Origin of the sequence: Natrinema limicola JCM 13563, from assembly GCF_000337475.1 — an archaeon.
Classification (GTDB): domain Archaea; phylum Halobacteriota; class Halobacteria; order Halobacteriales; family Natrialbaceae; genus Natrinema; species Natrinema limicola.
Genome location: NZ_AOIT01000033.1, coordinates 1 through 57671, shown reverse-complemented (window position 1 = coordinate 57671; position 57671 = coordinate 1). Strand labels below are relative to the sequence as shown.

General features: G+C 59.4%; 51 protein-coding genes and 2 pseudogenes (1 of these 53 running past the window's edge). 33 read left to right on the top strand and 20 right to left on the bottom strand.

From position 1 onward, the window contains the following. Positions 1–821, top strand: partial view of a transposase gene (locus C476_RS08165; protein ID WP_083857043.1) — the end only. 934 nt of this gene lie to the left of the window's left edge; the window shows 821 of its 1755 coding nt (coding positions 935–1755); its start codon lies beyond the left edge, outside the window; its stop codon occupies positions 819–821. Positions 822–1142: 321 nt separating this feature from the next. On the opposite strand, the gene C476_RS08160 is transcribed toward C476_RS08165, so the two are convergent. Then, positions 1143–1886 carry an IS5/IS1182 family transposase gene (locus C476_RS08160; RefSeq protein ID WP_049911667.1) on the bottom strand — a complete coding sequence of 248 codons (744 nt, stop codon included), beginning with the start codon at positions 1884–1886 and terminating at the stop codon, positions 1143–1145. 575 nt (positions 1887–2461) lie between these two features. On the opposite strand from C476_RS08160, the gene C476_RS08155 reads away from it, so the two are divergent. Continuing rightward, entirely contained in the window at positions 2462–3277 is an 816-nt protein-coding gene (locus C476_RS08155) for an IS5 family transposase (protein WP_083857042.1), read from the top strand. A 245-nt stretch (positions 3278–3522) separates the two neighbouring features. Here C476_RS08155 and C476_RS08150 read toward each other — a convergent pair whose 3' ends face one another. Beyond that, the gene (locus tag C476_RS08150) at positions 3523–4290 is read right to left on the bottom strand and encodes a helix-turn-helix domain-containing protein (protein WP_008011755.1); all 768 of its coding nucleotides are present in this window, start codon (positions 4288–4290) and stop codon (positions 3523–3525) included. A 90-nt stretch (positions 4291–4380) separates the two neighbouring features. On the opposite strand from C476_RS08150, the gene C476_RS08145 reads away from it, so the two are divergent. Further along, positions 4381–5496: an oxidoreductase gene (locus tag C476_RS08145; RefSeq protein WP_049911666.1), complete on the top strand. Its 1116-nt coding sequence runs from the start codon at positions 4381–4383 to the stop codon at positions 5494–5496. Positions 5497–6136: 640 nt separating this feature from the next. Here the strand turns inward: C476_RS08145 and C476_RS08140 are convergent. From C476_RS08140 to C476_RS08125, 4 genes and pseudogenes are all read right to left on the bottom strand, one after another. After that, positions 6137–7130 (bottom strand): annotated as a pseudogene (locus C476_RS08140) (transposase). Positions 7131–7506: 376 nt separating this feature from the next. After that, positions 7507–8385, bottom strand: a complete 879-nt coding sequence (locus C476_RS08135; protein WP_008011751.1) for an amidohydrolase family protein — start codon at positions 8383–8385, stop codon at positions 7507–7509. Between the two features lie 376 nt (positions 8386–8761). Continuing rightward, entirely contained in the window at positions 8762–9520 is a 759-nt protein-coding gene (locus C476_RS08130) for an enoyl-CoA hydratase/isomerase family protein (protein ID WP_008011749.1), read from the bottom strand. Between the two features lie 29 nt (positions 9521–9549). Beyond that, entirely contained in the window at positions 9550–10218 is a 669-nt protein-coding gene (locus C476_RS08125) for a helix-turn-helix domain-containing protein (RefSeq protein WP_049911665.1), read from the bottom strand. Positions 10219–10307: 89 nt separating this feature from the next. Between C476_RS08125 and paaA the strand changes: the two genes are divergently transcribed. The 5 genes from paaA to paaE are packed head-to-tail and all read left to right on the top strand — an operon-like array spanning position 10308 to position 13056. Beyond that, positions 10308–11252: a 1,2-phenylacetyl-CoA epoxidase subunit PaaA gene (gene paaA / locus C476_RS08120; RefSeq protein WP_008011746.1), complete on the top strand. Its 945-nt coding sequence runs from the start codon at positions 10308–10310 to the stop codon at positions 11250–11252. A gap of 2 nt (positions 11253–11254) precedes the next feature. Further along, complete coding sequence (gene paaB / locus C476_RS08115) at positions 11255–11569, top strand: 1,2-phenylacetyl-CoA epoxidase subunit PaaB (protein WP_049911664.1); 315 nt, start codon at positions 11255–11257, stop codon at positions 11567–11569. After that, positions 11569–12441, top strand: coding sequence for a 1,2-phenylacetyl-CoA epoxidase subunit PaaC (gene paaC, locus C476_RS08110; RefSeq protein ID WP_008011742.1), 873 nt, complete (start codon positions 11569–11571; stop codon positions 12439–12441). Before paaB ends, paaC begins: the two co-directional genes overlap by 1 nt. After that, complete coding sequence (paaD, locus tag C476_RS08105) at positions 12434–12886, top strand: 1,2-phenylacetyl-CoA epoxidase subunit PaaD (protein WP_008011740.1); 453 nt, start codon at positions 12434–12436, stop codon at positions 12884–12886. The genes paaC and paaD overlap by 8 nt, the downstream gene beginning before the upstream one ends. A 2-nt stretch (positions 12887–12888) precedes the next feature. Continuing rightward, complete coding sequence (paaE, locus tag C476_RS18930; protein WP_008011738.1) at positions 12889–13056, top strand: 1,2-phenylacetyl-CoA epoxidase subunit PaaE; 168 nt, start codon at positions 12889–12891, stop codon at positions 13054–13056. A 487-nt stretch (positions 13057–13543) separates the two neighbouring features. On the opposite strand, the gene C476_RS08100 is transcribed toward paaE, so the two are convergent. Together C476_RS08100 and C476_RS08095 are read right to left on the bottom strand one after the other, a co-directional pair. Beyond that, on the bottom strand, positions 13544–14995 hold the full coding sequence (locus C476_RS08100; protein ID WP_008011736.1) for an aldehyde dehydrogenase family protein: 1452 nt from the start codon (positions 14993–14995) through the stop codon (positions 13544–13546). A 456-nt stretch (positions 14996–15451) separates the two neighbouring features. Continuing rightward, complete coding sequence (locus tag C476_RS08095; RefSeq protein ID WP_008011733.1) at positions 15452–15913, bottom strand: MaoC family dehydratase; 462 nt, start codon at positions 15911–15913, stop codon at positions 15452–15454. 124 nt (positions 15914–16037) lie between these two features. On the opposite strand from C476_RS08095, the gene paaI reads away from it, so the two are divergent. Further along, positions 16038–16433 (top strand): hydroxyphenylacetyl-CoA thioesterase PaaI, encoded by a 396-nt coding sequence (gene paaI / locus C476_RS08090; protein WP_008011732.1) that lies wholly within the window; start codon positions 16038–16040, stop codon positions 16431–16433. Positions 16434–16441: 8 nt separating this feature from the next. Here paaI and paaK (C476_RS08085) read toward each other — a convergent pair whose 3' ends face one another. Both paaK (C476_RS08085) and tnpC read right to left on the bottom strand, forming a co-directional pair. Next, entirely contained in the window at positions 16442–17731 is a 1290-nt protein-coding gene (gene paaK / locus C476_RS08085; RefSeq protein ID WP_008011730.1) for a phenylacetate--CoA ligase PaaK, read from the bottom strand. A 158-nt stretch (positions 17732–17889) separates the two neighbouring features. Continuing rightward, entirely contained in the window at positions 17890–19347 is a 1458-nt protein-coding gene (gene tnpC / locus C476_RS17775) for an IS66 family transposase (RefSeq protein WP_008011728.1), read from the bottom strand. Between the two features lie 147 nt (positions 19348–19494). On the opposite strand from tnpC, the gene C476_RS08075 reads away from it, so the two are divergent. Further along, a complete protein-coding gene (locus C476_RS08075; RefSeq protein WP_008011727.1) occupies positions 19495–20667 on the top strand; it encodes a thiolase domain-containing protein in 1173 nt (390 codons plus the stop codon). After that, a complete protein-coding gene (locus C476_RS08070; protein ID WP_008011725.1) occupies positions 20664–22100 on the top strand; it encodes a zinc ribbon domain-containing protein in 1437 nt (478 codons plus the stop codon). Before C476_RS08075 ends, C476_RS08070 begins: the two co-directional genes overlap by 4 nt. Positions 22101–22105: 5 nt before the next feature. Here the strand turns inward: C476_RS08070 and C476_RS08065 are convergent, their stop codons facing one another. After that, positions 22106–23242, bottom strand: coding sequence for a thiolase family protein (locus C476_RS08065; protein WP_008011723.1), 1137 nt, complete (start codon positions 23240–23242; stop codon positions 22106–22108). Between the two features lie 441 nt (positions 23243–23683). Between C476_RS08065 and C476_RS08060 the strand changes: the two genes are divergently transcribed. The 4 genes from C476_RS08060 to C476_RS08045 all read left to right on the top strand — a co-directional run bounded on the left by C476_RS08060 (position 23684) and on the right by C476_RS08045 (position 26536). Then, on the top strand, positions 23684–24382 hold the full coding sequence (locus C476_RS08060) for an AzlC family ABC transporter permease (protein WP_008011721.1): 699 nt from the start codon (positions 23684–23686) through the stop codon (positions 24380–24382). Next, positions 24379–24726, top strand: coding sequence for an AzlD domain-containing protein (locus tag C476_RS08055; protein ID WP_008011719.1), 348 nt, complete (start codon positions 24379–24381; stop codon positions 24724–24726). Before C476_RS08060 ends, C476_RS08055 begins: the two co-directional genes overlap by 4 nt. A gap of 116 nt (positions 24727–24842) precedes the next feature. Next, a complete protein-coding gene (locus C476_RS08050; RefSeq protein ID WP_008011717.1) occupies positions 24843–25727 on the top strand; it encodes a 3-hydroxyacyl-CoA dehydrogenase family protein in 885 nt (294 codons plus the stop codon). Then, on the top strand, positions 25727–26536 hold the full coding sequence (locus tag C476_RS08045) for an enoyl-CoA hydratase/isomerase family protein (protein WP_008011714.1): 810 nt from the start codon (positions 25727–25729) through the stop codon (positions 26534–26536). Before C476_RS08050 ends, C476_RS08045 begins: the two co-directional genes overlap by 1 nt. 858 nt (positions 26537–27394) lie before the next feature. Here the strand turns inward: C476_RS08045 and C476_RS08040 are convergent. Continuing rightward, complete coding sequence (locus C476_RS08040; RefSeq protein WP_008011712.1) at positions 27395–28165, bottom strand: IclR family transcriptional regulator; 771 nt, start codon at positions 28163–28165, stop codon at positions 27395–27397. 155 nt (positions 28166–28320) lie between these two features. Between C476_RS08040 and C476_RS08035 the strand changes: the two genes are divergently transcribed. Both C476_RS08035 and C476_RS08030 read left to right on the top strand, forming a co-directional pair. Continuing rightward, positions 28321–28647 carry an EthD family reductase gene (locus tag C476_RS08035; RefSeq protein WP_049911662.1) on the top strand — a complete coding sequence of 109 codons (327 nt, stop codon included), beginning with the start codon at positions 28321–28323 and terminating at the stop codon, positions 28645–28647. After that, entirely contained in the window at positions 28640–30343 is a 1704-nt protein-coding gene (locus C476_RS08030) for a thiamine pyrophosphate-binding protein (protein WP_008011707.1), read from the top strand. The genes C476_RS08035 and C476_RS08030 overlap by 8 nt, the downstream gene beginning before the upstream one ends. Before the next feature lie 7 nt (positions 30344–30350). Here C476_RS08030 and C476_RS08025 read toward each other — a convergent pair whose 3' ends face one another. Then, complete coding sequence (locus C476_RS08025; protein ID WP_008011706.1) at positions 30351–30746, bottom strand: RidA family protein; 396 nt, start codon at positions 30744–30746, stop codon at positions 30351–30353. Positions 30747–30853: 107 nt separating this feature from the next. On the opposite strand from C476_RS08025, the gene C476_RS08020 reads away from it, so the two are divergent. Continuing rightward, entirely contained in the window at positions 30854–31816 is a 963-nt protein-coding gene (locus C476_RS08020; protein WP_008011705.1) for an NAD-dependent epimerase/dehydratase family protein, read from the top strand. 99 nt (positions 31817–31915) lie between these two features. On the opposite strand, the gene C476_RS08015 is transcribed toward C476_RS08020, so the two are convergent. Beyond that, positions 31916–32380, bottom strand: a complete 465-nt coding sequence (locus tag C476_RS08015; RefSeq protein WP_008011704.1) for a VOC family protein — start codon at positions 32378–32380, stop codon at positions 31916–31918. 138 nt (positions 32381–32518) lie between these two features. Between C476_RS08015 and C476_RS08010 the strand changes: the two genes are divergently transcribed. Further along, entirely contained in the window at positions 32519–33787 is a 1269-nt protein-coding gene (locus C476_RS08010; protein WP_008011703.1) for a M24 family metallopeptidase, read from the top strand. A 45-nt stretch (positions 33788–33832) separates the two neighbouring features. On the opposite strand, the gene C476_RS08005 is transcribed toward C476_RS08010, so the two are convergent. Then, positions 33833–35824 carry an oxidoreductase gene (locus C476_RS08005; protein ID WP_049911673.1) on the bottom strand — a complete coding sequence of 664 codons (1992 nt, stop codon included), beginning with the start codon at positions 35822–35824 and terminating at the stop codon, positions 33833–33835. 273 nt (positions 35825–36097) lie between these two features. Between C476_RS08005 and C476_RS18700 the strand changes: the two genes are divergently transcribed. Together C476_RS18700 and C476_RS08000 are read left to right on the top strand one after the other, a co-directional pair. Continuing rightward, positions 36098–36265, top strand: coding sequence for a hypothetical protein (locus C476_RS18700; protein ID WP_160162896.1), 168 nt, complete (start codon positions 36098–36100; stop codon positions 36263–36265). Then, complete coding sequence (locus C476_RS08000) at positions 36265–37890, top strand: sodium:solute symporter family transporter (protein WP_008011701.1); 1626 nt, start codon at positions 36265–36267, stop codon at positions 37888–37890. The genes C476_RS18700 and C476_RS08000 overlap by 1 nt, the downstream gene beginning before the upstream one ends. Before the next feature lie 29 nt (positions 37891–37919). Here the strand turns inward: C476_RS08000 and C476_RS07995 are convergent, their stop codons facing one another. After that, the gene (locus C476_RS07995; protein WP_008011700.1) at positions 37920–38336 is read right to left on the bottom strand and encodes an acyl-CoA thioesterase; all 417 of its coding nucleotides are present in this window, start codon (positions 38334–38336) and stop codon (positions 37920–37922) included. Between the two features lie 112 nt (positions 38337–38448). Between C476_RS07995 and C476_RS07990 the strand changes: the two are divergent. The 4 genes and pseudogenes from C476_RS07990 (at position 38449) to C476_RS07975 (ending at position 43449) form a co-directional block, all read left to right on the top strand. After that, positions 38449–39457: pseudogene (locus C476_RS07990) on the top strand (LLM class flavin-dependent oxidoreductase). Between the two features lie 128 nt (positions 39458–39585). Beyond that, positions 39586–40872, top strand: a complete 1287-nt coding sequence (gene paaK, locus C476_RS07985) for a phenylacetate--CoA ligase PaaK (RefSeq protein ID WP_008011698.1) — start codon at positions 39586–39588, stop codon at positions 40870–40872. An 84-nt stretch (positions 40873–40956) separates the two neighbouring features. Beyond that, positions 40957–42957, top strand: a complete 2001-nt coding sequence (locus tag C476_RS07980) for an AMP-binding protein (protein ID WP_008011696.1) — start codon at positions 40957–40959, stop codon at positions 42955–42957. A gap of 108 nt (positions 42958–43065) precedes the next feature. Continuing rightward, a complete protein-coding gene (locus C476_RS07975; protein ID WP_008011694.1) occupies positions 43066–43449 on the top strand; it encodes a PaaI family thioesterase in 384 nt (127 codons plus the stop codon). Between the two features lie 80 nt (positions 43450–43529). Here the strand turns inward: C476_RS07975 and C476_RS07970 are convergent, their stop codons facing one another. Then, positions 43530–44120 carry an HD domain-containing protein gene (locus C476_RS07970; RefSeq protein ID WP_008011693.1) on the bottom strand — a complete coding sequence of 197 codons (591 nt, stop codon included), beginning with the start codon at positions 44118–44120 and terminating at the stop codon, positions 43530–43532. Positions 44121–44123: 3 nt separating this feature from the next. Beyond that, complete coding sequence (locus tag C476_RS07965) at positions 44124–44840, bottom strand: EthD domain-containing protein (RefSeq protein WP_008011691.1); 717 nt, start codon at positions 44838–44840, stop codon at positions 44124–44126. 101 nt (positions 44841–44941) lie between these two features. On the opposite strand from C476_RS07965, the gene C476_RS07960 reads away from it, so the two are divergent. The 6 genes from C476_RS07960 to C476_RS07935 all read left to right on the top strand — a co-directional run bounded on the left by C476_RS07960 (position 44942) and on the right by C476_RS07935 (position 51977). Further along, on the top strand, positions 44942–46303 hold the full coding sequence (locus C476_RS07960; RefSeq protein ID WP_008011689.1) for an NAD-dependent succinate-semialdehyde dehydrogenase: 1362 nt from the start codon (positions 44942–44944) through the stop codon (positions 46301–46303). Between the two features lie 379 nt (positions 46304–46682). Continuing rightward, positions 46683–47927: an ABC transporter substrate-binding protein gene (locus C476_RS07955; RefSeq protein ID WP_049911661.1), complete on the top strand. Its 1245-nt coding sequence runs from the start codon at positions 46683–46685 to the stop codon at positions 47925–47927. Positions 47928–47934: 7 nt separating this feature from the next. Next, positions 47935–49968, top strand: a complete 2034-nt coding sequence (locus tag C476_RS07950) for an ABC transporter permease (protein WP_008011686.1) — start codon at positions 47935–47937, stop codon at positions 49966–49968. Further along, complete coding sequence (locus C476_RS07945) at positions 49961–50728, top strand: ABC transporter ATP-binding protein (protein WP_008011685.1); 768 nt, start codon at positions 49961–49963, stop codon at positions 50726–50728. The genes C476_RS07950 and C476_RS07945 overlap by 8 nt, the downstream gene beginning before the upstream one ends. Next, positions 50721–51443 (top strand): ABC transporter ATP-binding protein, encoded by a 723-nt coding sequence (locus tag C476_RS07940; RefSeq protein WP_049911672.1) that lies wholly within the window; start codon positions 50721–50723, stop codon positions 51441–51443. The genes C476_RS07945 and C476_RS07940 overlap by 8 nt, the downstream gene beginning before the upstream one ends. 135 nt (positions 51444–51578) lie before the next feature. Further along, complete coding sequence (locus C476_RS07935; protein WP_008011681.1) at positions 51579–51977, top strand: universal stress protein; 399 nt, start codon at positions 51579–51581, stop codon at positions 51975–51977. A gap of 170 nt (positions 51978–52147) precedes the next feature. Here the strand turns inward: C476_RS07935 and C476_RS07930 are convergent, their stop codons facing one another. Next, on the bottom strand, positions 52148–52900 hold the full coding sequence (locus C476_RS07930; protein WP_206536886.1) for an IclR family transcriptional regulator: 753 nt from the start codon (positions 52898–52900) through the stop codon (positions 52148–52150). Between the two features lie 527 nt (positions 52901–53427). Next, positions 53428–54054: a rod-determining factor RdfA gene (gene rdfA / locus C476_RS07925; protein ID WP_049911660.1), complete on the bottom strand. Its 627-nt coding sequence runs from the start codon at positions 54052–54054 to the stop codon at positions 53428–53430. Between the two features lie 210 nt (positions 54055–54264). Between rdfA and C476_RS07920 the strand changes: the two genes are divergently transcribed. Next, the gene (locus C476_RS07920) at positions 54265–56208 is read left to right on the top strand and encodes an archaea-specific SMC-related protein (protein WP_008011676.1); all 1944 of its coding nucleotides are present in this window, start codon (positions 54265–54267) and stop codon (positions 56206–56208) included. 404 nt (positions 56209–56612) lie between these two features. Further along, on the top strand, positions 56613–57671 hold a 1059-nt coding region (locus C476_RS07915), incomplete at its 3' end, for an ISH3 family transposase (protein WP_241430479.1).

Below are 57671 nucleotides of genomic sequence, written 5' to 3'. Positions count from 1 at the left end.
TCTGGCCGTGGATCGACAAGGACGAGAAAATCCCGAAAGCAGAGTATCCGCCGATGGTTAGCGGGTACAAAGAAGACGGTGAAATCAAGCACGGGTATACGTTCGCGACGATCACGATCGTCGGGAACGATGTTCCAATCATCCTGGGTATCGAGCCAGTCAAGGAACGCTCTGCGTGGGAACCAGAAGATGCGCCAGCCGATTCGAAGGCGGATGTGGTTGACGTACTGCTGGACACAGCCCAGCAGTACGTCGATCTCGACGAAGTGCTCCTAGACCGGGGATTCTACAGTAACGAGGTGTACGCAACGATTCACGACCGCGGGCTTGTGTATATGACGCCAGTGCCGAAGTACGAAGACGATTACGAGGCAATCGGGAAAATCAAGAGTAAAGAAGGAGTTGACGCCGCTGTCAAGAACGATGTTCCGTTCGCCATTGATGGCGAACTCCACCACACCGCAGAGTTCCTGTACGTACCAGCGACTGATGAGGAAGCTGACAGAAGCTATGCCGTGTTCGTGACCAACCGTGATCACGTCGCTCCCGAGGAGATCATGCACGTCACCAACAGCTACAGCCGACGCTGGGATATCGAAAATCAGTACAAGTCGGTGAAAGCGTTTCTTCCCAAGACGTCCTCGAAGGACTACCGTGTTCGGTTGTTCAGCTTCACGTTCGCAGCATTGTTGTACAATCTCTGGAGGCTTACCGATTACTTGGTGAAGCTCGGAACAGACCGCGAGATCAGGTCTCCGCCGGTCGTGACCGCCAGGACATTCGTCCGGGCGGTCAGTCAATCTCTCCGACAAGGTGGCTAAGCGGAAAGCACTCGGTGTCGCTCGCCTGCGGCAAGCCGCAGGACTCGCGTTCTATCTCCTAAATCGTGTGTTGGACGCTGCTCGACACAGCTTGCTTAGCGAACCAAGGATTGCGACATAGGATTCAAGAAAGTTCTACTCGGATTTTATTTGATTCCTCCGAAGCTCGTTTGTAGACGCTCTACATCCCAGAAACGTGATGGTAGTCCACAATTTCGGGATCTCAAATTCCACAAACCACCATACAGCTGACACCCGTTACGATCGGTCTCAGAGAAGCTGTTTGAAATGCTCTATTGAAAATGCGGTACGGCGGTACGATCATAGCTTTGTAGCGGTCTTTTTGATGTTATGGAGAGCGAACATGAGGACGATCTCACGGAACTGGCGGTACCAGAACCGCGAACGCAAGGCAGAGGCTTGCGTTCGCTTCGTCGTTGAGTAGGACGTCGCTACCATCCATCGTTGCGTGTAGCTGTTCGTCTGATTGAGCGCATTGTGTGCTACAGCCATCGGCTTCGATCCACGATGATGAACACGATAATCGAGATCGTACGCGGACAGCTCGTATTCGGTGTGCCAGTCTTGGAATCCGTTGTCGGCGACGACGGCCCGCAGGTCGTCCGCGTTCCGGCGGACGACCCGCGGGCCAGCCTTCGTATTGTGTTCACGCTCGATACAACAATGCACGTCCAGCACCGCCAATGACTCTGTATCGGTCAGTGTCGTCGCTTTGACTGTCGTGACCGTCCGACTCTGCCGTTGGAGGTAGTACTGCGAGGCTTGGTCACGTTCGAAGAACGTGCTGTCNAGTTGCTGCGCAGAGACGCGCAGCAACGCCCGCCACACGTACATCGCGTATCGGTCTAGAGAGTGGTAGAACGTCGTTGGATCAGGCAATGCCTCGGGATGAATGCCGAGGCAATTGCACCCCTCCGGCATAAGTCCGAGCCGATCAACAAGTTCAGTGAACGTGTGGCCTTCTTCCTTCTGAATACAATGAGCGACGATGTGTACTTCGCGGGGAAGCCCGCCTGACTCGGGCTTCCCCGCATGATTCCCCAACGCTTGTTTTGCTACGCGTAGTACCTTCTCAACGAGGTCAAGGAAGGCGACTGCCCATCCGTCTTTAGCTAATACTCACAGTAATACTATCTAGCCGTGATCTTCGGTCGAATTTAGCTCGTACACCACGCCAAAACGCCGAAGAAACCAACTCTCAGTGTTTCTTATCGCCTGTTTTCACGATGAACAGCGTCTCACCGGCTGGGATTGCCTTTCCCAATACTTCTGGTTATATTCTCTGTCTTGAATATTACTATCTGGCTTAGCTAAAGACGAATGGGCGACTGCCATAATCGGCTTCTTGACCTCGTTCTCTCAAACCAGTACCGACCAAACTCGACGCTGTCGGCCATTTTCAATAGAGCAATCTGAACACTGCATGAACACTACTGTTTTCAGCCAAACATTTATTCCTAATGACTACTCTGAGTTCCCAATATTTATTTGACATATGACACGCTGACCGGCGAGACGGTCCTGACTTGCCTTGTTTTGCCGCCGAATGACGGCAGTCTCAGACGCTCTCACGGGTATCTTCCGTCAGATTAACCGGGAAATGGACGCCGTCTGGCGATATGGCATCGCTCAGACGGCTAGCGCGAATGTGTCGAGACCTTGCCAAACAGCACGTTGACGATCCGGACGTACCCGCCGCGCCGGACGGCGCGGACGGGTACGCCAAGTGGACACAGATCGCGTTAATTCTGTTCCGCGTCGAACTGGAGAAGAGCCTCCGTGAAACTGAAGACTACCTCAACGAGATGCCAGGTGTTCTTGCTGTATTCGGTCTCGACGAGGCACCGCACTACAGTTCGTTCTGCCGGTGGGAAGACGAGTATCGGATGCGTGAACTCCGCCGCCTGCTCCGCCGAAGCGCGGAGCAGGCGGGCTGGAGTGGTGAAGCTGCGATTGATGCAAGTGGCTTCCAGCGCGATCAAACCAGCTACCACTACCGCGATCGAGCGAACTACTCATTCCAGTCGATGAAGACAACGATCTTGATCGACGTGAACTCACTGGCGATCAAGGACGTTCATTTTACGACGCAGAAGGCCTGGGACGGCCACATCGGGATGCAGGTCTTCCGCCGGAACGCGGAAGACCTGCGTGTGTTGTCTGCTGACGCGAACTACTCGTGGAGCGACCTCCGTGAGGAGTGTCGCTCCGAGTCAACGCGACCGTTGATCAAGCACAGGGAGCAGACACCGTTGCAGAAGGCCCACAACGCACGAATGAACGATGACTACAACCAGCGCTGGATGAGTGAAACCGGCTTCTCGCAGTTGAAGCAAGACGACGGCGAGAAGCTCCGCTCCCGGAGCTGGCACGGCCAGTTCCGGGAGCTAACTCGCAAGTGCATCGTGCATAACCTAACGCAGGCGGCGAGTTAGGGCTCGCCGCCTGCTCCCCTTTTCCGGACGTATCCGGGAGAGGCATCGCCGTCGTCACCAGAACAACGGAGCAAGGTACCATAGTTTTGACTCATCAGCAATTGCTGTGACTGACAGCTACTGCATCTTCTGAGGTCGAAAAGCCGTCTCTAACGCCGTGAAATTGTAGATCAGCAACCCCACCCCGATGCCGTCTTGCGTTCAACAAGGCATCCTGACTCCGTAAGCAGTCGAAGCATTCGGTTTTACACTTTGAATTCGACTTGTTTAGTCCGCTTTTCCGTATCGGTGGTAAGTGTGTTAGAGATGAATTGCTTCACGAGCCACGCTTCAGCTCGATTTAGCCGATATTGCAGCGTTGAATTAGGTATGTCCATCGCCGACGCAATTTCTTTGAGTGAGTTGCGTCGAGGTGTTTCGTAATATCCGTACGCAACAGCAGCCTCTAGCGCAGCCTTCTGTTCCGCTGGCAGAGAATCCGTACGGAAGTTGCTTTTGATCCAGCACCGGGGTTCGCTGAGACGCTGAATACTGAGAGACAGCCCATCCCGTAGTCCGTTGGTCAGTTCTTCGTAAATATCTCTAACCGTGTCATCATCGTCAACAAGGAGACTCCATTGATACTTGTTCGCACGACGTTTCGACTGCATCAGCAGGCCGTCACCGATGTGTTTTGCGGCGACGAACGGTATCGAGTGAACCCCGTTTCCTTCCGTACGGACCGAGTAGACGATTCGACGATTAGGCGTCCGTGAGAGGACTTCGTGATCACTCTCGACAACGGGTGCGTCGCACATCCCGATGATATCACTGCAGACGGTGGTGTTTTCGATGTGGTCATCGAAAGCTTCAAGCGCTGTGGTCGGTCCCGTGACACGTTCCAGACGCCATATCGACCTTTGGGTCACGTGAATGGCCATCGTTTCCGCTTGGAGGTTAGGATTCTCGGTAAAGAGGTCCATCAGCTGGTCTGCGCCTCTCTCGTACTCAATGGTGAAGACAAACTCGCGCACAGATACATGAAAGATAGCCCAGAACTATAGTCTTGATTGGTATATTCCAACCGAGTGACTATGCATGTCCGACCCATAGACGGTGGTAGGATGTTGTTTGACTCGACCTCGCTAGGTGAACTAACACTGGACAATCGAGTTGGTCTAGCACCGATGACGCGAGTGAGCGCGACGGCCGATGGACGGGCAACTGAAGAGATGGCGCAGTACTACGCGAAGTTCGCCAATGGCGGTTTTTCATTTGTCATTACTGAAGGAGTCTACACTGATGACGAATACAGTAAGGGCTATCTCAATCAGCCGGGCCTAGTCACTGCACAGCACGCCGACGCGTGGACGCAGGTTGTCGATGCCGTTCACGATAGTGACACAGCTATTTTCGCGCAATTGATGCACAGCGGTGCTCAAAACCAAGGAATCCCACGCAGCAATAACCAAGAGACAATCGCCCCATCAGCCGTCCAACCGGACGGCGAGAAGGCCGAAGCCTACGGTGGAAGTGGAACGTATCCTGTTCCAAAGAAAGCCACGCAGGATGACCTTGCGACTGCGCGCGAGGGCTTTGTTACAGCAGCAAAAAACGCCCACAACGCTGGCTTCGACGGCGTGGAATTGCACGCTGCAAACGGCTACTTCCTCAATGAGTTCCTTTCGAAGTCGCTAAATCAACGCGAAGACGAGTATGGTGGTAAGCCAGCGAACCGCGTTCGGTATCCTGCCGAAGTCGTCTCCGCGGTCGCAGAGGCAGTTCCCGAGAACTTCGTTGTTGGTGTCCGTATCTCACAGACAATGGTAACCGACTACGACTATGAGTGGCCCGAAGGAGAAGATGCAGCAGCCGTTTTTTTCAAGGAACTCTCGGCTGCTGGTGCAGACTACATCCACACAACTGAACGCGACGCCACTGCATCGACATTTGGTGCCGATGGACCAACGCTTGCAGAAGCCGCTGTCGAATACAGCACAGATCACACAGCCGTTATCGCCAATGGTAGCCTGGGTACACCTGAAGCAGCACGCAAAGCTCTTAATCGTGGGGCAGATCTCTTGACACTTGGGACAAGTGCTCTCGCAAACCCAGACTGGCCGACACGAGTCGCCGAGGGAGACGAACTCGCTCAATTTGATCGGGCACAGTTTCTAAAGCCGGAAGCTAGTATATCTAATCACGAACTTCTGGATGGTACGTCAGCTACTGAGGATTGAATCCCGTACATGAGAACTGACCGCTGCAACAAATAGAAGCCGGTCGATAAATTTGTAGCCTTGGATTGTATCTGATATGAGCATTAGTTGCCATTCGACGTTGCTGAAATAGTTCGTAATGCAACAGTTCGGCGTTTGATCCCTCTGAATATTATATTATAACAGATATGGAGCGTGTCATCGAAAGGCTCTCAGGGAGTTAGTTTTAACTTATTATGGTTGAATTAACTAGCAAGTGGATGTGTAGACTGAGTAACTCATTCACCTGAAGACGAAGAGTGATATTTGCACAGCAATGCTCCGTACAGAGGTAATATCGAGGGCAGATATAATCAGTGTGATCGTCAGAAAGCCGGTGATGGACCGGCTTACAAGTCCCTAAGTTGGTGGTGAGATGTCGCCCTGGAATTGAGCAATGATGCCTTCCCAAACCTACTACGCCGGATTTCCAGGGCAATCCACCAGTTTATATTAAATAATTATGAAGGTCTGGTGAAGCGGCATTGGTTGCCCAATTATATTATTTTGAAAGCTATTCGACGGTCACTACAGCCAAATACAGAATACCGGATTCAATCAAACTTAATGTCGTGTGATCAGGTATTGATTGGCTTTCAGTGAGGGCGTCATAGAAGTCTTCTCACACCGAGATCACGGTACTTCCTGGATTGTCTCCACGTTCATAATTGGTGATCGCAACGACGAGACGGAGACATAGAGCAAGAAACACCTGCGCTCGTGCATGGACGCGGCCCCGGGCTCGAACGTGCCCGAGGCCGCAGTCCTTGACTGCACTGTTGGTTCGTTCGACTCCCGTACGGCGGTTGTACGTCTCGTCTAACGTCGACTGCTTCAGCTGAACATCCTTACTGTGCTCGGTGATGCGGTCTTCGACCCTGAACTCGATGTCTTTCGGGTCGTCAGTGTTTCCTGCGTTGTACGGAGCGACTAGTACGACCCCTGCGGTCAGCAGGTGGTCGTGCCAGTCAAGCGTGTCGTAGGCACTATCACCGACCATCCAGATCGGCTGTTCGACGGCGATGCGCGTCACGCGTGACGCGCATCGCCGTCTCTTCTGGTGCTTGTTTGCTCTCGGTGAATTCCGCGGCGATAGGGATCTTTTGTCCGGTCGAGACAATCGTACAGCCGTAGCCGTAGTAGTAGTCTTCGGCGGTTGGATCGTAGCATTTCGACGCATCTTGATCGGCTGGCATCGTTCTCACGTCAGTCGAATCGATGCAGTAGGTCAAGTCGAGCAGGCCGCCCGCCGCGGCCTGCTCGACGAGGTGGTCGAAGATTTCGTCAACGACGTGTTCGAGCTCGGTGAGAAAGCGATCGACCGCATCTCTCGACGGCGGTCGATCGAAGCCACAACTGAGCCAGACAACTGTATTCTGAAGCTCTCGTTCAACGGGGCGGATGCCGTAGATGTCTTTGTAGTAGCAATGGAGGAAACCACGCATCATCTCTGATAGCTCATGATCTCGTGTTCGCCTCGTCTCCGCCGGGGCGAACACGTCGAACTCTTCGAGAAACTCGAAAGAGAGGTGCTCAAACAACGCTAGCGTCTCTGTCTCTACGACATTGAAGAACGTCTCTACCGAAGAATGCTCTTGCAGGATCGCTGGGCTCATCCACCACAGCGTTCACCCTGCTCTTTGGTGTGCCACTCGTTCTATGACACCCTCTTTCAGTGGTTACTATAGTTGAGACGTACAACCGGATAGGAATTAAACGAGTCAACGAAGTGGTCAGAGACTATAGACTTGGGCGTGGACGTTATTTAAGCTGCGTCCATGTGCGAACGAAGATTTTCTTCAAGTTATGTCGTCGCATCATTATTTCTATCCGCAACTACGAACGAAAAATGCGATCACACGGTGAAAAAGGTTCTGTGACAATTCTTCTAGAGATTACAATCTATTAATCAAAAAGAAGGTTTTATCTTTTATAATTTTATTTTTTATAAATTAAGATATTTTAACTAATTGTAAATATGGCTAAGACGGACTATGAGAGGCCAAGGAACTCTTCAGCGTTCTCGTAGAGAATCTTTCGCTGGACCGACTCATCGAAGTCGGTATGTTTTTCGAAGGATTTGAGCCAGTCTTCAGGATGGATCATCGGATAGTCAGTTCCAAACATCACCTTGTCCTGTAGGACGGACCCTGCATAGTGGAGGACCTGATCATCGATGTATTTCGGGATCCATCCGGAGAGATCCATGTAGACGTTGCCCTTCTGCTGACAGACGGCAAGTTGTTCTTTCTCCCAAGGGAAGGCAGGATGTGCAAGCAGAATCTGGAGGTCGGGATGTTCGGCGGCCACCCTGTCAACGAGCATCGGATCACCGTACTCAATCCGCAAACCACGACCGCCGGGACTACCGGCCCCGAGCGTCGAGTTACCACCGTGGAAGATTACTGGCACACCAAGATCTTCAATAGTATTCCAAAGATGCGCGTGACGATCTGCGGAGGGATCGAATCCCTGTGCGATCTGTTGGAACTTGAATCCATCGAGGTCAAGATCCTCTACACACCGAATTGCCTCCTGAACACAGTCATCTTTCAGTGGATCAACGCTCCCGAACCCAACGAAGAAATCGGGATACTCATCGCGAATCTCAGCTACGTAGTCGTTCGGAACCGGTGGACTCCCGGTGTTGGTCTCGGCGTCCCATCCCAGTAGAATGGATCGACCGATGCCCATCTCTTCGTACTCCTCGAGCATCGCCTCGTAATCCCACGTCTCCAAGTCAGTTCCAAACTTGTTTGCGGCGTCTTCCATCATCTCACCGCCTGCATCGTGCAGGAACTCGCTCGTGGGCTGGTGGGCGTGCGTGTCAATGAGCCGCTGGCTGTCGATGCCAGGCAAGTCAATCTCCATAGTTGGGCTGTTTCGCTCAATAATCAAAACCTTATGGATTGTCTGCGTCTGGAACGATAGTCTATTCTTTGCCGTACTGATCTGTCCCATGGCCGAATTCAGCGAGAATGATGCTCTCATGGTCACCGCCATGGAACAGCACAGGCGAGTAGCCATCAGTTAGCCTCGGCGAGTCCATCAACATGCGTAGAAATAAGTTCGAGCGAGTGCGTGTCAACTCCCAAGAGTGTGGAACGCGCAACACCCATCGTACGCTTGAAGTCGTGAGCGGACGGGCCCGGGAGTGTCATTGAAATCGTCGCGCCTGGACACCAGACGGGGTGTTAGTCATGATCGAATTCTACAACCACGTTCACGACGTCGGCGTCAGCTTCCACTAGAACTCCGGAGTCCGATCATTGAGAAAAGCATCGACGCCCTCGGCATGGGCGTCCGTGTCGTAGGCGAGCGTCTGGAAGTGAGCCTCACGCTCGAGTCCTTCTTGCAGCGACGCGCCCAGATTACCGTGAATCGCACGTTTGGCTAGACCGATGGATTCCGTCGGTTGCTCAGCGAGCGTCTCGAGGAGGTTGTCGACCCGGTCGTCGAGCTGATCGTCCGGGACCGCTTCGTTGACGATGTCGAGATCGGCCGCCTCCGTGGCCGAGAGGAGCTTCCCAGTGAACGCGAGTTCCTTCGTCTTTCGGAGCCCGATGAGTCGCGGGAGAATCGCGGTGCCGCCGAGGTCGGGAACCAGACCGACGTTGATGAAGGAGGCCCCGAAACGAGCGGACTCGGCGGCATAAGCGAAATCCGCAACCGCAGTGAGTGCCATGCCAGCGCCGACGGCATCGCCGTTGACCTTCGCGACGACCGGGACGGGTGCTGTCAGTACTGCTTCGGCGACGCGTCCAAGCGTCGTGCGAACGCGTTCGTACGCCTCCGGTGCTGATTCGTCTCGCTCAGCCATCGCCTCGATGTCACCCCCGGCGCTGAAGGCGTCGCCATCGCCAGTGATGACGACGGCGTCGTGGTCGCTTGAGTCGAGATTAATCAGCGCGTCCGCGAGGTCGTGGGCGACCGCTGCGGTCATAGCGTTGTATACATCAGGCCGGTCGAAAGTGATCTGTCGGATGGATCCGTCGTCGATTCGCATATGCCAGTAATTCTCGGACCCGATAATAATTAAGTGTCGTTGCCGGCCTGCTGGTCAACGTCGGAGAACAGTTCCGAAAACAGAGCCTCCTGTGCCCGACGAAGCCGTTCGAGGAAAGCCGTCTTGCTGATCCCGAGTGCATCCGCGACTTCGCCCGCAGTCGTTTGTCGGGGGACCTGAAAGTATCCCATCTGCAGTGCATACCGGAGACTCTCTTCCTGCGCGGGGGTGATATCCCACTGCTTGTCGACTGCGTCGTCATTCTCGGGCCGCATCGAGTACACCCGCTGGAGTTGTATCCCAACGGTCTGTCCTGCCGTTTCCAACACGTCTTTTAGGATATCGTTCCCGACGACTGTCCCCGTCAGAATCGCATTCCCGTTCTGATAGGTCAGTGACTCGACCATGAAGCCGGTACTGATGAGTTCGTGGACAACACAGCGATGAAGTGACAGACAGCGGTAATTATACCGTCCGTCCGTCTTCGCCTGATAGAGATAGCGAACGCGGTCGTCGTTGTCGAGTTCCGCCGTTAGTTCCTCCCCACACGAGGAACTGAACCGGAGCAACACGTTTCCGTCATCGCGCAATAGTGGCGGGGCGGCATCGACGGTTTCCTCGAGGTGCCTCGTCGCATCCGCGAGCGGGCAGTCATCACCTTTGATCCGGAATTCCGTCATCAGACATTCTTCTATCATACGTATCATTTCAGGACCCTAAGCATATAAACCCCGTATATAGACTGCACAATTAGTAAGCGCGAACCGGCCGTAGTACATGATGAACAATGAACGTTGAAGAAACCAAGGCACGTGCGAGTCCACGGGAGTTCAGCCCCAAGGACGACCTGCCGGAGGAGTACCGGAAGGCGGCGACGCGAATGCTCGAATTCCATGCGAACAGTGAGATCATGGGTGCGTACTTGGAGCGCCCGTTCATCCGCAAGGCACCGAGCCTAGAGCGGAAGATGGCCTTCAGCGCCAAGGTGCAAGACGAGATCGGTCACGGGCAGTTGCTCTACCGGGCCGCCGAGTCGCTCGGTGTCAAGACCCGGGACGAGATGCTCGACGATCTGGCCGAGGGTAAGGGCAAGTTCCTCAACTGCTTCCACTACCCGCTCGAATCGTGGGTCGAGACGCCGATGATCGCGTTCTTCGTCGACGGCGCAGCGATGCGCCGGCAGGCGACGCTCAAGAAGTCCAGCTGGGAACCATACGCCCACGCGATGGATAAGATCTGTTTCGAGGAAGGCTTCCACGTCAAACACGGCGAGAGCATCCTTGGCGAATTGATGAACGGCTCGAAGAAAGAACAGGAGATGACTCAGGAGGCCTTCGATAAATGGTGGCCACGCATCCTGCAGTTCTTCGGTCCGACCGACGACCAGTCGTCTCACCACGACTTCGCCGCGGATGTCGGCCTGAAGGTCATGACCAACGACGAACTTCGGAACGCGTTCCTCAACACGTACCTCCCCAAGGCCAAGAAGTACGGCCTGGAGATTCCGGACGAGCCACGGATCCGCGAGAACGACGACGGCACGTACGACGTCGTCGAGGACGACCTCGACTGGGACGAGTTCTTCACCATCGCGAAAAACGACTACGAGCCCGGCGTCGGCCAGATCGAAGGCCGCAAGCACGCACAGGACGCAGTCGAATGGGTCCGCAACGCCCTCGACGAACAGGAAGTGCTCGCAGCGGGCGGTCAATCACCACAGGCGGCTGACTAACAATGATTTGGGAAGTGTTCCGGCAGAACCAGGCGGGTGACTATCACACCCACTGTGGCAACGTTCACGCACCAGACCGTGAGATGGCATTGCTGTTCGCGGAGGTCCAGCACGGCCGACGCAAGCCGACCAACAGCCTCTGGGTCGTTCCCCAAGAGGAGATCGGCGAGGTCGACACCGAGGACGCGAAGTTCGGCGGGACAACCAACAAGTCCTATCGCTTCGCCCGGACGTACAACGTTGAGCCGGCGGCCGAGGAGGTCGAAGCCTCCGAGAAAGAACTCACCGAGGCAGAGCGCAAGCGGGGTGAGGCATAATGGCGGCCGCTGACGACGCCACGTTTGCCTCCACCGACGACCTCGACGAGGCCGAACAGGAAGCCGTGCAGGACCTGCTCTTCCGACTCGCCGACGACGAGCTCGTCCTGGCCGAGCGCTACACCGAGTGGCAGGTCCGCGCCCCAACCCTCGAGTCGGACATCTCGATGGCCAACATCGCACAGGACGAACTGGGCCACGCCCGCCTCTGGTACGAGGTGCTCAAGGGCTTCGGCTACGACGAGACGGATCTGATCTGGGAGCGCGACGCCGACGACTTCCGTCACAGCACGCTCGTCGAACAGCCCTTCGCGGAGGGTGACTGGGCCGACGCGATCGTTCGCGCGTACCTGTACGACGTGGCCGAAGACATCCAGCTGCACGCGCTCAAGAACTCGACGTTCGAACCCATCCGTGACCGCGTCGGCAAGGTGCTCGGCGAGGAGGATTACCACCTCGAGTACGCCACGAACTGGCTCGAGCGGCTGGCGGCCGACGACGAGGGACGCGAGAACGTCCAGGACGCCGTCGACCGGCTGTATCCCTACGCGCTGACGCTCTTCGAGCCGACCGACGAGGAGGTCGAAGCCACGATCGTCGAGCGTGGCCTGCGCGGCGAGGACCTCGTGGAACTCCGCGACACGTGGCACGACCGCGTCAGCGACTTCCTCGAATCGATCGGCATCGAGGTGCCGGGACTGGACCTCCCCGACCAGTACGACGTGCACATTTCGCCGGACGAACTCCCCGAGCACCTCGGGCGGGACGGCGACCACACCGACCACTGGGAATCGCTCCTTGACGAGATGACGGAAGCCTACGACGAACTCGGTCGCGACTACGCCACCCACATCATGGACGACGATGAGTAGCGAGTACGAGCGCCCAGAGCGTGACGACGACGCGACGGCTTGCGCCTATACGAGCTACGACAACGACGAGGACGTCGAGTACGACGAGAAAGAATCCGTCGACGGCGAGGTGCCGGCCACCGGACGGGGAGCCGAAGGCGTCGAACGCCGCGTCTGGCAGGCCCTCTACGAGGTCGAGGACCCGGAGATGCCGATCTCCATCGTGGATCTGGGCCTCATCTACGGCGTCTCCGTCGAGGGCGGCGTCGCTGCGGTCGACATGACGCTGACCTACACCGGGTGTCCCGCTCGCGACATGCTGATCAACGAGGTCAAACAGTCCGTGAGTGCCGTCGAGGGCATCGACACGGCGGAGATTGCCGTGGTCTGGTCGCCCGGCTGGACCGTCGACATGGTCACCGAACAGGGCAAAGAATCGCTCCGCGAATTCGGACTCAGTGTCTAACCATGCGCAACCTTGACCCCAGCGTCGATACGTCCGGGAAGCACGAACAGGCCGAGTGTCCCTACTGTGGTTCGGCGAACACCGAACGCGACCACCCGAAAGGGCCGTCGCTGTGCCGGTCGATGCACTACTGCAACGACTGCGATCAGCCCTTCGAGAAGTTCGCGTAGCCCACGCACACTTGACTCCTCGACTGGCAGTGCCGTTTCGATCATAGCAGTCGTGTAGCGACCGTGCCGTTTCCGCGGTCGTTTCCGGTCCACTCGATCCGGACTTCCATTCATTCCGTTCTCAGAGAGTGTCACATTGTAAGTCTATTCGGTGAACTCCTCAATATGCTAGTGTATCCCAGACACGATCATTTCTGACAGCTCGTTACTGTGCTCGAGTCATCACAGGCAACTCCAATATTCATCGTGGCAACTCCGTCCGAAGACAGGTGTGATACGGTGTCTCGTCACTGTGTACCGGTGCACCCGCAGGCCGGTCGCGGATGTACCGGCACTGACTGACAGGAGACCGTCTGAGCCGCCCCGAAACGGGAGCGGTCAAGAAGGGGTCGAAAACAGGCGCGCTCGGCATGTCACAGGACCGCACTGTTCCGACGAGTAGACAGGTCGCTACGTCGTCACTCTCGATCGACCGATCGGTTCGTCGTCACTCGAGGTTGACGTGAACGTTCTTGACTTCGGTGTAGGCGTCGATCGCTTCCTCTCCTTGTGCACGTCCGTGACCGCTCTGCTTGGTGCCGCCAAAGGGCGTCTGTGGCCAGGTGTTGGGCGTGTCGTTGACCATGACCATGCCGTACTCGAGTTTGTCGGCCATGGTGTGTGCGCGGCTGAGATCGTTCGTCCAGACGCAAGACGTCAGCCCGTACGGCGAGTCGTTGGCGACCTGGAGGGCCTCGTCCTCGTCTTCGACTTCGATGATCGACAGGACGGGGCCGAAGATCTCCTCACGGGCGATGGTCATGTCGTTGGTCACGTCCGCGAAGACGGTCGGTTCGACGAAGTGACCGGCGTCCTTGTCCTCGGGAACGCCACCGCCGGCGACGACGGTTGCACCTTCCGCTTTGCCGGTCTCGATGTAGTCGAGGATCTCCTGTTGCTGGCCCTCGCTGACGACCGGCCCCATCTGGCCGTCGTCGTCGATTCCGCTGCCGAGCGTGATGTTCTCGGCGATGTCGGCCATCCGATCGATCATCTCGTCGGCGACGTCCTCGTGGACGACCAGCCGCGAGTTGGCCCAGCACATCTGACCGGCGTTCATGAAGATGCCATACTGGACACCCCGGGCGGCCGCACCGAGGTCGGCGTCGGGGAAGACGACAGCCGGACCCTTCCCGCCGAGCTCGAGCGTCACGTCCGTGACGCTGTCGGCGGCGTCCTTCTGGATCGTCTGGCCGACGCCGGTGCTACCAGTGAACGTGACGTGGTCGACATCGTCATGACTGGCCAGTGCGCTGCCCGCGCCGCTCCCGGAGCCGGGAACGACGTTTACGACGCCGTCGGGGAGACCCGCCTGTTCGGCAGCCTTGGCGTAGTAAAGTGCCGATAGCGGTGTCATGCTGGACGGCTTGAGCACGACACTGTTGCCGGTCGCCAGCGCCGGTGCGATGCTTCGGCCCGCGAGCTGGAAGGGGTAGTTCCACGGAGAGACATGGGCGGTAACCCCGACCGGTTCGCGCTTGGTGTAGTTGAGTCGAGAGTCGGATACCGGAATCTGCTCGCCCTGGATCTTGTCGGACCAGCCGGCGTAGTACCGGAAAGTATCGACGACCAGGTCAATCTCGAGGCCCGCCTCAAACGGCGTCTTCCCGTTGTCGTGGGACTCGACCATCGCGATCTCGTCTTTCAACTCCTCGATCGCGTCGGCCATCGCGTGCATATACTGGCCGCGCTCGTCGGGGTCCATCGTTCGCCACTCGGAGCCGTGGTCGACCGCCTCGGCGGCCGCCTGGACGGCTGCGTCGACGTCGTCCGCGTCCCCCTTCTGGACCGTCGCGTACGGCTCTTCGGTCGCTGGGTCTTCGGTTTCGATCGTCTCGCCGCTGCTCGCAGCTGTCCATTCGCCGTTGATATACAGGTCTGTCGGACCGGAGTATTCCATTGCGTTCGATACGAACGGTCCATTCACCTTAACAGTTTATGTCCGTGGTGTCAACAGCGTTTACGGCCCACAGAAACGTAGTGAACGTTCCCGTTCTTCGTTCGAGTCATACCCCTATTCGGACGGCCTGCTATACGAGTTTCCGTGATCAGAAGGGGACTCATGGTCGCGCCGGGACTGACGGATAGGCGTCCGTCCCAGATCAAAGCGAACGACACGCACTGTCCTGCCTCCCCGATCGTTTGCTGACCGTATGATCACGTATCAGTCGCTCCGCTCAAGTTCTGCTGTGACTGTCACGTGACAGGGAGACAGATCCCCTGATACGGGCTGCCGTCACGAGGCCCGGCGCACCCACACGACGGCTCACGGTCGGGCCGGGACTGGCTGATAGCGCCCGCATGACAGTTAGAGCTGTTCCCTTCTGCGAGGCACGTGAGAAACGAAAACCAGGTCTCAGTCCTGTTTCTTGATGAGGAACTTCATGTCGCCCTCGAGAACGGTGGTGCCGTCCTGCTTTTCCATCTCCGTGTCAAGGACGACGAGGCCAGCGTCGTCGCGGCCGACTTCTTTCTTCTCCGTGACCTCCATCTCGAGCTGGAGGGTGTCGCCGATGAAGACTGGGTTGGGCAGATCCATGTAGTTCATGCCCAAGAACGCGAGCGCGGTCCGCTCAACGATACCAGTGCGATAGACGAATCCAGTCGCTTGCACGAACGTCATGGGACCGTGGGCGATACGCTCGCCGAAATCGTCCTGTTCGGCTGCGTACTCCTTGTTGGTGTGCAGTTCAGTCCAGTCACCGCTGAGCGCTGAGTGCATCACGAAGTCCGACTCCGTGACGGTCCGACCGACGCTAATGAATTCTTGCCCTTCTTCGAAGTCTTCGAAGTGATGTGGCTCGTAGCTGTAGGCCATACACCGTATTTCGCAAACCACCATTAAATAATTTTACGTTCGTGGTGATTCACGGCCAAACATATAAATAAAATTATCAACAACCAGTACGTATTTACGTCAGCTTTCTGAATTAGTTTCCTGTATGTCGAACGTATCTGATGAGACACGGTCACGTATCGAATCCGATTCGTACTGCGAGACGCTCGGTATCGACATCGTTGAACTAGAGGCGGGATTCGCTCGCACAGAACTGACGATCACTGAGGATCTGCTCAACTTCCATGGAACTCCACACGGAGCTGCCATCTACTCGCTTGCGGACGCTGCCTTCGCCGCGGCGTCGAACTCCCACGGCGAACCCGCCGTCGGATTGGAGGCGAACATCTCGTATCTGGAAGCCGCCGACACCGGCGAAACGCTCACGGCCACGGCCGAGGAGACGCACGTCTCCGGTCGAACTGCAGAATACGAAATCACAGTAACGGGTGAGGGTGGAAACCGAATTGCGACGTTCCGCGGACGCGTTTATCGTCCCTGAAATCGTCGTTACTCGCGGTGGTCGTAGACGCGCTGGACCTTGCCGACCTCGGTTCGAGCGATGCCGCCGTGGTCGACGAGTTCGAGTTCGTCTGGTGTGAATTGAAGGACGTTCTCCAGGCGTGTCATGATTTGTTTCTGGAGTTCCTTGTCGTCGCCGTCGAACTCCTCGGCTTTTTCGATGGTGAGTTCCATGACATCGAGAGTGCCCTTTTTGTGGAGATCGATGCGATAGTGTGGGGCGACGCCGTCGATCTCGAGGACGACGTGTTCGATCTCGCTCGGGTAGAGGTTGACACCCCGAACGATGAGGAGATCGTCTGCACGACCGGTGACGTTGTCCATGCGGACCATGGTCCGGCCGCACTCACATTTGTCGTAGTTCAGCGTCGTGAGGTCACCCGTCCGGTAGCGTAGCACCGGCAACGCCTCTTTCGTGAGCGTGGTCAACACGAGTTCGCCCTCTTCGCCTTCTTCGACGGGTTCGCCCGTCTGCGGGTCAACGACTTCCGGATAGAAGTGGTCTTCCCAGATGTGCAGGCCGTCCTGAGCCTCGTGGCACTCGTTGGAGACACCTGGACCAATGATCTCCGATAGCCCGTAGATGTCGATGCCGTTCACGTCGAGTCGCTCCTCGATCTCCTCGCGCATCGGTTCGGTACACGGCTCAGCGCCGAAGATAATCGTCGAGATCGGGAGCTCTTGTGGATCGTAACCCATCTCCTCTGCCGTCTCGGCGAGGTACAGCGCGTAGGAGGGCGTACACGAGAATGCGTCGCTCTCGAGGTCGGTCATCAGTTCGACCTGACGCTGTGTTCCGCCACTCCCGATGGGGATGACCGTCGCGCCGAGTTCTTCGACACCGTAGTGGAGGCCAAGGCCACCCGTGAACAGACCGTAGCCGTAGGCGTTCTGGACGGTGTCGCCCGGGTTTACGCCGCCTGCCTTCAGCGACCGGGCAACGACTTCGCTCCAAACATCGAGATCGTCGTCGGAGTAGGAGACGATCTTTGGCTTGCCGGTCGTCCCGGACGACGCATGGAGCCGCGTGATTTCCTCGTCGTCGACGGCGAACAGGCCGTCGGGATACTCATCGCGGAAGTCCTCCTTGGTCGTCATCGGGAGCTTCGCGATGTCTTCGAGACTCTCGATGTCACTCGGTTCAACGCCAGCTTCCTCGAGTTGCTCGCGGTAGAACGGGACGTTTTCGTACGCGTGTTCGACTGTTTCGTGGAGGCGTTCTTCCTGAATTGCACGGAGTTCTTCGCGGTCTTCGCTCTCTACAGGTGCATACACCATACTTCATGCGCCGATTAGAATACTACCATGAAAAATCATTCGGGTATGATCCGTCAGGTTCGAGTGGTAGTTTTTGATCATTTGGATAGGAAATTCGACTTACGAACATAACTGGTAGTTGGATAGCGTGACCAGGATTCACCGGCCAGTGATGCCTCTCATCCTAATCTGAGTTCTTGCCCACCGAGGATGGACTGGAGCTGTTCAGGCGGATCAAGTCCTCGTCGTTTCCATGTGGCTAACATGGTCGTGATCGTCTCGTGAATCTGGACCCCTTCGGCTGAGCGGAGGGTCCGGAACATCTTCCGCAGCACAACTTGCTCGCGCAGAGCGCGCTCTGCGCGATTATTCGTCGAATCGACGTCTGGCTCTGTAACGAACGTCAGCCAGTGCCCTAACCCGTTCCTGATCTTCTCGATCAGCTTCTTGACCTCCTGTGCCTCGTAGTCTTCCCTGATCAGGCCTTCCAGATGTAACGACGCCTCCGCCCGCTTTTGCTCGCGGGCGGAGGCGGACGGTTCCTCCTCGTCGAACGCCGTTAAATCGTCGTGGAGAGCGTGTAACTCCTCAGACAACCTCTCTGCTTCCTCGTACCGTTCAGCAACGTACTCCGCCTCCCGCAACAGATGTGCCCAGCACCGCTGGAGCTTCGTGTGATAGCTCGGATACGCTGACCAACCGTCACAGCTGAGCGTCGAGTCCTCGGCGAAGTCCTCGCCGAGGACGTCCTCTAACACCTGGCTTCCACGACTCTCATCAACCCAGAACAGCACTTCTTCGTCAGTAACGAACGTCCACGCCCAGTGTTGCTCTCCGTCAACAGGAAATCCCGTTTCATCACAGTAGACGACGTCACTTTCCTGAATACGGGCTTTGACATCGTCATACGCGGGTCGCAGCCGGTCTGCGACCCGCTTGGTCAGGTTGTAGATCGTCCGATGAGAGATGGGTGTATCGAGTTCCCAGTCAAACAGCTCCGCCTGTTTACGGTTTGGAAGTCGCTGATGGAACCTACCGAGGGCGGTTTGGGCCATGATATTTGGCCCAAACCGCCCGGTTTCCGGGCAGTCTGGATGTTCAGCAACGACTTCGTTTCCACAGGAACAGCGGTGTTTGCCGAGTTCGTACTCGATGACAGTGGTTGGAATAGGGAGAGGTATGTCGATAATCGTCCGTGAGATGTAGCTATCCGGGTTAGAGAGGATTTGCTCACAGTCTGGGCAATATCCCTGATCGACTCGAATAGTTTCCTCTGGTTCCGGAGGCGGTCGAGTTGTTCCTTCGTGACCTTCGTCACGTCCTGGAGAGGAGCCGCTGGCGGCGTCAGCGTCGCCGCCAGCGTCGTCCCCTTGGTCTTCGTTCTCTTCCTCGTCGCTGTCATCGTTGCCAGGTGATCCAGCCACGCCACCCTGCTTACTGGGAGGTGTGTTTGGGTTTTCGTACCGCTTGAGGCGAGCCTCAAGTTGTTCGATCTGCTGTTGTTTTGCAGTGATCTGACGACGAAGAAGTCGGTTCTCAAGCTCTTTGACGACGAGTTGCTGGCGGAGATGCGTACTGTTCTCGGTGCGGATCGTGGAATCTATCGATTCCAGCGATCCGCTAACCCCCAGCGACACACTTGATTCACCATTGAGAGACCATTCATGAGACTGCTACGAAATCGGTCTGACGGCAAATCGCTATCCAACTACCATAACTGGGAACACAGTGTCTCCACGCGTGGAGGAAAAGCTATTTCTCTACACATCGGCAACTCGAAGCGTATGCGGGATGCCTACGTCATCGGAGCAGGGCAAACACCGTTCGGTACGATGCCCGACGAGAGTTATCGCTCGCTGTTTTCCGCGGCCCTTGAGACGGCCGTCGACAGCGTACCATATGGACTCGAGAGAGACGACATCGACGAAGCCGTTATCGGCTCGCTCGGCGTCGGCGGTCGCCAACTGGGGCTGTCGGGGCCGGCGGCGACCGAACATGCTGGCTTACACGGAATCCCGAGTTCGCGCATCGAGAACGCCTGTGCGGCGTCGGGGTACTCGGTTCGGCAGGCAGTGCAGGCGGTCAAAAGCGGGATGGCCGACGTGGCGCTGGCCGGCGGTGTCGAAATCATGACCGACATGAGCAGCGACGTGACGAAGTACTGGCTCGGCGTCAGCGGCGAGACAGAGTGGGAGCGCCTGACGGGGACGACCTTCGCGGGCGTCTACGCCCAGATGGCCAGTACGTACTTAGACCAATACGAGGCGACGCAGGAACACCTCTCGATGGTTGCGGTCAAAAACCACGAAAACGGCGCAAAAAATCCGAAGGCCCATCTGGGCTTCGAGTGTTCGCTCGACGACGCGGTCGGTGCGCCGACGGTTGCCGACCCGCTGAACCTCTATCACTGCTGTCCGACCTCCGACGGCGCGGCCGCCGTGTTGATCGCGAGCGAGGATGTCGTCGATGAGTATACAGACGATCCGATCCGCGTTGCGGGCGTCGGTGCCGCCAGCGAACGGGTCGGTCTCTTCCAGCGCGACGACTACACGGGAATCGCCTCCTCAAAGAAAGCCGGCGAGCAGGCCTACGACGAAGCGGGTATCACGCCCGACGATGTCGACTTCGCGGAGATCCACGACTGCTTTGCAATCGCGGAACTACTCGCCTACGAAGACCTCGGCTTTTGCGAGCGCGGAGAGGCTCACCAATTGCTCGAGGACGGCGTCACGGAACTGGACGGTGAGCTCCCGGTCAACGCGTCAGGCGGCCTGAAGTCCAAGGGCCACCCTATCGGCGCGACGGGTGCGGGCCAGGTCGCCGAGGCGTTCAAGCAACTGAGTGGCAAGGCCGGTGATCGACAGATCGATGACCCGCAGTACGGCCTGACACACAATGTTGGAGGCAGTGGCGGTGCAGCCGTTGTGCACGTTCTCGAACGGGAGGTGGCACAATGACCGACGTCTCCATCGCAGCGGTCGGTGCCTACGCCCCGCGGCTGCGGATCGACGCCGACGAGATCGCCGACGCTTGGGGCCAGTTCCAGGCGTCCGGTATCGAGCGGAAGGCAGTCCCCGAAGCCGACGAGGACGCGCTGACGATGGCCGTCGAAGCAGCCGAGCGGGCACTCGCTGCCGCCGGCCGGGACGGATCCGCCGTCACACATCTGGCGCTGGGGACGACGACGCCACCGATGGCCGAGGAGGACCTCACCGCGCGGCTGGCGAGCATGCTCGGCGCGCCTGAGGACGTGACCACCCGGACGGTGACAGGCAGTACCCGCGCCAGCGCGCAGGCACTCGACGCCGCTCTCGACGCAGGACCGTGGGGCGACGAGGTCGCACTCGTCATCGCCAGCGACTGTCCGCGCGGCGAACCCGACAGCGAACGCGGGCACGCCGCCGGTGCCGGCGCGGCCGCGTTCGTCCTCGAGGCTGACGGACCCGGAACGATCGTCGACCGTGCTTCCCACGTCGAGCCCTACCCCGGAACGCGGTTCCGGACGACCGGCGACGACGAGACGACCGGACTGGGCGTCACACAGTACGACCGGGACGCGTTTACCACGACACTCGGCGGTGCCACGAGCGACCTCGAGGAACCCCTCGACGTCGACGCGGCAGCAGTCCAGTCACCTGACGGAAAACTGCCGTATCGCGCGACCGATGCGCTGGGCGTCAGCGTCACCGAGATCTCGGCCGCGGAGACAGTGAGCACGCTCGGCGACACCGGTGCAGCGAGCGTGTTCCTCAGTGCCGCGACGGCCTTTGAAGAGGGTGCCGAGCGGCTCCTCATCGCGGCCTACGGAAGCGGTGCGGGCGCAAACGCCTTGCTCATTGACGGGGCCGTCCCCGTCGCCACATCGCTCGAGGGAGATACTGACCTGTCGTATGCCGAGTACCTCCGGCGGCGCGGCGAGATTACCAGCGACGAGCCCGAAGGCGGCGGCGCGTACGTGAGCGTCCCCTCATGGCAGCGGACGATCTCCCAGCGTCACCGACTGGTGGCCGGGCGGTGTCCGAACTGCAACGGCTTGAACTTCCCGCCAGACGGGGCGTGTTACGACTGCAACGAGGTCCCTGACGAATACGAGACCGTCGAACTGTCGGGAACCGGTACTGTCGAGGCGGTGACCCAGATCGAACAGGGCGGTGCCCCACCCGAGTTCGTCGAGCAGCAGTCCAAGAGCGGGGCGTTCGTCAGCGCCGTGGTGGCGTTCGACGGGCCTGATGGCGAGCAAACAGTCAGCGCGCCAACGCAGGTCCTGATCGGCGGCGACGAAGTCGTCGATGTCGGCGACGACGTCGAAACTACGATCCGGCGCATCTACACACAAGAAGACGTCATCCGCTACGGCTTCAAGGCCCAACTCACCGGCGCGAAACGGTAACGATCTTAGGGCCGTTCGAAAATTGTCGCCACACCCTGTCCGAAGCCGACACACATCGTCGCGAGCCCGTATGTGGCGTCCTGTTTTTCCATCTCATGAAGCAGCGTCGTCGAGATCCGTGCACCCGAACAGCCAAGCGGGTGGCCCAGCGCGATCGCCCCGCCATTGACGTTCACTTTCTCGTCAGGTATTCCGAGTTCGCGGACACAGTGGACGCTCTGTGCAGCAAACGCCTCGTTGAGTTCAACGAGGTCAATGTCGTCGATCGTGAGCTCGGCGTCCTCGAGTGCAGCACGCGTCGCAGGGATTGGCCCTTTCCCCATGACGAGCGGATCGACGCCGACGACGGCGCGGGTTTTGACCCGGGCAAGCGGCTCGAGTCCGTGGTCCTCGGCGTAGGACTCGCTCGTGACGAGCAGGCCAGCAGCGCCGTCGGTCAGCGGCGAGGCGTTGCCCGGCGTGACCGACGCCTGGTCGTCGTCGCGGAAGACGGTCGGGAGTTCGCCTAGTTTCTCGAGTGTCGTGTTCGGCCGCGGCGTCTCGTCAGTCTCTACGAGGCCGTCGTCGGTGTCGACGGGGACGATTTCGTCGTCGAATCGGCCACTTTCGACTGCCTCGGTCGCCCGCTCGTGCGATCGGAGGGCGAACTCGTCTTGATCGGTACGGCTCACGTCGTGCCTGCGGGCGATGGTCTCGGCGGTCTGCCCCATCGGCAGTCGGTCGGCGTCGTAGCGCTCCTCGATCGCCGGGTGGAGCCAGTCCGAGAAGGGAACTCGACTCATCTGCTCGACGCCGGCAACGGGATAGACGGCACCGTCACCGGCCTCAATGGCGCGGGCGGCGTCGTTGAGCGTGCTCAGCGAGGAGCCACAGAGGCGCGTGGTGGTCGAGCCAGGAATGGTCTCTGGGAACCCGCCCGCGAGCAACGACTGCCGGGCAAGGTTTCGACCCTGTTCCTCCTCCTGGTTTGCACAGCCGAGCCGGAAGTCCTCCCAGGCTGTTGCTTGGATTCCCGTACGCTCGACGAGCGCGTCAAGGATCGCCGTGACAAGGTCTTCGGGATACAGGCCAGCGAGCGCGCCGTCCTTTTTCGCCTGCGGTGTTCGGACTGCATCGACAATTACAGCATTGGCTTGTGTCATCACGCTGTAGGTCGAACGGTTCGGGGTTTAAGCCTTCGGCTCTCGACTGCGTCGGGATCGGACGACTGGCGGCTCAGACGTGGTACTCGATACCAGCACTTGATCGTGAACGTTCGACATTGTTTTGAGTCAGACATGGAAAGGAAGAGTAGGCAATGTCCATTGCACGGCAGTGACTCGATCATGATCACCACACAGACCTCCGGATGCCTGCGATCGTTCAGCGGAGGACGAGACGGGCATGTCCAGCCCGATCACTGTCGAGATCGCAGTCGCCGGATCGTCTGTGGTGTCGCGTTCCCGCTTCGTCGGGACTTATGTCGATCTCAACATGTTAGCGCCAGATACCGCATCGATGGGTCCGTCATCCCCGTCGATCCAACGATCGTACAGCCCTCGAACAACCCCCCACAACGCCACGGTCACCCAACTAGATACTCCATGAACGAAGATTTTAGCGCGGGAGCGCGCGACTCCATTGGAATCCTGCTTGGGGTCGTCCCGTTCGCGCTCGTCTTCGGGATCGCCGCTGACGGTGCGGGACTGTCGGTTGCCCAGACGACGATGATGTCCGCGGGTATCTTTGCGGGCACCGCACAGCTCGTCACCGTCGAGTTGATCGGTGCGAACGCAGGGCTCACCATCATCGTCATCACTGGAATCGTCGTCAACTTGCGGATGCTCATGTACTCAGCGTCGATCGCGCCACACTTTACCGACTACGGGAAGCGAACGCGGGCGTATCTCGCATACTTCCTCACCGATCACGTCTACGCGATGTCCATCGCCGAGTACGCCGCGGAAGCCCGAAGCCGTGACAAGCGGCTGTACTACCTCGGGCTCGGCGTGAGTATCTGGGTCGTCTGGGTCGCCACGACGATCGTTGGCTTCGTCCTCGGTGCCGGCATTCCGGAGTCGCTGAACCTCATGTTCGCGATTCCGCTAGTCTTCCTCGCGATCCTGGTCCCGGCAATCGAGGATCTCCCGCAGGTCGTATCCGCCCTCGCCAGCGCCATCGTCGCGATCGCCGCGGCGTACGCCGTCGCCGAGTTCGGACTGCCGGCGGGACTCGACCTCCTCATCGCCGCAGCCGTCGGGATCGCCGCCGGCGTGACCACTGAGGAGGCGATGGACCGATGAGCGAGTTCTCCACGCTCGGTATCTGGGTCATTATCCTTGTGATCGCCGTCGCGACCTATCTCATCCGGCTCTCCTTTATCCACTTGTTCGGCCGAATCAACCAGGTTCCGCCGCGTGTCAAGCTCGTTCTCAAGTTCGTCCCTCCGGCGGTGCTCGCAGCACTCGTCGCCCCTGGACTCGTCACGCCGAGTCCAGATGTCGCCGCGATGGTCATAGACGACCGGCTGGCCGCCGGTATCGTCGCCGCCGCGGTGGCGTGGTGGCGCGGGAACATTCTGTTGACGATCGGCGTCGGGATGGCCGCCCTCTGGGTGCTCGAGTTCGGTCCCGCGCTCGTCTTCTGAGACGGAGGTTGTGACGAATTCCCCGGGGCATCCACAGACGGATCGCGGGTGCGCCGGATCGGACTCACACGTATGAAACGGAAACGGCTTTTAGGGACCCACGGTATTGCTTGTGTATGCGAGTCGCAGTACTTGGAGCTGGAACTATGGGGCACGGAATCGCACAAGTAACCGCCATGGCTGGCCACGACGTGATCGTCCGGGACATCGAGACGGAATATGTCGAGAACGGCCTCAAGTCGATCGAGGACAACCTCGAGGGCGGCATCGAACGCGACAAGGTCACCCGCGAGGAGGCCGACGCCGCCCTCGAGCGCCTCTCGGGAACGACGGACCTCGAGGAGGCCGTCGCGGACGCGGATCTCGTCGTCGAAGCCGTTCCCGAGGACTTAGACCTCAAGAAGTCGACGATGGCGGACGTCGAAGAGCTGGTCGACGACGAGACGGTCATCGCGACGAACACCTCCTCGCTGTCGATCACGGAGATCGCGAGCGCGGCGGCGAACGACGGCCGTGTGATCGGACTGCACTTCTTCAATCCTGTCCACATCATGGAACTCGTCGAAATCGTCGTCGCCGAGCAGACCGACGACGAGACCCTCGAGTTCGCCCACGAGTACATTGAGGACATCGATAAGACACCTGTCGAAGTGACCGACGCCCCCGGCTTCGCGTCCTCGCGGCTGGGTGTCGCGCTCGGTGTCGAGGCGATGCGGATGGTCGAGGAAGGCGTCGCCGATCCGCGGGACATCGACACCGCGATGGAACTCGGCTACAACCACCCGATGGGACCGATCGAACTCGGCGATGTCGTTGGGCTCGACGTTCGACTGGACATCCTCGAGTACCTCCGTGAGGAACTCGGCGAGCGATTCAAGCCCCCACAGGTGTTAAAACGGAAAGTCCGAGCCGGCAAACTTGGCAAGAAAAGCGGTGAAGGATTCTATGTCTGGGAGGACGGCGAAATCGTCGGCACGAGCGGCGACTGGGGTGATGACTGATGTCGATCGAAGCGACCGCCGCCGAGTGTGAGACGGTAAACGCCACCGTCGGTGACCGTATCGAGCACGTAGCGACGATCGAACTATGCCGACCAGACGCCCGCAATGCGCTCAACGCACAGTTGCGGTCGGAACTCAAAGACGTTCTCGACGCCGTCGAGGACAGCGACGTGCGCGTCGTCGTCCTGACGGGTGCTGAGGAATCCGGCGCGTTCGTCGCGGGCGCGGACGTGACGGAACTGCGCGAACGGGGTATGCTAGAGCAACGTGAAGCGAGCAAGCGCCCGCGCGTCTACGAGCGCGTCGACGACTGTCCGATCCCGGTCATCGCCCGGATTAACGGCCATGCACTGGGAGGGGGCTGCGAACTCATCCAGGCGTGCGATGTCCGCATTGCCCACGAGGACGCGAAAATCGGTCAACCCGAGATCAACCTCGGTATCATGCCGGGCGGTGGCGGCACCCAGCGCCTCCCGCGACTAGTCGGTGAAGGCCACGCCATGCGGCTCATCCTATCCGGTGAACTCATCGACGCCGAAGAAGCCGCAGACATCGGCCTCGTCGACGAGGTACACGCCGACGAGACGTTCGACGACAGCGTCTACGACCTCGCCGCAGCAATGGCCGAGAAGAGCCCGGTCGCACTCGAGTTCGCGAAAAAGTCCGTCAAAGCCGCCTCGCGGATGGGCTTAGAGGAGGGCATCGAGTACGAGGCTGAACTATTCGCACAACTATTCGCGACCGACGATAAGAACGAGGGCATCGACGCCTTCTTTGAGGATCGCGAGCCCGACTGGCCGAGCAGCTGATCACGATCGTACTCTGTGAACAAGTAGCATAACTGTTCACCCTTATCGAACAATTTTTCATTGTCGAACAGGGCTATCTGCTGCCGCTACCAGCTAAGCGTCGATTTCTCGTTCAATGATGGTTGTTCATCGACAGTGAACGCTCGCACGTCGATGTTCACAGTTCTGGTCACGGAATATTCGATTTAATCGCATGACAGCGAGTGGATTTGCCATCGGCCCGATCCTTGAGAGCCATTGCCAGTCAGTTGGGGCCGGATTTGCGTTCATCATAATTGAATCAGTGGTTTTGGAGCTTCTCGAGACAGATATCGGCCGTGAACCGTGAGACCTTTTCTTGACTTCGGGATATCGACCCGGCGCTCAGCTCTGATCCACCGCGATCATTGGTCGGCATAGCAGAAACGAGCCCATTGTGGTGATGCGTCGTACCACGCTCTTCTACTGATTACAGAACTAGTTCTGTAATGGCAATGAACTCGATTTCTCAAGTCGAGCTGGCAAATTCGCGTATTCGAATAGATCGAATGAATTGAGGTAGTAACAGATTGTTTGTGTCGCCGTAGCCGGCTTTCTAGGGCCGATATTCGCGGGAAACACGGTATCGCTGACTGAGTACCAAAGTACGTTCCGGTACGCCGGAATTTGTGTTCACTGTAAGTGAACAGAATTGGGAACAGAAAAGAAGGAAGCCTGTCCAGCTCCTGTCGGAATATATCATTACTCGTTCGGTAATGTGATACGCGTCCGCGGGCGAACCGGCCGTCTCGTGACCGCTGTTCGGGCGGATAGTTGGGTGAGCGGCGACAGACGCGGCCGGGTCACACCCTCGAGAAGCCGTCTTGCGACGGTCGTCCGTCAGGCGTGTGCGAGGTTAATCGTGATTTCGTTGACTGTCCCGAGCAGTAGCGTCGGGAGTTCTTCCCGGAGGAACGATCCGTCGAGGCGATTCGCAGGCCCCGAGATGCTGATAGCGCCGAGTGCAGTCCCGTTCTCATCTTTTATCGGTGCCCCGATCGCGTGGAGCCCTTCGACGGACTCCTCAATGTTCAGTGCGTACCCACGCTCGCGAATGGCCTCGATCTCGTCCCAGAGCTCGTCCGCGGTCGTTATCGTATGTTGCGTTCGTGCTGGCAATCCGTACGTCTCGACGATCTCGTCGATGCGCTCGTCCGGCAGATACGCCAGTATCGCCTTCCCCGCGGCATGCTGGTGGAGGTAGTTCTGATGTCCCAGGCGAGCGTACGTCCGCACGGAGCGTTTCCCCTGCGCGCCGTAGATATGAACGCTCCGCCCGTGCTCCTCGACGGCACACCAGATCTTCTCGTCGGTCTCGTCGGCGAGAGTATCAACTTTCGATTTCACTTCCCGATAGAACGTGTGCCTGTCTCGAGCGATGACGCCGTAGTCCAAAAACCGAATCCCGAGACGATATTCGTCGTTTTCCTCGATGAGAAAGCTGCTCGCCTCGAGCGTCTTCAGGTGGCGATGGGTAGTGCTCTTGGCACAGCCGAGATGGGCCGTCACCTCGGCGATCGTTGCAGGTCCGTTCTCCTTGAGGTAGTCGATGATGTCGATCGCTCGTTCGACGGTTTCGACGGGCCGGTCGACATCAGGTGGGAGTGACATGTGATACTCAACGAATTAATTTCACTAAAGCCTGTTCAAGCTATTCGAACAAGCTGTCGAACCCGATTGGACATCTCTTCAGCGATTCCCGTGAGCTGGCGCGGGAAGCGGTAACCGTTAAACCAAAGAGTGTGGAATATGAGATAGCTAGTACCATGATTAAGATGGTAGACTTCCTCGTCCGCACGGACGAGTACAGCCACGAGGAGTTCGCCGAGCGCTGGCAGGGCGAGCACGCAGCGATCGCAAAGGATCTGCCGGGCCTCCGGAAGTACACGACGTCTGTCCCGACGAACCCGAATGCCGTCGAGTACGACGGCGTCCTTGAGCTCTACTTCGACGACATGACAGCGCTCAACCAGGCCTTCGAGTCTGAGGTCGGACAGAAGGTCCAAGCCGACGCCGCGGAGTTCATCGACCTCGAGGCAGGGCCGACGCTCGTCGTCGACGAGACTGTGCAACTCGACGAGACCCATGACTGAGACGGGCGAACGGCTCGTCGAAGAGCTCGACGCCCAGGACGTCGAGTATCTGTTCGGGTATCCGGGCGGCCGGGTCATCGAAATCCTCGATTTCATCCCGGAGTCTGATGTGACCATGGTTCGCCCACGTGACGAGCGCGAGGCGAGTATCATGGCGGAGATGTACGGGCGGATGACGGGCAATCCCGGCGTCCTCGCGGGGCAGGGACCGTGGATCGGCAGTCTCGGTGCCATCGGACAAATGGAGGGTAAACTCGCCTCCTCGCCGATGGTCGTCATCACGGAGGCCAGCGAGCGCGGCGACTACTCCACGCTCGCGCCCTACCAGCAGGCCCGGGGCGACTACGGAGGACTAGATCTCCCCTCAGCGCTCGAGGCGTACACCAAGGAACACTGGTTCCCTCGGTCGCCAACGGAAACCATTCGCAGCCTCCAGCTGGCATTCAAACACGCGACGGCTGGCCGCTCCGGCCCCACTGCCGTCATTCTTGACGGTGACGCCGTTTCCGATGAGATGCCCGACGATCCAGTGCCACCTGTCTGGGACGGCCACGACCAGGTACAAAACTGGGAGGCACGTCCCGACGCTGATGACCTCGCGACGGCTGTGGATGAACTGATGGCCGCCGAGCGCCCGGTCATCATCGCCGGCAACGGCGTCCACTCGGCTGGCGCGTACGACGAACTGATGGCAGTCGCCGAGGCCACCGACGCCGTCGTCACTACCTCCTATCTCGGAAAATCCACGTTTCCCGAGATTCACGAGCAGGCCGCGGGCGTCATTGGCTCGTTCGGCCACGAAGGAGCGAATCAAGTTGTCAGCGAGGCTGACGTACTGCTTGTCGTCGGGTCCCGACTCAACCCGATGGACACGAACTGGCAGGCACCCGGTTTCATCCGACCGGACGAACAGACGATCATCCACGCCGACATCGACACCCGCAACGCCGGATGGGTCTACCCTGCTGACGTCGCACTCATCGGCGATGCTACGCAGAGCCTCGCCGACCTCGCGGATGCACTACCCGACGACGTGGTCAACGACTGGGCACGCGACCGGGCGGCCGAGGCACGGGAATCGTTCTCCGATCCGAAGTGTAAGTCGAATGCCTCACCAATCAAGCCCCAGCGCGCGGTCAAAGAGATCGAAGCCGTCGTCGACGCGGACACCATCATCACAGCCGACTCCGGGAACAACCGCTTCTGGCTCCTGAACTACCTGCAGACCCCCGACACGGGGACCTACTACGGCAGCGGCGGCGTCGGGAGCATGGGCTGGGCTACGCCGGCAGCCGTTTCGGCGGCGATCACGACGGACAAGGACGTCATCGGCGTCGCTGGCGACGGCGGCTTCGCCATGACAATGACCAGCGTCGAGACGGCCGTCGAACACGGCGTGGCGCCGACGTTCGTCGTCTTGAACGATACGAGTCTGGGCATGGTCCGGCAGATGCAAGACGACGAGGGCGACATCGCCGGCGTCGAGTTCCACGATACCGACTTCGTCAAGGCTGCTGAAGCGTTCGGGGCCGAGGCGACGCGTGCAGTGACGCCCGACGAACTCGCCGACGCGCTCGAGACCGGGACGAACGCCGATGTCCCGTTCGTCATCGACGCGCGCATTGATCGCGAAGAGGAAATGGTCGAGTCTCTCCAATCGTCGTTCTACGAACAGGTCGGCGGCCTCCACGAATAGTCGGCGGCTACTCGTCGATCGGGACTTCGACCTCGAGTTCGACGAATAACCCGTCCTGTGCGAGTTGCTGTGGACCGAGCAGCGTGAGACACGGGAACGGCGGCTCGCTGAGCACGTCGTTCCACACCTCGAAGAACGCGTCCCGGTTCGCTTGGAGGTCGACGACGTGCGCGGTCACTTTCGTCACGTCGGCCAGCGATCGATCGACGTCCTCGAGGAGCATCTCGACGTTCGCGAATGCTTGGCGTGTCTGTGCTGTGACGTCCTCGCCGGCAAGTTCGAACGACTCGTCCCAGCCGACTTGCCCGGACATGTAGAGTGTGCCGTCCGCGACGATGCCGTGGCTGTAGCCGATGCTCGAGGCGTCGATGAGCCCGTCTGGATCTAACTGTCGCCGTGCCATGACGTGACGTACATCGTGGGTCTCAAAATACCTGGTGGTAGACGTGTCGGCGGGACGGTAGTAATAACAAACTTTTTTGTGTTGCTCCGTCACGTCGTTGGTATACGATGACAGAGTCAACTGTACTCGTCACTGGTGGTACTGGCTTCCTCGGCTCGTACGTCGTCGAGGACTTGGTCGATGCGGGACACGACGTCGTCGCCTACGACCTGTCGACGGACGACCGCATTCTGGACAAACTCGGCGTCGCCGACGACGTGACCATTCGGCGGGGCGACGTCTCGGAGCCGACAGACGTCATCCGCGCAGTCAAAGAGACCGGAACGACACACATCATTCACCTGGCAGCGCTGCTGACCAACACTGCCCGCGACAACCCGCGTGCGGCCCTCGACGTGAACGTCACGGGTACGAACAACGTCCTGGAAGCCGCCCGTACGCTCGACGATCAGGTCGAACGCGTCGCCTGGGCGTCGAGCGCCGCCGTGTACGCGCCGCCGCACAACTACGAGGGCGAGTACGTCGACGAGGACGAACTCGTCTACCCCGACACGCTCTACGGAGCGACCAAAGAGTACAACGAACACCAGGCTCGGGTCTACTACGAGGACTACGACGTCTCCCACGTCGGCCTGCGCCCGACCGTCGCGTACGGCCCCTACCGGGAGACCGGCGGCTCGGCGTTCCTCGCGAACATCGTCGAGAAACCGGCCCTCGAGGAGTCGTTCAGCGTCGAATACGGCGACCAGGTCATCGACTGGCAACACGCCCGCGACATCGCCCAGGCGTTCCGGAAGGCGGCCTTTACCCCCGACGAGGACCTCAGCCAGCGGATCTACAACGTCCGCGGGGAACTCGCTACCATCCGCGAGGCCGCCGATACCGTCCGCGAGATCATCCCGGACGCCGACCTCGACGTCTCCGACGACGGCGAACTCCCGTGGACCCAGAACCTCGACATGACCGCCGCACAGGAGGACCTCGGCTACGAGGTCGAATACGACCTCGAGAACGGGTTCCGCGAGTACATCAACACGCTCCGCGAGGAGAACGGGCTCGAGCCGGTCTGATCGGTTTTTCAGGCTTCTTCTATAGTAACAACTGAAACGATTTACACACCGATCGCACGACGACTGTGCGATCGGGTGTGCATTGACTCTCAGTGGCTACTATAACCGCTGGCCGTCGACGTAGAGCGCGTCGGCCGGCGGGCGGTCCTCGCCGTACCCCTCGTGGTACTCGAACAGCTGGAACAGCGCCCCCGTCGGGTTCGACGGGGGAATGAACGCCTCCGTCCAGTCGTCGTATTCTTCGTACTCGACGACCCGATAGCCGGCGTCCTCGAGCGCCGCGGCGACGGCCGCGATGTCCGCGACCTCGAAGGTGATGTGGTGGAGTCCGGGACCGTGCTCGTCGAGGTACTCGGTCAGGAAAGTGTCGTCGGCCTCGGGTTCGATGAGTTCCAGTCGCGAGGCGTCCATCCCGAAGTCGTACTGGGCCCAGCGGAAGCGGCCCTCGACGGACTCCTCGATGAGCTTCCGACAGCCGAGCGCGAACAGGATCGGTTCGGCGTCGGCGATCGATTCGACGGCGATGCCGGTGTGGTCGACGCGAATCGGCGTCTCGTGGGACATAGCCACCAGTGGTCGCGGCAGGCAGTTATAGGCTCGGGTGGGTACACGCTGCCAGCACAGCGAATCGACCGGTGGGGTGTGTCAGCTGTCACCATCAAATCCGGAGTTTGATTAGCCCCCTCTGTGTACGTTGATGTGATGTACGAGCGCGACTTCATGGAAGGAACGCGTGGAACCATGGCTGTCGACTGGGAAGAGCGCATCGACGTCCAGCGCATGCGACGCGAGCGCAAGGAGCGAGCGCTCGAGCGACTCCAGGACTCGGAGTTGGGGTCGATGTTGCTCATCAACGACCCGAACGTCCGCTACGTGACCGGGCTCGCGATGACCGGCGGCAGCGGCGCGGACCACTACACGCTGCTCACGGAAGACGGCGATGTCGTCCACTGGGACACGGCCGATCACGCCTCGAACCAGCGGTTCAACTGCCCCTGGCTCGACGACATCCGGTACGCCTGTCCCGGCCTCGGGAACGTTCCCCGGGCCTCGGGGAGCGCCTCGGCGCGACGCTGGCTCAAGGACAAGATGGCCGAGACGGTCTACGAGGCCATGGAGGAGTACGGCGTCGCTAAAGAACCGATGGGCATCGACGTGGCTAACGGCGCACTCGTCGAGAAGTTCGAGGACCGCGGCGTCGACGTCGACACTGACGCAGCGACGGACATCATGCTTGACGCTCGCAAGGTCAAGACGCGCGACGAGATCGAGTGTCTCCGACAGGTCGCAGCCATCTGTGAGGCGGGCTTCCAGGCCATCACCGAGAGCGCGAAACCCGGCAAACGCGAGTCCGAGGTCTGGGGCGATGCGGTCAACGAACTCTGGCGTCACGGCGCGATGGCCCAGGGCGGCTACGTCACCTCCGGCCCGAATACGTGGCCGAAACACCAGGCCAACACGACCGACCGCATGATCCGGCCCGGCGACCTCGTCTACGCCGACTTCTACAACATCGGCTACCTTGGCTATCGCTCCTGTTACTACCGCACGTTCTCCATGGGCGAGCCCACGCAGGCCCAGCAGGACGCCTACGAGAAGGCCCGCGACGACCTCTACGACGTGTTAGAGCGCATCGAGCCCGGGGCGACCACCGACGAGATCTGCAAGGGCTTCCCGGACGAAGAGGGCGAACACATGGACTGGTACGACGCCGACGACTTCTGGCAGATGACGACCAACCACTGGGCCCACGGCCTGGGGCTCCAACTCTACGAGGAGCCACTCATCTGGCGGGGCCTCTCGCCGGACCATCCCATCGAGATCGAGGAGGGCATGACGATGGCCGTCGAGACGATGCAGCCGGCCGACCGCCAGGGCGTCCGCGTCGAGGAGATGGTCGTCGTCCGCGAGAACGGCGTCGAGATCCTCAGTCAGTGGCCCGTCGAGGAGATTACGGCTATCGACTACTGAACGGTGGCGACTCACAAATACCGCTCTCTGCAGGGCGCTGATCTCCTATACCTGCCGACCGAGTTCGTGACCGGAATAGACGGCATCGGCGATCCGCCGCGGCGAGACGCAGTCACCGATTGCATGAACTTCCTCGATTTCGGTCGACTGCCGGAGCGAGTCGAGGTTCGCCGTAAGATCGCGGTAGAGGTCGTCGTTCGACTTTCGCATCGTCGTGAAGACGACGTAGTCCGCCTCGAGCGTGGTCTGCGCTCCCGAGTGAACGTTGGCGGTGACGACGTCGTCGTCGCGGATTTCCTCGAGCGCGTGGTGAGGTACGAACTCGACGCCGCTCTCGAAGAGGGTCGTGAAGATCGTTCCCCGTTCGAACGTGTGCACCGCCTGATCGAACGCGCTCGCACTCGGCGTCACGAACGTCACGTCGTTGTCGGCGGCGAGCGACTGGGCGACGCCGGCGCTCACGTTGTACCCCTCCTCGTCGAAGATCACGACGTTCCGTCCCGAGGGATCGACCTCGAGCGCGTCTTCGGGAGTCAGCACGTGGTCACGATTCCAGCCCGGAACGGGACGGTGCGTTCCCGACGTTTCACCTTTCTCGGACCACCTCGCGCCAGTCGCGACGACGACGACCTCCGCACCGTAGCTCTCGACGTCGTCGTAGCACATCTCTGCTCTACTTCCCGTGTGGACGGCGACGTCGTCGAGCCGCTCGAGTTCGGTCGTCCGCCAGTCGCGAACCCGGTTCCATTCACCGAGATCAGGCAGCGTCCCTTCGAAGTTGACCCGGCCGCCGAGCGTCTCCGCTTTCTCGTTGAGGTGAACGAGATGCCCACGCTCGCCGGCGACCCTTGCGAACTCCATGCCAGCCGGCCCGCCGCCGACCACGAGGATGCCTTTCGGTTCGTCGACTGTTTCGTACTCTTCGGGCGGCCAAACCGCCTCTCTCCCGACCGTCGGGTTCTGCGTGCAGGTGAGCGGGATTCCCTGTCTCGATTGCGAGACGCAGACGTTACAGCCGATACACTCCCGGATCTCGTCGATGCGCTCCTCTCTCACCTTTCGTGGCCAGTGGGGGTCCGAGATCGACTGGCGTGCCATGCCGACCATGTCCACGTACCCTTCCTCGAGGAGCGCGACCGCGTCGTCCGGGTCGGTGATTCGCCCGGTGCCGCCGACGGGAACGTCGAGTTCGTCGGTGGCAGCTTTCACGAAGTCTATCTGGTAGTTCTTCGAGTGGCGGCGACTCGGCGCGATCATGTCGTCGATCGACTGTTTGACGCCGATGTCGATATCCCAGAAGTCGAGGTCGTCGCCGATTCGCCGAACGATCTCGAGCCCGTCGCCGTCCGCAGTTAGCCCGCCCTCGACGCGTTCGTCGATCGTGTACCGGGCACCGACGGCCATGTCGTCGCTTACGTTCTCGCGAACGCTCTCGATGACCTCCCGGAAGAACCGCATTCGGTTCTCGAGTGAACCGCCGTACTCGTCGTCGCGGTCGTTGTAGAACGGCGAGAGGAACTGTGAGATGAGGTAGCCGTGTGCTGCGTGGAGTTCGATGCCGTCGTAGCCTGCTCGCCGCGCCCGGTCTGCCCCGTCACCGAACGCCGCGACGATTTCCCGGATGTCGGCGTGTTCCATCTCCTTGGGCGTGTAGTAGTTGCCGGTTGGAAGCTGCGACGCCGAAAGCGGTGGGCGGCGGCTCCCGTAGTTCCCGGCCGTCGCACCGCCGTGCCACAACTCGACGAACAGCTTTCCACCGTGGTCGTGAACCGCGTCGACCATCGCTCGCTGTGGCGGGATTGTCTCGTCGTCGTGGATGTATCCCGAGTCGACGGGCGTAACGTCGGTCGATTCGTGAATCTGGCTGTACTCTTGGACGATCAGACCGAATCCGCCCCGTGCCTTCTCCGCACGGAAGGCCGTCTGCTGGTCACCGAGCCCGTACGCGTTCCCGTGTGGCGGCTGAAAAACCCTGTTCGGCACCGTCACGGGGCCGAGATCGATCGACTCGAAGAGTGCGTTATGCCGGTCGGACATGTATTTCGTGTACATATAGCATACAACAAAACTGTTTCTCCCACGGTCGTCGACGACGGTTCGTCGTTGGAACTCGAGCCGTCTCGAGCGTCGGTGACCAGCCATCGCGACGGAAGGCGGCGTAACGCTTATGTATTACAAATTTGATTGTTTGGTTTGTATGTGGCACGATACTACACATCATGGGTCTGAATGGCACGAACTGTACTCGGGCCGTCGAGCGGTGATCGGCGCGAGAGACCAACACCAGCGCGGCCGAGGGGTGATCGTCCGATGAGCTACCTGCTCGGATTCCCGACGCCGGTCGTCGAGGTGTTTCTCTCGCTCGTCGTCCTCTTTCTCGTCGTCTCGGTGTACCTCGGGACGCAGTTGGAGGGGACGGAGACGGTTCGGGAACGGGACTCTCTCGGTGGAATCGACCCCAGTGAGGTGAACGATTGATGAGCGTCAATGCTGGCGTGTTGATCCCGCTGCAGACGTGGGGTGATGACCTCGGCGTCGACTACTACTCGGAGACCGCAGTGATATTCTTCGCTGTGTTCGCCGTTCTGATGGTCGGAATCGGGATACTGGCGAGTCGATACCAGACTAACCAGGAGGAGTACTTCGTGGCGGGACGACGGTCGGGCGTCCTCGTCGTCGCGCTGGCGGTGTTCGCCTCGATCCAGAGCGGGTGGGGAATGATCGGCGTCACCGGAACGGGCTACCTCGTCGGCCTCGAGTACTTCATTTTGGTCGGCGGGTTGATCATCTTCGGGTTCACCGCGTCGTACTGGTTGCTCGGACGGAAGATGCGCGTACTCGGCGACGTACGCAACGCGATTACCGCGCCAGACGCGATGTACTACCGCTTCCAGGACGAGCGTGTCCGGCTGCTCGGTGCGGCGTCGGTCCTGCTCGGCAGTATGGGGTACCTCGCCGCCCAGTACGCCGCACTCGGGATCGTCGGATCACTCATCCTGCCGATTAGCTTCTTCCAGGCACTGGTGATCGGGTTGGTGGTCGTCGGCTTCTACACCGTCATCGGGGGGATGCTCGCGGCCATCTGGTCCGACGCGATTCAGGGTGCGATCATGGTGCTTGGCGGCGTACTGACCGCGTACTACGTCGTGACGAACTCCGGGGTCGGCTGGAACGGGATGATCGAGACGATCCAGGCGGAAAATCCCGCGTACTTCGAGTTCACGCTGCTCGGCGGCGACGGACTCATGGCCATCGGCCTGGTCATCTCGGTGATCGTCATCCAGGCGACCGTCGCCGGCCAGCCCCACGCGATCACGAAGTTCTACATGGTACGCGACGTGTCGGTGCTGAAGTGGGGCGCACTCATCACGGGGTCGGCGTACCTCGCAACGGCGATGTACTGGCTCGCCGCACCGTTCCTGCGGGCCGCCGTCATCGGTGGGACTGTCGCCGATCCGGGCAACCCGGACGCGACCCTCCCGCTCGCGCTCATCCAGTGGGCTCCGGACGTCGTCGTCGCGTTCGTGCTCACTGCGGTCATGGCCGCGATCATGTCGACGAGCAACGCGTTCCTCAACATGGGCGCGTCCGCGGTCGTCCACGACTACTTCATCGAACACCGGAACGTCGACCTCACCCAGGAGCAGGAAGTCCACTGGGGGCGTCTGATTACGGCTGCGCTCCTTATCGCGGCGGGCGTCATCGCAGCCACCTTCCCCGGCCTTATCTTCGTCCTTGGTGCCGCGGGCTGGGCAATCTTCGCGGCCGTCATCTTCCCCTGTATCGCTATCGCGTACAACTGGCGGGGAGCGACCGCCGAAGGCGCACTCGCGGGCGGCGGCGCCGGACTGGCGCTTACGATCCTCCTCGCCTACGGCGGCGAGTACGCTGGTGTCGAACTTCCTCTGGGATTCCTCGGTGGCCAACTCGCCACGATCGTCGCCGTCGTCGTCTTCGTCGGCGTTTCGCTTGTTACGAGCACGAGCGACTATCACGACTTGGACGAGGGCATCAAGGCGGTGATGGATCTCGGCCGTATCAAGGGCAGTCCGGAGGAATCGACCGGCGTCGTCACAGGCGACGGAACCGGAACCGACGACTGACCCCGCCGATACGCTGACATCTCGTCTCTCTACTCGACTATCTCTACCGATCCGTCTTCGAACGCCGTAATGTTCTCGCGCCACGTGTCGGGCACCGCTCGAGTCTCTCCCGCTTCGTCGAGCACCACGTGAACGACCTCGCCGTTCGCCGCGATACCGTCGTCTGTCCGTACCTCGAAGACCGTGGTGAGGCTGGACGCGCCGATTTTCGAGACGCGGTAGCGAACCGTCACCGCGTCCTCGAGTTCGATCGGAACGGTGTAGTCGATCTCCTGGTGGACCAGGGCGCCGTCGGTCTGCTCGAGTCGTTCGCCGACGACCTCTTGGAAGTACCGTGCGCGAGCTTCCTCGACGTAGATCAGGACGACAGCGTTGTGGACCTGCCCCATCGGATCGAGATCGCGAAAGCGAACTGGCACTTCCGTCTCGTATGTGAACGTTGCCATGGGATGACTGTTCGGCTCGACGGGCTTCGGTGTAACGGTCTGGTCGGCTCTCCCGGGCGGAACCTCGCCCCTTCGCCAAGGGTTAAGACGGCCCACCCGAATTGAGTAGTGTATGCAACTCGGGACTGGCCTGTTTACCTGTCAACAGCGACCGGACGACGACCGTTGGATGAGCGAAATCTACGACGAGATGCTCGAGTTCGGCCGCGTCATCGACGACGCCGGCCTCGACAGCGCGTGGGTATCCGAACATCATTTCCTCGACGACGGGTACATGTCGGGAATCTCGCCCGCGCTGGGTGCGCTGGCGGCGGTCACGGACGACATCGAACTCGGGCCGTGTATCGCGCTGGCTCCGCTGTACGATTCGGTCCGCCTCGCGGAGGACGTTGCGACGATCGACCAGATCGCGGACGGACGGACGGACGACGCTCGGTCTCTCGATCGGCTCGAACGTCGACGAGTTCGACGCGTTCGGCATCTCCAAGGACGAGCGAGTCGACCGGCTGACCGACACCGTCAACGTGCTTCGCGGTGCGTGGTCGGAGGGGACACTCGACTACGAGCCCGATTTCCACGAGATCTCGGCCGACGTCGACGTGACGCCGAAACCGGCCCACGACGTACCGATCATGCTCGGCGGCGCTGCCAAGCCCGCCGTTCGGCGGGCCGCCCGCATCGGCGACGCCTGGTGTGCACCCTCGGCCATCTCGCTCGAGGGCGTCCGCAAGCGCACGGAGGACATCGAGACCGTCCGCGAGCACGAGAACATCGACGGCGACTTTCAGGTGTACGTCCTCCAGCACGGGTTCGTCAGCGACTCCCGCGACGAAGCCTGGGAGGCGATGCGCGACGGCTACTTCTACATCCAGCGCCGGTACGAGGAGATCTTCTCCGGCGAACCTGTCGACGAACTGTCCGACGAGCGCAAACAGGAACTCAAAGAGCAGGCGATCTTCGGCACGCCCGAACAGGTCGTCGACGAACTCGAGACCTACCGCGAGACGCTCGGCGACGACATTCACTTCATCTTCCGGACGTACCACCCAGGTGCCGGTACCGAGGAGATGGCCGAGTGTATCCGTCGACTCGGCGACGAAGTCCGCCCCGAACTTGTCTGATACGGGCTGCCGTCACTGAACGGCGCATCTGCATGATGTGTCACGGGTTCACCGGCACTGACTGACAGCGGTCCGTCTCCGCAGCGATATCACGAATCTTTTTGAAGGGGACCGTTCATCGTTTTGGTATGAGAAGTAGTAACGAGTCACTCGATCGGGCAGCGCTCCGTGAACGACAGGCAGACCGGCTCACGAAGACGGTCGAACGCGCATACGAAAACGTCCCGTTCTACCGCGAACGACTCGAGGACGCCGGCGTCGACCCGAGCGACATCGAGAGCATCGACGACATCACGACGCTCCCGATGACGACCAAAGAGGACTTCCGCGACGAGTATCCCGACGGCCTGTTCGCCGTCGACGACGAGGAGCTCGCGCGAATCCACGCGTCGTCCGGGACGACCGGCAAGCCCAAGATCGTCTCTTACACCGACGCCGATCTCGACGTCTGGGGCAAAGCCATGGCGCGGTCACTGGCCGCGGCCGGCGTCGAACCCGGCGATACCGTTCAGAACGCCTACGGATACGGCCTGTTCACCGGCGGCCTGGGCTTCCACCAGGGTGCCGAGGAACTCGGCACGACGGTCGTGCCGACGAGCAGCGGCGGCACGCAGCGACAGATCGAACTCGCACAGGACCTCGAGAGCGACGTCCTCGCGTGTACGCCCTCCTACGCGCTGTACTTCGCCGAGGCGGCCGAAGAGATGGGGCTGAATCCACGCGAGCTCCCGATTTCCGTGATCGCCTACGGTGCGGAGACCTGCACTGAGCCGATGCGCGAGGAGATCGAGGAGCGACTCGGCGCGACCGGGATCAACAACTACGGCCTCTCGGAGATCATCGGTCCGGGCGTTGCCGCGGAGTGTCACGAGGCCCAGGACGGCCTGCACGTCTGGGAGGACCACTTCTATCCGGAGGTCGTCGACCCGCGTACGGGCGAGCCCGTCGAAGAGGGCGAAGAGGGTGAGCTCGTGTTGACTACGCTCACGAAAGAGGCGCTGCCGGTGTTGCGCTACCGAACGGGTGATCTCACGACGCTGAACTACGACGAGTGTGAGTGTGGCCGGACAATGGTCCGCATGGACAACGTCACTGGTCGCACCGATGAACTCCTTATCGTCCGTGGTGTCAATCTCTACCCGAGCGAAATCGAACACATCATCCTCGACGTTGCCGGCGTCGCTCCCCATTACCGCATCGACCTTCACAAGGACGGAAGCCTCGACGTGATGGAGCTTACCATCGAAAAAGACGAGCAGAGCGACCGAAGCGAGAACGAACTAAGAGATGTGATCCTCTCCCGGTTGCAGAACGTCCTCTCATTTACGCCGGACGACCTCGAACTCGTCGAGCCGGGCGGCATCGCCCGTACCGAGGTCGGCAAGGTCCAGCGCGTCTACGACCATCGCGGGTGACCGCGATCGGACGCACCACGCATCGTCGAACTGGCACGCACAAATTTTTAAGAGGATACTGTCACCAGTTGTGCATGGGTTACAATGGCAGGATTACTCGACGAGCCCGAGGAGATACGCTACGAACCGGACGAGCAGTTCGTTCAGGATAGCAACGTCTACGCGTTCATGCAGGAACACGGCATCGATAACTTCGAAGAACTCCACGAGCTGACCGTCAGCGAGGTCGATGGGATAGCGGCCTCTGGCCTTGACTGGTTCTGGGACGAGGTCGTCGACCACCTCGGCCTGGAGTTCTACGAGGACTACGACCGGGTCCGCGATGCGAGCGACGGCCCGCAGTTTACTGGCTGGTACGTCGGCGGCGAACTCAACATCGCACACAACGTCGTGGACCGCCACGCCCAGCCGGACGCCGAGGCCCGGAACAGGGTCGCGACGATCTGGGAGGGCGAAGACGGCGAGGTCCGTGAGGTTACCTATCACGAACTGCATCGGCAGGCGAATCGGGTCGCCAACGCCCTCAAGGAGCGCGGTATCGACACCGGCAACACCGTCGGCCTCTACATGCCGATGGTCCCCGAGATCGTCCCACTGCTCTACGGCTGTTTCAAGGTCGGTGCGATCGCGGTGCCGATCTTCTCCGGTTTCGGCGTCGACGCCACCGCGACGCGCATCGCGGACGCCGAGTGTTCGGTGCTGTTCACCGGCGACGGTTTCTACCGGCGTGGCAGCGAAATCGCGCTCAAAGCACAAGCTGACGACGCCATCGACGAAGCCGGCCACGTCGAACACACTATCGTCTACGACCGATTAGGTTCCGACGAGGCGTCGATCCCGTGGGACGACGACCGCGACGAGTGGTGGGCCGACGCCGTCGGGACGCAGTCCGACGAGTACGACACGAAGTCACTCCCCGCGGATCAGGAGTCGATGCTGCTGTACTCGTCGGGCACGACGGGCCAGCCGAAGGGGATCGTCCACACCCACGCGGGCGGACTGGTTCAACCGGCGAAGGAAATCTACTTCTCGTTCGACCACAAGCCCTCGGATCGGTTCTTCTGGGTGTCCGACATCGGCTGGATGATGGGACCGTGGACGCTCATCGGTAACCACGCGCACGGCGGCACAATCTTCCTCTACGAGGGCGCACCGGACTACCCCGAGCCGGATCGCTTCTGGCGGATGATCGACGACCACGGCCTGACGGTCTTCGGCATCTCCCCGACCGCCATCCGCGCGCTCCAGAAACAGGGTGATGAGTGGCTAGACGGCCACGACCTCTCCTCGCTACGCCTGCTGGGATCGACCGGCGAGCCGTGGGATCCCGACTCTTGGCAGTGGTTCCTCGAGAACGTCGGCCGTGGTGAGGCACCCATCATGAACATCTCCGGCGGCACCGAGATTTTCGGCTGTTTCCTCCAGCCGACGCCACTGCACTCGCTGAAACCTGGCACTCTCGGCGGGCCGGCGCTTGGCATGGACGTCGACATCGTCGACGCCAGCGGCGAGTCCGTCGCCGACGATCATGAGGAAGGCTATCTCATCTGCAAGTCTTCCGCACCGTCGATGACCAAGTCGCTGTGGAGCGGCGACGAGCGCTACCTCGAGGAGTACTGGTCACGGTTCGACGACATGTGGGACCACGGCGACTGGGCACAGCAGGACGCGGACGGCTTCTGGTTCCTCCACGGCCGTTCGGACGACGTGCTCAACGTCGCCGGCCGAAAGGTCGGCCCGGCCGAAGTCGAAGGCGCGCTCATCGAACACGAGGCCGTCAACGCCGCCGTCGCGATCGGCGCACCCGACGACACCAAAGGAACCGCCGTCGTCACGTACGTCGTCGTCACCGACGGCTACGAGGAAACCGACGAGTTGCGAGAGGAGCTACGCACACAGGTCGGCGCGGAGTTGGGCAAGCCGTTCCGTCCGCTCGAAGTGTTGTTCGTCGACGGGTTCCCCAAGACCCAGAGCGGCAAGATCGTCCGTCGCATCATCCAGTCCGTCTACACGGGCGAGGAGTTGGACGATCTCTCGAGCATCGAGAACCCCGACGCCATCGACGAGATTGCGACCGCTCGATAGCGCCGTACCGACCTCTCGTCCGATTCGTCCTCGAATCGAGTAGCGGCCCACGTTACCGTGACACGAACCAGAACGGTTAATTAGCCGGAAAGAAAAATCCCGGCCGTCATGGACATCGAAGCGTTCTTCGAGAACATGCCGTTCGCCGACCTGCTCGGTGTCGAGGTCACCGAGGCGGCGGACGGACACGCCGAAGGAACCATCGAGATGCGAGAAGCATTATCCTGGAACGACGATCGGATAATGGCCCATGGCGGCGTGACGTTCACCCTGGCGGACACCGTCGGCGGTGCCGCGCTCGTCTCACTGGTCGACCAGCCGGTTCCGACCATCGACATGCGAATCGACTATCTGGAAGCCGGGACCGGCGATCTGTACGCGGAAGCCGACGTCGTTCGGCTCGGAAGTGACGTCGGCGTCGTCGATGTCGCGGTCTACGCTGCTGACGACACACAGGTCGCGGACGCTCGCGGCGTCTACAAGACGGGATAGGTTGAATACACGATCGCACCTGAACGGCTGGTACCACTGCCGACGAGCCGTGAGACGCGATCGGTGGGGGAATCCTCTTATCAGTTCTGTGTCTGTGAGTACTCGTCGACCCACTCCTGAAGCGTGATCCCCATCGCCGACTGGGTGATCGCGTTCGAGGACGCCGAGTTCGCGCTCTTGACGAGTTCCGCTTCCATCGTCCGGGTGGGAATCTCGCCGATGAAGTGAGGGATCGCCCGCTGGACCGCGAGCGGACAGCCGACCTCGTGGGCGAGGGCATACCCCGACAGCGAATGCGGGACCTCCTCGGTCGCGTACGTTCGATCCGGCTCGAGCAACTGCTCGTCGTCGACGAAATCGACGTACTCGTAGCACTTGCCGACGTCGTGAAGGAGACACGCGGCCACGACGACGTCGATGTCGGGGTCCGCGCCGTGGAAGTCGCGCTGCTCTTGAGCCGATTGGCGAGCGATGCGCGTGACGCCGCGAACGTGCTCGACGTTGGTTACCTCGTGGATGTTCCAGGCGTAGGGAATATCCTCGATGTGTCGCCAGCCGCCCCGGTCGAGTCCGAGCATCCACGCCTCGATGACTTTCTCGCGGAGGTCGGGACTGTCGATCGAATCGAGTTCGGGAAACGCCTCGCGGACTTGGCTCTCGTAGTCGGGCATGGCTCAGCGTTCGTCTTTGACGAGTCGTTCTTGCCCGATAAACCGCGGGCGCTCCTTGAGGGCCAGGAAGTTGTCGACGTCCTCGCGGGCTTCCTTAGCTTTCCCCTTCGCAGGGTCGTAGTCACGGGACCCTTCGCTGCCCAGCGCGGCGTAGAGCTTCGAGAGATCCTCGAAGTACAGTTCGGCGACGCCGTCGAATTCTGCGTTCTCGGAATCGGTTGGCAGGACGGTGTTATACTTGACGACACCGTCGATCTCACGAGCGATGGGCGTGTGGTTGGTCTGCCAGTAGTCGACAAACTCCTCGTGAGTCATGCCCTCCTGACGAACCAGAAACGCCGAGTGTTTGTAGAGGTGATCAGTGTCACTCTTGACGTCGTCTTTCTGGACGATCTCCTCGCCAATGAACCGCGGACGCTCCTCGAGAGCCAGAAAGTTGTCAACGTCCTCGCGGGCTTTCGCCGCGATCTCTTTGGTGGGGTCGTAGTCACGGGAGCCGGGACTGCCAAGCGCCTCGTGAAGATCCTCAAGCGTCTCGAAGTACAGTTCCGCCAGCCCGTCGAACTCGGCGTGTTCGGGTTCGGTCGGCAGCACCTGCTGGTACCGCACAACACCCTCGATATCCTTCGCGATGGGTGTGTGGTTGTTCTGCCAGTGGTCGACGAACTCTGCATGGGACATACCCTCCTGTCGAACGAGCAGGGCAATGTGCTTGTACATCACTGGTCACTATCACACCCCCCGAAATAAATCCTCAGGTTGACCGCGGCCCGTTCGTGGAATGAAAATACCTAAGAGTAGTGCTAGCGATACTCACTGCCATGGACGCGGTCAATCCAGCCACTGGCGAACAGTTCGCCGAATACACCGAAGACGACTACGCGGACGTCGAGGCCACGCTCGAGACTGCGATAGAGACCTTCGAATCGTGGCGCGAGCGCCCGCTGCGTGAGCGCGAGGAGTTGCTGGCGGCCGCTGGCGACGTGCTTCGGGAGAACAAGCGGCGGTACGCGGAGTTGATGACCAAGGAGATGGGCAAACCGATCTCCCAGGCCGTCGCCGAAGTCGAGAAGTGCGCGTGGGCCTGCGATCACTACGCGGAGCACGCGAGCGCCTACCTCGAGGCCGACCACCATCCCAGCCCACCGGGAACGTCGGTTAAGACCGTCCACGATCCGCTCGGACCCGTGCTTGCGGTGATGCCCTGGAACTTCCCATTCTGGCAGGTCATCCGCTTTGCCGCCCCGTATCTCACCGCCGGCAACGTCGGCCTGCTCAAACACGCCTCGAACGTACCAGGGTGTGCCATGGTGCTCAAGGAGGTCTTCCGCGAGGCTGGCTATCCCGAGGGCGTCTTCCAGACGCTGCTCGTCGGCTCGAGCAAGGTCGAAGACGTCCTGACCGACAATCGGGTACGCGCTGCGACGCTCACCGGCAGCGGGCCGGCCGGCCGGGCCGTCGCCGAGACCGCCGGTAAACACCTCAAGAAGACCGTCCTCGAACTGGGTGGGAGCGATCCGTTCGTCGTGCTGGACGACGCAGACCTCGGTCGCGCCGTCGAGACAGGTGTGCAGGCGCGCACGCAGAACGGTGGCCAGTCCTGTATCGCGGCCAAGCGGTTCATCGTTCACGAGGCCGTCTACGACGAATTCGTCGACCGGTTCGTCGACGAATTCGAGAGCCTCACGGTCGGTGACCCGATGAGCGAGGCGACCGATGTCGGGCCGCAGGCGGACCCCGACCTGATGGCGCAACTCCACGACCAGGTCGAAGCCAGCGTCAAGGCCGGGGCGACGGTTCTGACGGGCGGCGACCCCCTCGACAGGGAGGGGGCCTTCTATCCGCCGACCGTGCTGACCGACGTTCCCAAGGGCTGCCCTGCGGACGCAGAGGAGACCTTCGGCCCCGTTGCGGCCGTCTACGAGGTGGCCGACGAAACCGAAGCCATCGAACTCGCAAACGATACGCGGTTCGGGCTGGGCGCGAGCCTCTGGACCGACGACCGCAAGCGCGGACAGCGACTCGCACGCGAGATCGATGCCGGCTGCGTCTACATCAACGAGATGACGAAGTCGGACCCGCGCGTGCCGTTCGGCGGGATCAAAGACTCCGGCTACGGCCGTGAACTCTCGGAAGCCGGCATCAAGGAGTTCGTGAACTGGAAAACAGTGTGGGTTCAGTGAAACGGGCTTCCGCTATCCGGTCTGCTGTCACTGGTCTCGGCACACACCAAGACGGGGCGCAGGCCTGCCGTACTGAGTGACAGGAGTCCGTAGCACTCGGTTTCAGCGCGTACTCGAGACCGCGAGGACTGGGGCAGCCGAGGGCAGCGACGGTCTCGACACGACCGGTAAAGTGGGAACTGACGCGGTAACGGCCCTGTAGTTCGAGTTGCCGAGTAACACTTTCCATGACAGATCGATCATAAGCAGGAATTATCATTCTCCCAGTTGGGACGGTTCGTCCATTATTAAATATAAAACCCTTATTTATCAACCCCTCGTATATATGAGTTGAACATAATGATTTATTAGGCACTGGTGTGCAGTGGATATCATACCCATGCGAGGGGCAACCAATGGAGACAATGACAGTATCGTATTCGGTTCCTCACGTCGAACGTTCCTGTCGGCCGCCGGCGCAGCGGGCACTGTAGCGCTCGCCGGCTGTGCGGGAGGGAGTGGGAACGAAACAGTGACTATTGCGAGCCTCAATCCGATGAGCGGGGCCTACAGTTCACTCGGTCCGGCACAGCGGAATGGCGTCGAGTTGGCCGTCCAGCAGATCAACGACAGCGACGAGTTCGACTACGAGATCGACGCGGTGTACGACGATACCGAGACGGAGGCCGGAGCCGCGTCCCAGGCCGCCCAAGAAGTCGTTCAGCAGGAACAAGCCGACTTCGTGTTCGGTGCGATCTCCAGTTCCGTCGCGCTGGGACTTAACGAGTTCGCCAGCGATGCGGAATTCGTTTATTTCCCAGGTGCGGCGGCCGTTCCGGTCACGGGCGAGGCGTGCAACGAGTGGGTCTTCCGCTTCGAGACGAGCACGGCTCAGATCGCCGAGGCGATCTCGGCGTACACGGTAAACGAGATCGGCTCAAACGTCTGGTTCCACATCGCCGACTACGCCTACGGGGATTCGGTCTACAATCGGACCAGAGAACGGATGCAGGACGCAAACAGCAACTTCACTGAAGTTGGGAAGACAGAATCCAGCCTCGGCTCTTCGAACTTCGGCTCGTATATAAGCCAGATTAGCTCGTCCGACGCCGACGCGGTTATCCTCGGCATGACCGGCGGGGACCTCGTCAACTTCGTCAATCAGGCCGCAAACCAGGGTCTCGCGCAAGAGAAAGCGCTTGTCGGTCCGACGATGGCGTTCAAGAGCGCGCGCTCAGGAGCGGGGTCCAATGCGGTCGGTACCTACGGCGGTGTCCGTTACGATCCCTCAGTCGATCTCGGCGACAACCAGCAGTTCGTCGAAGCCTACCAGAACGAATACGACGGCGTCCCCGGGAACTTCGAGCGAGTGGGTTACGAGTCCATCCGCCTGATGGTGCGAGGCATGCAGGAAGCTGGGAGTACCGACCCCACGGACGTCAGAGACGCCCTCGAGGGCGGAACGTTCACGACGGTGCTGGGAGATATCACGCTTCGGGAGTCCGATCATCAGGCCACTAACCCAACCTGGATGGGCGAGCTGGTCGAAGGCGACGGCGACATGGCTAACGTGGATCTCCTTAGCAAGGTCGAGGGCGAGAACACGCTGCCGCCAGGCTCCGAACTGGGCTGTGAACTGAACTAGTGTACCAATGACATTCGTAGCAGACCTAACCGAACAGCTGATCAACGGCGTCACCCTCGGGATGGTGTACGTCCTGTTAGCTGCGGGACTGTCCATCATCTTCGGAGTCATGGACGTCATTAACTTCTCCCACGGGGAACTGTTCGCCCTCGGGGCGTACTTCGCACTCAGTATCTCGGGTGCGCTCGGCGTCGGGGTAGGGTTCTGGACGGCACTGGTCGTCGCACCGCTGCTGGTCGGTATCGTCGGTGTCGCCATCGAACGCTTCACCATTCGACCGCTGTACGGCCGAAATCCCCTGTATCACATCCTCCTTACCTTCGGGCTCGTCCTCATCATCAACGACCTGATCAAGTTGGTCTGGGGGACCCAACAGCGGAATCTCGGGGTGCCAGGATATCTCAGCCAGCCAGTCGGCGTCGCGGGCATTCAGGTGTCCCTGTACAACTACTTCATGATCGTCTTCGCGGGGGCGCTTGCGCTCGGGATCTACCTGTTCTTGGAACGGACCAAGTACGGGATGATCGTCAGAGCCGGCTCACAGGACAGACAGATGGTCCGCAACGTCGGCATCGATATCGACAAGTACTACACGCTCGTGTTCGGTCTCGGTGCCGCGCTCGCGGCTGTCGGCGGGATCGTTCTCGGCGGCTACCAGAGCATCAGTACCGGGATGGGTAACAGCGTCATCATCCCCGCGTTCATCATCGTCGTGCTCGGCGGACTCGGGAGTTTCCGCGGTGCCGTCTTCGGCGGCCTTCTCGTGGGTATTATCCGCACGATAACGCGGACGTACGGCGGCACGGAGTTCGGCGAGGTCGCCGGAATCACGCTCTCGCTGCCGGACCTGGAAGGGCTCACTATCTTCCTGTTGATGATTGCCGTGTTGCTGGTCAAGCCACAGGGCCTATTCGGGAACCCGGAGTTTCAGGACGAAGGCGGTGAAGAGGGCGACCTCTTGACCGGTGCCGACGGCGGCGTGTTCACGGACAGCGTCCGGATGAAACTGGGTGCAGCAGCAGTCGGCCTGCTGGCCATCGCCCCCTTTGCCATCCTCCTGACCGGCAATGACTACTACATCATCCTCCTTAACCGCGTTCTTATCATGGCCATCTTCGCTCTGAGTCTGGACATCGTCATGGGCTACACCGGCCTCGTCCCACTTGGTCACACGATGTTCTACGGCGTCGGTGCGTACGTGGCCGCGCTGGTGATGATCCACTACACGTCGTCGTTTATCATCGCGCTCTTCGGTGCGATCGTCATCTGTGCGCTCATCGCGTGGATCGTTGGCAGTCTCTCGATTCGGGTCTCCGGCGTCTACTTTGCGATGATCACGCTGGCGTTCGCCGAACTGTTCTACAACGCGGTGTTCAAGTTCCAGTTCACCGGGGGCAGCGACGGGTTGCTCGGCTGGGACACGTTCTTCGGAATTGCCGGCATCGGTGCCGAACTCAATGGCATCAACCTACTGATCGCCGGGTTCGAGATCACGCCGAACATCGTCTTCTACTACACCGCGCTGATTCTGGCGGTCGCATCGCTCCTATTCGCCCGTCGGTTCATGAACGCGCCGTTCGGGAGTGTCCTTCAGTCCATCAGCGAGGCCGAGGAACGTGCCGAGTTTATCGGCTACGACGTGACGAAGTACAAACGCCGCGCGTTCGTGATCAGTGGTGGGATGGCCGGGATGGCTGGCGGCCTCCTGGCTGTCAAGCCAAGTACGTTCATCATCTCGCCGGATCAAACCCTCGCATGGATTCACTCCGGTGAGGTCATCGTGATGACGCTGCTTGGCGGTATGGGAACGCTCTTCGGGCCGATGATCGGTGCCGGCGTCTTCATCGGTGCCGAAGACATTCTCTCGTCGTACACCGAGCAATGGCGACTGGTGATCGGGACCATCTTCGTGTTGTTCGTGCTGTTCGTTCCACGTGGACTCGTGTCGATCCCGTCGCTGCTCGTTCAGCGTCGCCAGAGTGCGGAAAGCGACAGCCCGTCAGTCGGGTTCGACGAATCGGAGGTGAACACGCATGACTGAGACAGTACTCGAAACGAATGGACTGACGAAACGCTTCGGTGAGCTCACTGCTGTCGACCACGTCGACCTCGAGGTCGAGAAAGGCGAGTTTCGGAGCGTCATCGGCCCGAACGGTGCCGGCAAGACCACCACGTTCAACCTCATCACTGGCGCGCTCATCCCCTCCGAAGGGACCGTGCGCTTCAACGGCACAGACATCACGAACATGCCGCCACATGAGCGCGTCCATCACGGTGTCGGCCGATCGTTCCAGATCACCAATGTATTCGGCGGTCTCACCGTCCGTGAGAACGTCCGACTCGCCGCGCAATCGATGTACGGCGACGAGATCAGTCGTCGAGAGGCGATGTTCCGCGACAAGGACTCGTTCGATGAATTGACCGACCGAACCACCGAAATCCTTGACAAGATTGGGCTGCGCGATCGTGCAGACGTGCACGCAGACACGCTCGCATATGGTGACCAGCGTCGCCTGGAAATCGGTCTCGTGCTCGCGACAGACCCAGAATTAGTTATGCTTGACGAACCAACCGCAGGGATGAGTAGCGAGGAAACGCACGAAACGATGACGCTCATCAGTGATGTCCTCTCGGACCAGTCGCTAATGCTCATCGAACACGATATCGATCTCGTCATGCGTGTCTCCGACCGGGTCACCGTCCTGACTCGTGGGCAGGAGCTTGCGAGCGGGACGCCAGAGGATATCGCTACCAATGAGGACGTCCGTGATGCATATCTCGGAGGTGCTCGCGATGAGTGATCCACTGCTCTCGATACAGGACTTGCGCGCCGGATATGATATGACCGAGGTACTACAAGGACTCTCACTCGAGGTCGAGCGTGGCTCGGTTGTCTCGCTCGTCGGCCGCAACGGGGTCGGCAAGACGACGACGCTTCGATCGGTCGTCGGCAACCTCGCACCGACCGGCGGCTCAATCCAATTCGATGGAGACGATATCACGACCCTCGATACCGAGTCGACCATCAGGAAGGGGATCGCGTTCGTCCCGGAAGGGCGCAGGGTATTCCCCGGGCTGACGGTCCGTGAAAACATTGAGATGGGCCACATGGGCGTCGACGCGAGCAACGGGCCCTCGGTCGACGAAGTAATCAACATATTTGAAAATCTTCAGGAGCGCGAGGATAGTTACGGCTCGGTACTCTCCGGCGGCGAACAGCAAATGGTCGCCATCGGGCGTGCACTGATCGCCGATCCCGACCTGCTCCTGCTCGACGAGCCGACTGAAGGGCTCGCACCGTACATCGTCAGACAGATCGAGGATATAATCGAGAATCTCAACGATCAGGGGATCACCGTCCTGATCGTCGAACAGAACATCCCAGTCGCACTCGGGGTGTCCGACTACACGTACATCCTCGAGAAGGGCCATATCGTCCACAAAGGACCGTCCGAGGACGTAAGCGAGAACGACAAGGTACTCGACGAACACCTTGGCGTCGGACTGGCCGACTAGCGGCTCGCTCCAGCGATACTGTTCGGATCTCCCGCTGACGAGACCGGATTGACTACGTGGATCCGATATCGGTCGATGCCCTCGTGCCGCGGGACGGGCGGTACTTATTTCAGATCCGTCTGCGAATATATGTCCATGAAAGAGATCGTACTCGGTATCGATCAGAACGTCGAACGCGCGGCCGTCCAGGCCGAGACAGTTATCGACCTGTTCGACATCGACAATACCCGTGCGTACCTGCTCCACGACTTTGTTGACAATCTGGAAGGTGCGTCAGTCACGCAGGTCGAAGCCGTAAAACGAGCACAGGAGAACCTCGAAGACGCAGGCGTGGCGGTCGAGCTGCGAGAGGGGAGTGGCGACCCGGCAGAGTCGATCCTCGAAACCGCAGAAGAACTCGATGCCGATGCGATCTGTGTCGCTGGGCGCAATCGAACACCAGCGGGCAAAATGCTGTTCGGGAGTGTGAGCCAATCAGTCGTGCTGAATACCGACCGACCAGTTCTCATTTGTAGCGAAGCAGAGACAGCATAGCACCGCTCCTACACGTTCACCAGCCATATCGTAAGTGGCAACTTTGATAACACACAACGTTCAGCATTCGAAAGAGTAGAACGTTACTCACGAAGAATAATCGCCGCTATCCGTGGGAAGAGATAATAAATAGAAGGATCTGCCTCAGTCACCCGTTCGAGTGAGTAGAACTAACGGTACGAGAGATTGACTCGTAGTTCGCCCACGAGACCCCGGACGAGGTTTGCAAGCTCGTTTTCCACGCGGTCGCTGTCGAGGCGGTTGGACGGACCTGAGACGCTGATTGCTCCGTAGGAGTTTCCAGCATTGTCCGTAATCGAAGCGCCGACACCGGAGACGCCCTGCAGGAACTGCTCGGATCCATACGCGACACCCCGGTCTCGAATCTCCTCGAGTTCTGCCTCAAGTTCCGCACGGGTTTTTTCGCCGCCAAGTGGATAGTCGTAGCTATCCAGGATTTCTGTCCGTCGCACTGCTGGCAGGTTTGCGAGGATGGCCTTTCCTGCCGCTAGCTGATACAGTTCGATGTGGTGTCCGATCCGAGCGTTGGTTTGAATGCCGTGCTTTCCTACGGACTTGGCGATGAACACGGCCTTCCCGTTTTCTTCGACGGTCCACCAAGCCTTTTCGTCCGTCTCTTCAGCAAGTTCGTCGAGTTTCGGGAGTACCTCGTCGTACATCTCCTGGGTCTCCTGAACCATCATCCCCATATCGAGCAGCTGAAGGCTAAGACGGTACTCCTGCGAGTTGTTCTGGACGACGTATCCTCGGTCTTTGAGTGTCGAGAGGTGAACGTGTACAGTGCTCTTTGGCATATCCACAGCGTCGGCGAGCTCCGTCACACCGGCGGACGTGTGCTCTTTGAGTGCTTCCATGATATCGAGCATCCGTTCATCCGAATTGACCGTGTTTCTATTTCCCATAAAAGGGAAGACGAACTCGACACCAATAATATTGTTCATTGTCGTTGAATCTGGCGGAGATCGCGTTGACATAACTTATTCGACGGATTCAGAGTAGGCAAGGCCTCAGCAATACGCAGTCATGACCGTCCTCTCTTGGAACCAGTACGAAACAGCCGAAGGCAGAAACCACAAGACGGAACAGAGATTTCGTGAAGAGAGTGTTACAAACGCTCACCTTATCCGAGTTACTCGAATGAATTGAGAGAACTATCTCCGAATATGTCGCAACGTTGCTCAGCATCTGGGCCGAAAAGCGCGTCTACTGGGATAATTTGAGATTGAGGAACAGTTCTATCGTGATCTATGTTAGTGATTAACAATCCGCCATTCATCAAGAATGAACAGTTGAGATTGATTTCGGCGAACAGCGTTCGTCCGTAACACACTCCATTACATAACTAGGTCTGTAATGGTTGTGTCCCAAACGAGATCGATACCGATCACAAACAGCTACTGACGCACCCTGAGACGGTCAGAGAGAGCGCTCACTGCCCATCCTCACACTCACAGCCCCCATCACTCAACAGTTCGGTGAGGTTCTTGTGAGTCCCGCAGTCGGTGCAGTGTACGTTAATTTTGACTAAAATATCGAACGAGCCGAGCGTGAGAGTGTCCGTATCCCTGAGATTCGAGAGCACTGTCTCTACAACGGCGATAAGCCGACCTCGAAGCCCGTTGATCGTCTGTTGAGCGGACTCGATTCGGTCACCGGCCTCCGTCCCTTTTTCCACATCCCGTCCTTTTGTCAGGTACGTGTGAATCGCCTGGTGTGTGACGAAGTCATTCTGTAACTGTTCGACATCGATACTATCGCGTTCGAGCGTTTTCCGGACGCGAGTTTGCTCGCCCCGGCTTACGTCGTCGTCCGTGAGGGCGTGATAAATCGTCTCGATATCGCCGCTGAAGCGTTGCTGTGAAGTTCCTGCTAACGCACTGCGTAGTACTTCTTTGTTGAAATACTCCGCGAGCTCACGGAGGCTGTAAGAGTCTTTCGCGTCACCAACCCAATATTCCTCAAGTTCGCGCCCCATCCCGTCGAGCGAATATCGATTGATGACCTTTCCAACTTTGTATCTGGGGGTGCCGTTCGAATTCGAAGCGTCAGCCATCATTGAGACATAGTCAGCGAGGGATACTAAAGTGTGTTCGTTGGCTGTTTGAACAAGGTTATTTCTGTTCAAAACACCCGAATTTTTCGACATTATTGTGGTTTGAATGCAATATTAGCAGTTGGCGATGAGCGAAGACGCTGGGTCCGAAACAGCGACTTTTGTCCTACTTCTATATAAAGGTTTATCAGCAAACGGCACGGATACGGGCGTATGGAACAACAGAAAAAGATTCGTGAGACCGGAACGATACACGCAGAGAATATCGGTGGAATTGAAGAGACCACGGTCGAGTTCTCCCCAGGAGTGACGGTTCTCGAAGGTCGCAACGCGACCAACCGGACGTCGTTTCTCCAAGCAGTGATGGCGGCGCTCGGCAGTGAAAACGTCTCGATCAAAGGAGACGCGGACGAAGCGTCCGTTGAACTCACACTCGGTGACGAAACGTATACCCGGACGCTGAGCCGGCGGTCCGGTACCATTGTTTCCGACGGTAAGCCGTATCTCGACGATCCAATGCTCGCCGATCTGTTTGCCTTCCTGCTCGAGTCGAACGAGGCTCGTCGAGCCGTTGCTACGAGCGATGACCTGCGGGAACTCATCATGAGACCGGTCGACACGGACGCCATTCACTCCGAAATCGATCGACTCGTCGAAAAGCGCCGCGATCTCGAACGTGAACTCGACGAAATCGACGATCTTAAAGGAGAACTCCCCGGGCTGGAAGAGAAGCGAACGCAGCTTACACAAGAAATCGAAGCAAAGAAGGCCGAACTCGCAGAGAAAGAAGCGGAGCTACAGGACGCCGACGCCGATGTCGAAGAAACGCGCGAGGAGAAATCCGCTCTTGAGGACAAACTCGACGAACTGCGGTCGAAGCGAAAGCAACTCGACGACATCCGATACGATCTCGAAACGGAACGCGAGAGCCTCGAAGCGCTCAATCGCGAACAGCAGGAACTCGAAGATGAGAAAGCCGAGCATCCCGAAACGCCAGTCGGCGAAATCTCGGAGATCGAGTCGGAGATCAGCCGGCTCCGGGAGCAGAAACAAACCCTCGAGGCAGAAGTCAGCGAACTGCAGAGCGTCATCGGTTTCAACGAGGACATGCTCGAAGACGCCGATACGAGCGCGCTCGAGACGCTCTCTGAGGGTTCGACCGAAGACATCACTGAGCAGTTGCTCCCGAGCGACGACGTAACCTGCTGGACGTGTGGGAGCGAAGTCGAAAAACAGCAGATCGAATCGACGATCGATCAGTTACGGCAGATCAGCCGGGCTAAATTCGACGACGTAAACGAGTTAGACGACGAGATCGACGACCTAAACGAGAAAAAGAGATCGTTCCAGCAGGCCCAGCGGGAACGCGACCGCATCGAACGGCGACTATCGGATCTAGAGCGGGAAATCGAGCGCAGCGAGAACACGATCGACGAACTGCAGACGCGCCGTGAGGAGGTCACCGACGAAATAGAGACGATCGAAGCGGAGGTAGAAGAGTTAGAGAACGAGGACTACAGTGCCATCTTAGATCTTCACAAGGAGGCAAACCAGATCGAATACGAGCTCGGAAAGCTCGAAAACGACCTCGAGCGCGTTGAAGGCCGGATCGAAGAGATCGAAGGGCGTATCGCCCAGGCGGAAGACATCGAGACACGACATGACGAAGTCAGCGCCGAGATCGAGGACCTTCGAACGAAGATAGAGCAGATCGAACAAAACGCGGTCGAGGAATTCAACGAGCATATGGATACTGTCCTTGAGATGCTCGGCTACGCGAACCTCGACCGCATCTGGATCGAGCGTGTTGAGCGTGACGTACGTGAGGGGAGACGCAAAGTGACGAAGTCCGTCTTCCAGTTGCACGTCATTCGTACCTCCACGTCAGGTGCGGCATACGAGGACACCATCGATCACCTATCCGAGAGCGAGCGGGAAGTAACAGGACTCGTGTTTGCACTTGCCGGCTATCTCGCACACGAAGTGTACGAAGACATTCCGTTCATGCTGCTCGATTCGTTGGAAGCGATCGACTCTGAACGGATCGCGACCCTCGTAGACTATTTAACCGACTACACAGGCTACCTGCTCGCCGCATTGCTCCCGGAGGACGCCGCAGCGCTCTCCGACGAGTATGAACGAGTAACTGAAATATAACTTGACATTCACCTCCGCTAAAGGCAGAGGAATGCCGAACGCTGGGACAGTAGAATTTGCAGTTTAGCTGTTCTCAGCGTCAACTGCCCGCTCTCGCGATTAAACAGGCAGACTCCAAGCTATAACAACCATAGGCGGTCTTTCGAGTCGCCGAAAACTGACAATCCGACTGATATCGAGCATTTCAGCCTGCTAACTGACCCTTCTTCGGGGTGACGCTGTAGCTACGAATGACAGAATCCGTGCACGGAATTTCAACATCGATTAACTGACCGGTGGGGGACGATTCGTCCCCCACTGTCGCTAGTTGTCCACTCTGGCTCAATGAGCTCACGTCTGACACATAGATGAATGGGAAGCGGGTGAATCAGGTCACTGATTCATCCGCTGTCCGGACAGTCCGTATGAACCTACCAAAACTCAAACGGGTACTTACAGATCCGGACGAGTTCATTTCGAACCGGCAACTCAAGGCTCTTTCTCTGGAATTGCTTGCGTTGATCCCGATGCCAGGAATCGAGGGCTCGCCCCTCGATTCCGGTGATATCATGGAAGTCGTTCTTCGAGCCGCTGTCGGGACAACCTCTGTCAACGGCGTCACGACCAATGCAGAGGAAACGCCCAATCGAGAGCCCGTCATGGATTGGCTCCATACGCTCCAGAAAGATCCGATGCTAGACGCTGTTAACGATATTCTCGCTACGCTGGCNGATTGGCTCCATACGCTCCAGAAAGATCCGATGCTAGACGCTGTTAACGATATTCTCGCTACGCTGGCGATGACGGTTCTCGACCGCTATAGGTCGAGAACCGTCTGTATCGACTTCATGGACAACCCCTTCCATGGAACACCCAGGAGTGACGGCGAGATCAGACGGATGGCTGCTCGGGACGGGACTACCCAGTGTCATCGCTACTGCACAGCGTTCGTTATTGCGCAAGGAAAGCCGCTGACACTCGCGGTTGAACCAGTTGCTGGCGAAGATAGCAAGGCCGACGCGGTCGAGCGCCTGCTCGCCCGCGTCGAGACGTATCCATTCGAGATTGACCGCATTCTCATGGATCGAGACGCCTATGTCGGGGAGCTGATTGGCGTCCTTCGGGCGGTTGCACCGCCAGTCTTCCCAGTCAGGACCGGAAAGGCGTCGATCCGAGAGAAGCTCTCCGTAACAGCGTCATACATGACAGAGGAGACGATTTGTGAGGGAAAAGAGCACGAACAGACGTTTCCGATGGCGGTGAACGTCACCTACCAGAACGGTGACCGTGGAAAATCTGGCGTGAAGACGACAGGATACGCGGCGTACGGTCTAGAAGACCGGACGCCGGCGCAGGTTGCGACGATCTACAACAATCGGTCACAGATCGAAAAGAGGGCTCTATTGAATCGCCATAGGGCGTTGGAATCAGCGGGTCACGTACTGTTTTATGTTGTAGACGAGACACATCAGCACGATCTCACG

Bases quoted from the DNA above. Each gene is read 5' to 3' on its own strand.
- C476_RS08155 (WP_083857042.1), top strand. From the start codon at position 2,462: ATGGCATCGCTCAGACGGCTAGCGCGAATGTGTCGAGACCTTGCCAAA.
- C476_RS08145 (WP_049911666.1), top strand. From the start codon at position 4,381: ATGTTGTTTGACTCGACCTCGCTAGGTGAACTAACACTGGACAATCGA.
- C476_RS08135 (WP_008011751.1), bottom strand. From the start codon at position 8,385: ATGGAGATTGACTTGCCTGGCATCGACAGCCAGCGGCTCATTGACACG.
- C476_RS08130 (WP_008011749.1), bottom strand. From the start codon at position 9,520: ATGCGAATCGACGACGGATCCATCCGACAGATCACTTTCGACCGGCCT.
- C476_RS08125 (WP_049911665.1), bottom strand. From the start codon at position 10,218: ATGATAGAAGAATGTCTGATGACGGAATTCCGGATCAAAGGTGATGAC.
- paaA (WP_008011746.1), top strand. From the start codon at position 10,308: ATGAACGTTGAAGAAACCAAGGCACGTGCGAGTCCACGGGAGTTCAGC.
- paaB (WP_049911664.1), top strand. From the start codon at position 11,255: ATGATTTGGGAAGTGTTCCGGCAGAACCAGGCGGGTGACTATCACACC.
- paaC (WP_008011742.1), top strand. From the start codon at position 11,569: ATGGCGGCCGCTGACGACGCCACGTTTGCCTCCACCGACGACCTCGAC.
- paaD (WP_008011740.1), top strand. From the start codon at position 12,434: ATGAGTAGCGAGTACGAGCGCCCAGAGCGTGACGACGACGCGACGGCT.
- paaE (WP_008011738.1), top strand. From the start codon at position 12,889: ATGCGCAACCTTGACCCCAGCGTCGATACGTCCGGGAAGCACGAACAG.
- C476_RS08100 (WP_008011736.1), bottom strand. From the start codon at position 14,995: ATGGAATACTCCGGTCCGACAGACCTGTATATCAACGGCGAATGGACA.
- C476_RS08095 (WP_008011733.1), bottom strand. From the start codon at position 15,913: ATGGCCTACAGCTACGAGCCACATCACTTCGAAGACTTCGAAGAAGGG.
- paaI (WP_008011732.1), top strand. From the start codon at position 16,038: ATGTCGAACGTATCTGATGAGACACGGTCACGTATCGAATCCGATTCG.
- paaK (WP_008011730.1), bottom strand. From the start codon at position 17,731: ATGGTGTATGCACCTGTAGAGAGCGAAGACCGCGAAGAACTCCGTGCA.
- C476_RS08075 (WP_008011727.1), top strand. From the start codon at position 19,495: ATGCGGGATGCCTACGTCATCGGAGCAGGGCAAACACCGTTCGGTACG.
- C476_RS08070 (WP_008011725.1), top strand. From the start codon at position 20,664: ATGACCGACGTCTCCATCGCAGCGGTCGGTGCCTACGCCCCGCGGCTG.
- C476_RS08065 (WP_008011723.1), bottom strand. From the start codon at position 23,242: ATGACACAAGCCAATGCTGTAATTGTCGATGCAGTCCGAACACCGCAG.
- C476_RS08060 (WP_008011721.1), top strand. From the start codon at position 23,684: ATGAACGAAGATTTTAGCGCGGGAGCGCGCGACTCCATTGGAATCCTG.
- C476_RS08055 (WP_008011719.1), top strand. From the start codon at position 24,379: ATGAGCGAGTTCTCCACGCTCGGTATCTGGGTCATTATCCTTGTGATC.
- C476_RS08050 (WP_008011717.1), top strand. From the start codon at position 24,843: ATGCGAGTCGCAGTACTTGGAGCTGGAACTATGGGGCACGGAATCGCA.
- C476_RS08045 (WP_008011714.1), top strand. From the start codon at position 25,727: ATGTCGATCGAAGCGACCGCCGCCGAGTGTGAGACGGTAAACGCCACC.
- C476_RS08040 (WP_008011712.1), bottom strand. From the start codon at position 28,165: ATGTCACTCCCACCTGATGTCGACCGGCCCGTCGAAACCGTCGAACGA.
- C476_RS08035 (WP_049911662.1), top strand. From the start codon at position 28,321: ATGATTAAGATGGTAGACTTCCTCGTCCGCACGGACGAGTACAGCCAC.
- C476_RS08030 (WP_008011707.1), top strand. From the start codon at position 28,640: ATGACTGAGACGGGCGAACGGCTCGTCGAAGAGCTCGACGCCCAGGAC.
- C476_RS08025 (WP_008011706.1), bottom strand. From the start codon at position 30,746: ATGGCACGGCGACAGTTAGATCCAGACGGGCTCATCGACGCCTCGAGC.
- C476_RS08020 (WP_008011705.1), top strand. From the start codon at position 30,854: ATGACAGAGTCAACTGTACTCGTCACTGGTGGTACTGGCTTCCTCGGC.
- C476_RS08015 (WP_008011704.1), bottom strand. From the start codon at position 32,380: ATGTCCCACGAGACGCCGATTCGCGTCGACCACACCGGCATCGCCGTC.
- C476_RS08010 (WP_008011703.1), top strand. From the start codon at position 32,519: ATGTACGAGCGCGACTTCATGGAAGGAACGCGTGGAACCATGGCTGTC.
- C476_RS08005 (WP_049911673.1), bottom strand. From the start codon at position 35,824: ATGTCCGACCGGCATAACGCACTCTTCGAGTCGATCGATCTCGGCCCC.
- C476_RS18700 (WP_160162896.1), top strand. From the start codon at position 36,098: ATGAGCTACCTGCTCGGATTCCCGACGCCGGTCGTCGAGGTGTTTCTC.
- C476_RS08000 (WP_008011701.1), top strand. From the start codon at position 36,265: ATGAGCGTCAATGCTGGCGTGTTGATCCCGCTGCAGACGTGGGGTGAT.
- C476_RS07995 (WP_008011700.1), bottom strand. From the start codon at position 38,336: ATGGCAACGTTCACATACGAGACGGAAGTGCCAGTTCGCTTTCGCGAT.
- paaK (WP_008011698.1), top strand. From the start codon at position 39,586: ATGAGAAGTAGTAACGAGTCACTCGATCGGGCAGCGCTCCGTGAACGA.
- C476_RS07980 (WP_008011696.1), top strand. From the start codon at position 40,957: ATGGCAGGATTACTCGACGAGCCCGAGGAGATACGCTACGAACCGGAC.
- C476_RS07975 (WP_008011694.1), top strand. From the start codon at position 43,066: ATGGACATCGAAGCGTTCTTCGAGAACATGCCGTTCGCCGACCTGCTC.
- C476_RS07970 (WP_008011693.1), bottom strand. From the start codon at position 44,120: ATGCCCGACTACGAGAGCCAAGTCCGCGAGGCGTTTCCCGAACTCGAT.
- C476_RS07965 (WP_008011691.1), bottom strand. From the start codon at position 44,840: ATGTACAAGCACATTGCCCTGCTCGTTCGACAGGAGGGTATGTCCCAT.
- C476_RS07960 (WP_008011689.1), top strand. From the start codon at position 44,942: ATGGACGCGGTCAATCCAGCCACTGGCGAACAGTTCGCCGAATACACC.
- C476_RS07955 (WP_049911661.1), top strand. From the start codon at position 46,683: ATGCGAGGGGCAACCAATGGAGACAATGACAGTATCGTATTCGGTTCC.
- C476_RS07950 (WP_008011686.1), top strand. From the start codon at position 47,935: ATGACATTCGTAGCAGACCTAACCGAACAGCTGATCAACGGCGTCACC.
- C476_RS07945 (WP_008011685.1), top strand. From the start codon at position 49,961: ATGACTGAGACAGTACTCGAAACGAATGGACTGACGAAACGCTTCGGT.
- C476_RS07940 (WP_049911672.1), top strand. From the start codon at position 50,721: ATGAGTGATCCACTGCTCTCGATACAGGACTTGCGCGCCGGATATGAT.
- C476_RS07935 (WP_008011681.1), top strand. From the start codon at position 51,579: ATGAAAGAGATCGTACTCGGTATCGATCAGAACGTCGAACGCGCGGCC.
- C476_RS07930 (WP_206536886.1), bottom strand. From the start codon at position 52,900: ATGGGAAATAGAAACACGGTCAATTCGGATGAACGGATGCTCGATATC.
- rdfA (WP_049911660.1), bottom strand. From the start codon at position 54,054: ATGATGGCTGACGCTTCGAATTCGAACGGCACCCCCAGATACAAAGTT.
- C476_RS07920 (WP_008011676.1), top strand. From the start codon at position 54,265: ATGGAACAACAGAAAAAGATTCGTGAGACCGGAACGATACACGCAGAG.